The organism is Actinoplanes solisilvae (genome assembly GCF_003999975.1).
GTDB lineage: Bacteria > Actinomycetota > Actinomycetes > Mycobacteriales > Micromonosporaceae > Actinoplanes > Actinoplanes solisilvae.
The window spans coordinates 1-56,739 of record NZ_RJAC01000023.1 but is presented as its reverse complement, the minus strand read 5'-3'; the positions used below and the strand labels follow the sequence as shown (position 1 = coordinate 56,739).

Here is a 56,739-nt window from a genome sequence, read left to right as displayed (position 1 = left end):
TGCGGGCAGCCGCCAGAAGCCGTCGGCGGTAGGCTCCATGGAGGGCCACCGGGGCCACGGAATCTCGTCGCTCTCCCTCAGCGAGCGCACCGAGAGTCCCGCGCGGGCGAGCGCCGTCACCACCTCGCCCAGCCCGTGCGCCCACTCGTAACTCGTGGTCGCCGACGTCAGCGCCGGGCCGTCGGTGTACGTACGGGAAGCATCGATTGTGCGGGGGCCACGCCCGGCCGAATAGTCTTTGCGCAGCAGCAGGGAAGCGTCGTCGGGCGAGCGGGGGACCAGGCCGATGGCGTTCAGCACGGGGTGGAACTCCACGACGTACGCTACCCCGCCCGGCTTCAGTAGCGCGGCCACCTCTGAAGCCCACCGGGGCAGGTCGGGCAGGTAGCAGAGCGCGCCCTTTCCCGTGTAGACGACGTCGAACTGGCGCCCGCCCAGGGCAAGTACCGCCTCGTACACGTTCGCGTGGACAAAGGTGATGTCCGGGGCGAGCCGCCGGGCCGCGGCGCACGACTCCGCCGACAGGTCCAGACCCGTCACCGTACGCGCCCCGCGCCGGGCGAAAGCCTGGGTCTCGGTGCCGAGGTGGCATTGCAGGTGCAGCACGTCCTTGCCGGTCAGCGGCCCGAGGTCGTCCCACTCGTAGGGAGCGAACCACGACTCGGCGTCGCGGGCGTAGAACTGGCTCGCCAGGTGGATCGGGGTCCGCTCGTCCCAGTTGGCCTCGATGGCTGCCATGAGTTCGCCGATGTCGGGATTCATGGGTTCCATCCAGCCATATCGACCATGCTGGATCTACCCCGTGTCGCCGCCCTGGATACTACGCATCGACGACCGTGCGGACGACCGAGACCATCCTGTTATCGATAACAACGTTTCGACCAAATGTCGGCAACGTTGCTTGGAACGGTTGACACGTTCTCGTGTGACCGTTCACACTCGACCGCACTCCCGCTCCCAGGACCCGATGAAGGAGTTCCGCATGAGACTGTCCAGGATGGGTGCGGTGGTTTCCGCCGCCGTGCTCGCTACGTCCCTGGCCGCATGTGGCTCAAGTGAGAAAACCGTCGACAAAGAGGCCGGCGCCGTCGACAACAAGGGCGCCCTGATCGGTGTCACCATGCCGACCCGCTCCTCGGAGCGCTGGATCAGCGACGGTGAGAACCTGCAGAAGCAGCTCGAGGCGCTCGGCTACAAGGTCGACCTCCAGTACGCCGAGGACAAGATCCCGACCCAGACGCAGCAGCTCGACAACCAGATCACCAAGAAGGCCAAGCTGCTGATCATCGCGTCGATCGACGGCACGGCGATCACGACGCAGCTCGAGAACGCCAAGGCCAACAAGATCCCGGTCATCGCGTACGACCGGCTCATCCGCAACAGCCCGAACGTCGACTACTACGCGACGTTCGACAACTTCAAGGTCGGCGTGCAGCAGGCGACGTCGCTGCTCACCGGGCTGAAGGTGCTCAAGGCCGACGGTTCGGCCGGCGACGCCAAGGGCCCGTTCAACATCGAGCTGTTCGCGGGCTCGCCCGACGACAACAACGCCACGTTCTTCTTCAACGGCGCGATGAGCGTGCTCAAGCCGAAGATCGACGACGGCACCCTGGTCGTGAAGAGCAAGCAGACCGACTTCAAGACGGTCGCGATCCTGCGCTGGCAGGCCAAGACCGCCCAGGATCGGATGGAGAACCTGCTCACCTCCACCTACCGTGGCGGCGCGAAGGTCGACGGGGTCCTCTCCCCGTACGACGGTCTGTCGATCGGCATCCTCTCGGCGCTGAAGAGCAACGGGTACGGCACGGCGGCCCAGCCCTGGCCGGTGGTCACCGGTCAGGACGCCGAGCAGGCCTCGGTCAAGTCGATCAAGCGCAACGAGCAGTACTCGACGATCTACAAGGACACGCGTGAGCTGGCCAAGACGACCGTCGCGATGGCCGACGCCGTGCTCAAGGGTCAGCAGCCGAAGACGAACAACACCACCGACTACGACAACGGTGTGAAGGTCGTCCCGTCGATGCTGCTCGAGTCGGTCATCGTCGACAAGGAGAACTACAAGAAGGAGCTCGTCGACACCGGGTACTACACCGAGGCGCAGCTTTCCTGATGTCCGACTCCATCCTCCGCATGCGGGGCATCTCCAAGACGTTCCCGGGCGTTCGCGCGCTCGACGACGTCAACCTGGAGGTGCTCCGCGGCGAGATCCACGCGATCTGCGGGGAGAACGGCGCCGGTAAGAGCACCCTCATGAAGGTGCTCTCCGGCGTCTACCCGCACGGCGACTACGACGGCGAGATCACGTTCGAGGGGCAGGAGTGCCGCTTCGGCGGCATCCGCGACAGCGAGCACCACGGCATCGTGATCATCCACCAGGAGCTGGCGCTCGCGTCGAACCTGTCGATCGCCGAGAACATCTTCCTCGGCAACGAGCAGTCCCGGCGCGGCCTGATCGACTGGAACCGCACGAACGCGGCCGCCGCCGAGCTGATGCGCCGCGTCGGCCTCGACGAGAACCCGGTCACCCAGGTCATCGACCTCGGCGTCGGCAAGCAGCAGCTCGTGGAGATCGCCAAAGCGCTGTCCAAGCAGGTCAAGCTGCTGATCCTCGACGAGCCCACCGCGGCGCTCAACGACGACGACTCGGCGCACCTGCTGGACCTGCTGCGCGGCCTGCGCGACGAGGGCATCACCTGCGTGATCATCTCGCACAAGCTCAACGAGGTGCTTGACATCGCCGACCGGGTGACGATCCTGCGCGACGGCAAGACGATCACCACCCTGGACGCCGAGGGCCTCACCGAGGACCGGATCATCAGTGGCATGGTCGGCCGCGACCTCGACCACCGCTTCCCGCCCCGCGAGCCGAGGATCGGCGAAGAGGTGCTGCGGGTCGAGGACTGGAGCGTGCACAGCCCCACCCAGCACGGGCGGCTGCTGGTCGACCGGGCCGGCTTCACGCTGCGCCGCGGCGAGATCGTCGGGCTGGCCGGGCTGATGGGCGCCGGGCGCACCGAGCTGGCCATGAGCATCTTCGGCCGCGCCTACGGCACCGGGATCAGCGGTCGGATCTTCAAGGACGGCCGGGAGATCCGGTTGCGGTCGGTCCGCGAGGCCATCCGGCACGGCATCGCGTACGCCACGGAGGACCGCAAACGGTACGGCCTGAACCTGATCGAGGACATCAAGCGCAACGTCTCGGCCGCCGGGCTGCGCAAGCTCGCGAAGCGGGGCTGGGTCGACGAGAACGAGGAATACCAGGTCGCCGACTCGTACCGGAAGAGCATGAACATCAAGGCGCCCAGCGTCGCCAGCATCACCGGCAAGCTCTCCGGCGGCAACCAGCAGAAGGTCGTCCTCTCCAAGTGGATCTTCACCGATCCGGACGTGCTGATCCTCGACGAGCCGACGCGCGGCATCGACGTCGGTGCCAAGTACGAGATCTACACGATCATCAACCAGCTCGCCGAGGCCGGGAAGTCGATCCTGCTCATCTCGAGCGAGCTGCCCGAGTTGCTCGGGCTCTGCGACCGCATCTACACGCTCTCGGCCGGACGGATCACCGGTGAGGTGCCGCGCGCCGAGGCCACCCAGGAAGGCCTGATGACGCTCATGACCGCCGGACAGGAGGCACGCCCGTGAGCGTCGCCCCAACCGCAGAGCGGGCCGCCCCGCTCAGCCGCACCCCCGGCGGGCCCCGCCGCTTCCAGCTCAACCTGCGGCAGAGCGGCATCTACATCGCGTTCGCGGCGATCGTGCTGCTGTTCACGATCCTCACCGGCGGCGACATGCTCGCCCCGCAGAACATCAGCAACATCATCGTCCAGAACTCGTACATCCTGATCCTGGCCATCGGCATGATCCTGGTGATCATCGCCGGGCACATCGACCTGTCGGTCGGCTCGATCGTGGCCGCCAGCGGCGCGGTCGCCGCCGTGCTCATGGTCAACCACGATGTGCCGTGGCCACTGGCCGTGCTGCTCACCCTGGTGGTCGGCGGCCTGATCGGGGCCTGGCAGGGCTACTGGGTGGCGTACTTCGGCATCCCGGCGTTCATCGTCACGCTCGCCGGCATGCTGCTGTTCCGCGCGGTCACCTACACGATCCTCGGCAACCGCGGCATCGGCCCGTTCCCGGAAGAGGTGCGTACCCTCTCGAACGGTTTCACCTCGGGCTTCCTCGGCAACGTGGGCCTCGGCGCGCTCGGGGGCGCCGACCTGTTCAGCCTGCTGCTCGGGCTCGCGGCCGTCGCCGGCATCGTGGTCACCCAGTGGCGCTCGCGGGCCGGCCGGGCCCGGTACGGCCAGGTCGTCGAGCCGTTGCCGCTGTTCATCACCAAGATCGCGCTCGCCGCGGTCGTGGTCATGTTCGTGGTCGTGCAGCTCGCCCGCTTCCGCAACGTGCCCTGGGTGCTGGTGCTGCTGGCCGCGCTCGTGATCGGCTACTCGGTGCTGACCAACCGGGCGGTCTTCGGCCGCCAGATCTACGCGGTCGGCGGCAACCTGCAGGCGGCCACCCTGTCCGGCGTCAAGGTCAAGTCGGTCGTGTTCTGGATCTTCGTGAACATGGGCGTGCTGGCCGCGCTGGCCGGCATCATCTTCGCCGGGCGTCTCAACCAGGCCAACCCGACCGGCGGCGACCAGTTCGAGCTGGACGCGATCGCGGCGGCGTTCATCGGGGGCGCCGCGGTGCAGGGCGGCGTCGGCAAGGTCGTCGGCGCCATCACCGGCGGCCTGATCATGGGTGTCATCAACAACGGCATGAGCCTCATCGGCGCGCCGAGCGAACAGGTCATGCTGGTCAAGGGCGCGGTGCTGCTGGCCGCGGTCGCCTTCGACGTGTGGACCAAGCGCCGCGCGGGCGCCAGCCGCTGAACGGTCTCGTCGCGGCTCTCAGCGCAGGAATTCACTGAGAGCCGCGACGACGGCGGACGGGTTCTCCTCGGCCATGTGATGCCCCGACTCGATCGGCGCGCCGCGGACGTCGTCGGCCCACTCCCGCCAGATGGCGAGCGGATCCCCGTACAACGTCTCCATGTCGTCCTTCGTCGACCACAGGAACAGCGCCGGGCAGGTCACCCTGTTGTTCGCCCGACGGTCGGCGAGCTCGTGCTCCCGGTCGACGCCGAGCCCGGCCCGGTAGTCCTCGATCATCGCCCGTACCGTCTCGGGATCACGGGTGGCGGCTCGGAACTCGTCGTGGTTCCCGGCCCCCATCCGCTCGGGCGTGCCCTTGTACCAGGCGTCCGGGTCGGCGTTGATGACCCGCTCCGGTGTGCCGGGCTGGGCGAGGAAGAACCAGTGCCACCAGGCCGTGGCGAACCGGGCGTCGCACCGGGCGAGGGCCTCGCTGATCGGCACACCATCCATGACGACCAATTTCCGTACGACCCCGGGGTGGTCCAGCGTCAAGCGGAGCGCGACATAACACCCGCGGTCGTGCCCCGCCACGGCGAACCGTGAATGCCCGAGCGCGCTCATCAGCCGCACGAGATCGCCGGCGACCGCCCGTTTCGACTGCTGCGAGTGGTCGTCGCGAGGTGCCACCGTGCTCGACTGTCCGTAGCCGCGCATGTCCGGGCAGATCACGCTGAACCCGGCGTCGACCAGGCGCGGCGCGACCCGGTGCCACGTCGATCCCGTACGCGGATGGCCGTGGATCAGCAGCACCGGCGGGCCCTGACCACCGTGCCGAACCCGCAGGACTGCCTCGCCGACATCGACCTTCTCGTCCGTGAATCCGTCGAACACGTCCCACCCCGTACCCAGCGGCGGCTGGATGAGTCTGCTTAGCTTGGCGTTCATGGGGCGTGAATGGCTGGCCGACGCGGTGCTGTACGAGATCTATCCCCAGTCGTTCGCCGACGCCGACGGTGACGGCGTGGGGGACCTGCGCGGGGTGATCGATCGGCTCGATCACATCGCGTCGTTGGGCGTGAACACGATCTGGTTCAACCCGTGCTTCGCCTCGCCGTTCGTCGACGCGGGCTACGACGTGAGCGACTACCTGAGGATCGCGCCGCGTTACGGGACCAACGCCGACATGGCCGAGCTCGTGGACAAGGCACGCTCGCGCGGTATTCGCGTCCTGCTCGACCTGGTCGCGGGACACACGTCGATCGAGCACCCGTGGTTCCAGCAGGAGCTGGCCGCCGACGGGCCCTCCGCCGAGGGCGATCGCTACATCTGGGCCGCGGAACTGCCGGACAGCGCGTGGGCGCTCGACCAGCCGGGAACGCCCGCCTGGGTGCGCTCGCCGGGGCCGCGCCCGGGGTGGTATCTCAAGAACTTCTACGACCAGCAGCCCGCACTGAACTTCGGCTGGATCAACGGGTCGTCCAGTCAGCCGTGGCGCGACGCGATCGACGCCCCCGGACCGCTGCGCAACCGGCAGGCGCTCAAGGACATCATCGCCCACTGGCTCGACCTCGGCGTCGCCGGATTCCGGGTCGACATGGCGTTCTCGCTGGTCAAGGACGAGGAGCTGGAACAGGGGTACGTCGAGACGGTCGCGCTCTGGTGGGAGATCCGTTCGTGGCTCGAGACCGACTATCCCGACGCTGTGCTGATTCCCGAGGGATCCGAGCCGCGTACGGGTGGGGAGCTCGCCTTCGACGCCGACTTCTTCCTGGTCATCCACGACGCGCACGCCAGCCTGTTCAACAACCAGTTCGCGGGGCGGCTGCCGTTCCAGGAGCCGCGCGAACCGTTCTTCGACGCGGCCGGCAAGGGCAGCACCAAGCCGTTCCTCGACGCGTGGGCGGTCGCGCGCGACGGGCACCCCGACCGGCCGATCATCTTGGCGACGGCCGACCACGACTTCGACCGGCTGAGCTGCGGGCCGCGCACCGCCGAGCAGCTCGGGGCCGCGCTGACCCTGCTCTTCACGTGGGGCAGCATCCCGTGCCTCTACTACGGCGACGAGATCGGCATGCGTTACCTGCCCGGGTTGCCGAACGTGGAGGGCTCGGTCTGCGACCCCGGGTACAACCGGGCGGGCTGCCGCACCCCCATGCAATGGGACGACGGCCCCAACGCCGGCTTCTCGACCGCCGACCCCGCCCGGCTCTACCTGCCGATCGACCCCGACCCGGCCCGCCCGACCGTGGCCGCGCAGCAGGACGACCCGGCCTCGACGCTGAACCTCGTACGTGAGCTGATCGCCCTGCGGCAGGCCACGCCCGCCCTCGGCACCCGGGCGCCGACCCGCGTCGTCTCGGAGAGCTACCCCTTCGCGTACGTCCGTGGCGACTCCCATCTCGTCGTGGTCAACCCGCGCCGCGAGCCGGCCACCCTGGCGGTCGACGGAGCGGAACCGGTCTGGGCGTCAGGCATCGCGGCCCGGCCCGGCGAGCTGCGCGTCGACGGGTTCGGCTACGGCGTGTTCACCGTGCCGGCGTAGGCGCGCATCTTCTCGGCGCTGTTCGGCAGGCCGTGTGCGCCGACCACCCAGAAGAAGTTGCCCAGCCGCCAGACCGAGGGCGTGTCAGCGAGAGCGTGGACCACCCGTTTCTGACCCGCGGTGAGATCGTCGAACGGGGTTCCCGAGGGCACGGGGCCGTCGGGGAAGGCCCGGCGCACCAGCTCTTGCGCGATGGCGAGCGAGCCCGTGGCCAGCCGCCCCAGCAGCATGTCGATCGCCTGCTCGGAGTCGTCGGCGAGAACCCGGCGCAGGGACAGGGCGGCCAGACCGGCCAGGTCTGCGCCGAGGAAGGGCAGTTCGGAGGACGTGGCCCGCAGAAGCTCGGACACCACGGCGGGCGTCGAGACGTGCCGGCGGGCCAGGGCGACGGCGGCCGCGGCGCGGACGATCTCGGGGGAGTCGCCGGTGAGGAGGGCCAGCATCATCGCGCGGGCGTCGTCGAGCAGACCGAGGGCGATCAGAGCCGTGGCCGCGACCGTGGGGTCGGGGTCGGCGGTCGCGGCGCGCAGCGCGGGCAGGCTGAGCGGGGCCGACTCGGGGAACCAGCCGAGCGCGTAAGCGGCCTGGCGGCGCACCTCGGGAGCGGCGTCGCCCAGCAGCCGGACCAGGGTCGGCGTGCCCGCCGCGACCGCCTCGTAGACGTTGAGCTCGATGCGCGCCTGCAGCCGACTTTGATCTTGCTCGTCGAGGGACTCGAATCGTTCGAAGCCGCCACCGCCGTCGCGCAGCAGCTCGGCGCCGCCGGCCGCGCCCGCGCGCAGCTCGCCGATCGGGAAACCGTCGGGCAGGTAGGACTCGTCGTAGCCGATGGCCAGCGCGACCAGCAGCTCGATCAGCGCCGGCCGGTCGGGAGTCGACGGGTCGGCCACCAGCTCGAGCAGGAACGGCACCGCGTAGGAGCTCGCCTCGTAACGGGTGCCCTGGTGGAAGATGTTGCCGTAGAGCGTCCAGAGGGTTTTCTTCCGCACGTCGGCGTCGTCGGACAGGAGCGCCCGCAGCGCGGCGGGCACGTCATCGGCGGGGCCGTAGGCGTGGTCGATGTCGGACCAGGGCACGTCATGCAGCGTTTCGAACACGACGCGACCTTACGACCCGGGTATGACATTTTCCGGCGGGCGGGCGTATGGCACGGTTAGGCGCATGTCGCTCAGCGTGCGTGAGGTCGAGGTCTTCGAGCGGTCCCGGGGGCGCCTCGAGGCGATCGCCTACCGCCTGCTGGGCTCGGCCGGCGACGCCGAGGACGCCGTACAGGACACGTTCCTGCGCTGGCAGACCGCCGATCGGGAGTGGATCCGTACGCCCGAGGCCTGGCTGACCAAAGCGCTGACCAACATCTGCCTCAACCAGCTCACCTCGGCGCGGGCGCGGCGCGAGAGCTATGTGGGGCAGTGGCTGCCCGAGCCGATCCTCGACGGCGACCGCATGCTCGGCCCGGCCGAGACCGCCGAACAGCGCGACTCGGTGTCGTTCGCCGTGCTCACCCTCATGGAGCGGCTGCCCGCCAACGAGCGCGTGGTCTACGTGCTGCGCGAGGCGTTCGGCTACGCCCACGCCGAGATCGCCGACATGCTCGACCTCAGCGAGTCGAACAGCCAGCAACTGCTGCGCCGCGCCCGGCAACATCTGGCCACCGGCCCGGCCCGCACGGAGACCGACCCCGGCGCCGCTCGCAAGGTCGTCGAGGAGTTCCTGGCCGCGACCATGAGCGGCGACACCGGCCCGCTGGTGCGGCTGCTGACCGGCGACGCGGTGAGTGTCGCCGACGGCGGCGGTCAGGTTCCCGCCCGCGGCACACCGGTGGTCGGCGCGCTGGCCATCGCGCGTTTCCTGCGCGGCTCGTTCAGGCCCGCCGTCGTCCAGCGGTTCGTCGACGGCCCCGTCGCCATCCACGCCGCCGTCGTCAACAGCGACCCGGCGATGGTGTTCGTCGTCGGTGAGCGGGTCATCGGCGTGATCACGCTGCGGCTCACCGACGAGGGCATCGTCGCCCTGCACGTGCAGGCCAACCCCGACAAACTCGTACGCCTCTCCCGGCTGTGGTCCGAGGCCGAGCACGAGGGAGCGATCATGGAGTGGTGACCTAGGTCATAGCCGCGCACTGTCAGGGATCGCGTCGCTGCCCGGTTCAGGAACCGAGCACGCCGACCGAACAGGAGCGCACCCATGAAGCACCGCATCGTCGTCCTCGGAGCCGGATATGCCGGCGCGCACACCGCGGGCCGCCTCGCCCGGCGCCTGCACCCCGCCGACACCGAGATCACCCTCGTCAACGCCGAGCCCGACTTCGTCGAACGGGTCCGCCTGCACCAGCTCGCCGCCGGCCAGGACCTGCCGCCCCGCCCGCTGCGTGACGTCTTCGCGGGCACACACATCACTCTGCGCCACGATCGGGTCTCCGCCGTCGACCCCGACCGCAAGTCCGTCACCCTGTCCGAAAGCGAGATCGAGTACGACACCCTCGTCTACGCGCTGGGCAGCACCGTCACCGGCCACGGGCACCACGTCGCGTCCCGGCCGGCCGCCCTGGCACTGCGCGGCCGCCTCGACGATCTCGGCGCGGGCGCGACGGTACTGGTCGTGGGTGGAGGCCTGACCGGCATCGAGACGGCCACCGAACTCGCCGAGTCCCGGCCCGACCTGCAGATCGCGATCGCCGCCCGCGGCGACGCCGGCGACTGGCTCGGCGACAAGGCCCGCGTCCATCTGCGCTCTGCTCTCGACAGGCTCGGCATCACGGTCCACGAGCGCGCCGACATCGCCGGCGTCGACGACCGCGGCGGCCTCACCGACACCGGAAGGCTGATTCCGGCCGCGGTGACCGTGTGGACGGGCGGTTTCGCCACCTACCCCATCGCGGCCGCGTCGGGCCTGGCCGTCGCCGGCAACGGCCAGGTCGTCGTCGACGGCACGATGCGGTCGGTGTCCCACCCCGACGTTTACGCCGTGGGCGACACCGCGTACGCCGAGGGCGCGGGCGGCAAGCCGCTGCGGATGTCGTGCGCGTCCGGCATCCCGACGGCCTGGCAGGCGGCCGACTCCATCGTCGCGCGTCTGGCCGGGGGCGACCTGCCCACGACGCCGTTGCGCTACTTCAACCAGTGCATCAGCCTGGGCCGGCGCGACGGCATCATCCAATTCGTCACCGCCGACGACCGGGCCAAGGCGACCGCGATCACGGGCCGTCCCGCCGCGCGCATCAAGGAGTTCATCTGCGCGGGCGCGGCGTGGAGCGTCGGCCACCCGACCGTCATGATGCCGACCCGCCGCCGTCACACCTCGGCGGACCTCACGACGGCCGGTAGTTCAGCGCGATAACGTCCTGGCGGCGCTGCCCGAGATACCACCCGCTGGTCGCATCGAGGTCGACGACCTGTCGAAGGATGTCGGTGCGGCCGGCGGGCAGCTCGGCGAGGACCTCGCCACGCGGGGACACCACCATGCTCGGGCAGTGCTGATCGGGATGCGCGATGTTGGCCGAGACGAGAAAGCGCTGATTCTCGGCGGCCCGGCTGATCAGATGACTGCGCCAGACGCCCTGCGGCTCGCGGGTGTTGGCCGCGTTGGTGAGGTAGAAGAAGACCTGCGCCCCCTGCGCGGCGAGATGCTGCCACTGCTCGGGAAACCGAATCTCCCGGCAGAGCTGAATCGCCGCCGTGACCGTTTCCCCACCACAGGAGACATCGACCGTCGGCAGATCGTCGCCGGGTTGCAGGCGCCCGCGCTCGTTCATCGCCAGGTTGATTTTCCGGTACGCCGAATGGCCGCCCTCGGCGTCGAAGAACAGCCCGGCGTTGTGCCACCCGCCGCCTGAGGCCAGCAGCGAGCCGCAGAAGACACTCACCCGCTTCTGCCGGGCCATCGCGGCGACCTGGGCGACGGCGTGATCGACGGTCGCGGGGTCGAGCGCGTCGAGCGGAGCCAGATCTTCGTCATACCCCGACAACATGCCCTCCGGGAAGACGACGGCATCCCCGCCCTGCGCCTCGTCGAGAACATCAATCACCGTACGGAGATTGGCGTCCACATCCCACCGGACAGGAACCTGAGCCACCACAACAGACATCAGCACCGCTTCAGTCCTCGAGCAGGATCGACAGACGGGGGAGACGACGGCGGAATTCGTCATCGTCGTCGAAATCCCAGAAACGGCCCAACTCCGGGTAGCGGCCCTCGGTTCTGGGCAGCTCATACGTGCCGGTGAGAGCGTGGTACGCGTCGGCGACGACACCGAACATGTCCTCACACTCGAGGTCCAGCGTCGTCCCGGCCGCGTCCCGGACCGCCGGCAGGTCGGCGAGCGCGTCCGGATCGGCGACGACCCGCTCGAACACCGCCCGGCCCTGGGTTAGCAGCCAGCCGCGGAAGTATTCGAAGCCGTCGTCGGAACAGCCGCCGTTGAGCTGATAGGCCGCACCCCACAGATCGACCCGGTAGGAGTCCGCCATCAGGTCGTGCAGCGCCTGGTTCAGCTCCGCGACCTCGGCCGCCGGCAGCGCGGTCAACGCTTGCCGAGTGCGATCGGCGACAGCCTCGGCGTCGGACGGGTCGTGCACCCCGGCCCGGCCCTGCTCGACGAGTGCCCAGAATCGATCCACAGTCATGCGCGGCAGCATCGCAGAGGGGTACGACAATCGGTCCCGATGGGTACGCTGCCGGGGATGGCGCGCAGTGAGGTTTTGTTTCTGGGCGGGCGGGCGGGCGGGCGGTCCGGGGCCGGTAAGAGCAGCGTGGGCAACGAGATGCACGCCCAGCTCTCGGCCACCGCGGTCGAGCACTGCCTGATCGAGGGCGACAACCTGGGGCTGGCGTTTCCGTCGCCGGGCGAGCATCGGCTGACAGAGCGGAATCTGGCGGCGATGTGGGCCAACTATCGCTCGGCCGGCTATCGGCGCCTGATCTACACGGCGTGAGGTCGGGACGGCCTACGATCTGCACGTCCGCCGCAGCGACGTCGCGGCGCGGGAGCTCGAACAGTTGAGCCCCGACTGGGTTCATCGAGTGGCGACCGACGATCGTGTGGTGGCCGACATCGCGGCGGAGATCATCAGCTTGGCGGCTTGGACTCGGCCGGGGCCAGGGGCCGTAGTTTGAAGATCAGGATGCCCAGGTACTTGTTCAGGTACGCCTGCTTGTGCGGGTAGCGGCGTGCCGCCTCGTCATCGAGCTGGGGTTCGACGACGGTCTCGATCCACAGCCGTGCCGCGCTGAACACATTGAGCAGATCGGACATGGTGTAGGCCCGTTTGGTCAGGGAGATGCTCTCGTTCCAGCGGCTCCGGTAGGTGTAGTCGGCCTCGGAGAAATACTCCTCGCCCAACGTGGTCCCGTTCCGTTCGGCTTGTTCGACGGCGTACCGGATCGGCTGGGTCCTCGTGAGCAGAATGAACCCGTTCTGGTTCAACATCGTTTGCGCGGCTCGCAAGGTGTGCACCGGGTCCTTCGCGTAGCCGAACGACTGCAGGAAAAGGATCCGGTCGAAAGTGCGGCCCTGCAACTCCGGCACCGACTCCGGATGGGACAGGTCACCACGGATCAGGTCGACGCCGCTCGGCGCGGAGGTGATGAACTTCCCCGCGATGTCGACACCGGCGGAGGCGGCCGCGCCGGCGCGGACCAGTTCGGCCAGTTTGCCGCCGTTGCCGCAGCCGAGGTCCAGAATCGAGCGACCGGTGACATCGCCGAGAAGTTCTCGCTGAGCGGGCCACTCGACGAGCCGGTCCAAGGAATCGTCCCGGGCGCGCGCCCGCTCATAGTCGGTGGTGAGTTCCTGCCACGCCTGACTTGAACTGCCCCGTTCTGCCGCCATGCGCGGAAGCGTAACCGGCCCTCAGAGTCGCAGAGCGCCGTGAGCACCGTCCGGAACAGCCGGACGAGACGGAGCCACCGCGGCCAGGCGCTGATAGGGCGACCCCACCGGCGGCCGGGCGTCCGGTTCACCCGCGTTGGGCCACAGCGACATCGCCCGCTCCGCCATCGCGGTGATGGTCAGAGACGGGTTGACGCCCAGGTTCGCGGCGACCACCGAGCCGTCCACGACGTGCAGCCCCGGGTGGCCGAAGAGCCGGTGGTACGGGTCGACGACGCCTTCGGCGGGGGACCGGCCGATCGCGCAGCCGCCCAGGAAGTGGCCGGTCACCGGGCGTCCGACGAGTTCGGTCATCGCGCCGAGGGCGACACCGTCGATCTCCGCGGCGGCGCGCCGGGCGACGTCGTGGGCGGCCGGGACCCAGTCGGGGTTGGGGGCGCCGACGCCCTGCCGGGTTCGCAGGCGGCCGCGGCGGCGGTGGACGGTGATGGAGTTGTCGAGCGACTGCATGGCCAGCAGCACGACCGTCTGCTCCGACCAGCCGCGCGGCCAGGCCAGCAGGTGTAGGTTCCGGCGGTCGCGGATCAGTTCGCGCAGGCCGGTGATCAGGCGGGAGCGGCCGCCCGCGTCGTCGATCAGGACGGTGGAGAGCAGGGCGAGCAGGTTGCTGCCCTTGCCGTAGCGGACGGGCTCCACGTGCGTGTCGGCGTCGACGTGTATCGACGAGGTGATGGCCACGCCGTGGCTGAAGTCGGTGTCGTGGTGGCGGGTGCGGGCACCGAGAATCGATTCCGAGTTGGTGCGGCTCAGTTCGCCCAACCGCGGCGAGACGTGGGGGAGGCTGCCCCGGTCGCGCAGCCGGTGCAGCAGCCGCTGCGTGCCGAGCGCGCCCGCCGCGAAAACGACCTGCCGGGCCGTGAAGGTGCGACGCCGCATCCCGCCGGTGTGGCGAGTTCGCACGATGAAACCGTCAGACCCAGGGCGTACGTCGGTGACGGTGGTCAACGGGTGAACCATGGCGCCCGCCTTTTCGGCGAGGTAGAGGTAGTTCTTGACGACCGTGTTCTTCGCCCCGACCCGGCAGCCCGTCATGCACGACCCGCAGAAGGTGCACGATTCCCTTTCCGGTCCGGCGCCGCCGAAGTACGGATCCCGGCCCGCCTCGCCGAAATGCACCCCCACGGGCGTATGCCGGAAGGTGTTCTCGACTCCCAAGGAGGTGGCGACCCGGTGCAGAATGCGGTCGGACGGGGTCTCGCGCGGATTCTCGGTGACGCCGAGCATGCGCTTGGCCTGGTCGTAGGCGGGGGCCAGTTCGGCTTTCCAGTCGGTCACCATTGACCAGCGCGGATCGTTGAAGAAACGGTCGCCGGGCTCGTAGAGCGTGTTCGCGTAGCCGAGCGAGCCGCCGCCGACCCCGGCGCCCGACATGATCAATACGTTGTCCAAAAGGGTCAGCCGCAGGATGCCGAAGCAGCGCAGCGCGGGCGCGAAGACGTAGCCGCGCAGCCGCCACGAGGTGCGGGGGAGTTCGTCGTCGGTGAAGCGCCGGCCGGCCTCGAGGACCCCGACCCGGTAGCCCTTCTCGGTCAGCCGCAGCGCGCTGACGCTGCCGCCGAACCCGGAACCGACGACGAGGACGTCGTAGTCGTACGTCATGGCGTACGGTGACACCGTTGTTGACGGCCTGTCAATAAGTGGGGTGGGATCGGTTGCACTACCACCGTGAGGGCAGCGGACGCCCGCTCGTGCTGATTCACGGTCTGGGCAGCCGATGGCAGGTGTGGAAACCCGTCCTGCCCGAACTCGCCGTCCATTTCGATGTGCTCGCAGTCGATCTGCCGGGCTTCGGCGAATCGCCTGCCGACGGTGGCCCGGCCGATGTTCCGCATTTCGCCGATCGGGTCACCGGCCTGCTCGACTCTCTGAGGATCGCGCGCCCGGCCGTGGCCGGCAGCTCGCTCGGCGGGGCGGTGGCCCTCGAATTGGGCCGTCGCGGCACGGCCCGGTCGGTGACGGCCTTCGCGCCGATCGGTTTCTACGGCGCGGGCGGGGCGCGCTGGTGTCAGGCGGTGGTGACCGCCGCGCGTCGTGGAGGCGCAGCGCTCGGGCCGCTTCTGCCCTCTTTGCTGCGGACCCGGGCCGGGCGTGTCGCCCTCTGTGGACTGTTCTACGCCCACCCGGCGTGGCTGCCCGCGCAGGACTGCCTCGACGACGCCCGCGCCCTGGTCACCGCGCCGGGCTTCAACGACGCCCGCCGAGAGCTGGGCAAATGGCGGCATCCAGGCGGCGACGGCCCGCCGGTGACTATTGCGTGGGGGACGCGCGACATCGTGCTGCCCTACCGCCAGTCGAAGCGCGCCCGGCGGTTGCTCCCGGCCGCGCGGCACGTTCGCCTCAACGGCTGCGGCCACCTGCCGTTCGGCGACGACCCGGCCGCGTGCGTTCGCCTGCTCCTCGATGGGGCCTGATCCTGCCATGCGCGTTCGCCCGCTCGTCCGGTTCGGTTTGATCCAGCCGTGTTGCGTTCGCCCACTGGTCCGGATCGGCGTGATTCCGCCGCGTGAGTTCGCCCGCTCGTCCGACTCGGCGTGATCCCCACCGCGTGCGCCCGCCTGCCGCTCGGCTCGGCCCGGTCCGGCCGCGTCGCTCCACGGGTGGGCTCACGCTCGGTGAGGTGGGGACGGGCGAGGAACGAGAGCGGGGGAGAAGAGAACCGCGGAGGAGGGCGGCGCCAGGTAGTGAGAAGCGGGCAGCGAGGAGAAGGCCGAGCTGACGAACCCGCCCGGGGATACGGGAAGAGGTGAGGAGTTGGAGAGCTTCGCCGTAGAGGTCGATCCTTAGCTGCCCCCGGACCTTGCATCCGCTTCGTGCGGCCGGTTGTGGTGGCGGGGTGGTTGCTGAGGGTTGCCAGGCGGGCTGGCGTTGTGGTGCTGCGTGGTGCGGCCGTTTGCGGTGGCGGGGTGGTTGCTGATGCTTGCCAGGCGGGCTGGCGTCGTGGTGCCGGGAGGTGCGGCCCGCTTGCGCTGGCGGGTGTTCAAGGCGGACAGCAGTTCCCGAGTTCAGGCAAACAGGGCCCACCCATCGCTTGATCAAATCAAGGTTCTGGATTCAGGCCCCTGGATCGCGATCGAGACCCCTACTTCACGGATCAGCGCAGCGATCAAACGGGGAGAGGCCTGGTTCCTGGCATTAGCTACGACGGCGAGCCAACCGGTCACTGTGACCAGCGGCGCCCAGGGCGGCGTCTGACGACGCCGCCTACGACAACGTCTATGACAACGTCCACGACGGCGTCTGCGGGTGGCGTCTGCGGGTGGCGTCTACGGGCGGCGTCTACGGGTGGCGCCTACGACGGCCAGCGTGGACAGGCTGCGTAACCAATCGGTCATTGCGGCCGGCCGCACCGTTGCGACGCCGCGGCGGTGGACGGCCCGCACGGCGAACAGGCCGCCGGGACCGGCCCTGCGAACCGGATGCCCGCACATTTGCTGCGCTATTGGCACATCGCCAACAGGCTGCTACTTTCGGTTCACAAACTCGATGGCTGAGGCGGTCCGTCATGAGCCACGATCCTCTGTCCACGTCGGCCGGTAGGTCCCGCGTCGTGATCATCGGAGCCGGATTCGGTGGGATCGCGGCCGCTGCGGCCCTGCTCAAGGCCGGCTACGACGACGTGGTGATCCTCGAACGCGCGGAGTCGATCGGCGGCGTCTGGCGCGACAACACGTATCCCGGCTGCGCCTGTGACGTTCCGGCGCCGCTCTATTCGTACTCGTTCGCCCCGAACCCGGCCTGGTCGAGCCGCTTTCCGGCCCATGACGAGATTCTGGCCTACCTGCGTGATGTCGCTTCCTCGCTGGGTGTCACCGCCCACGTCCGCCTCAACACGAGCGTGACGGCGGCGACCTGGACGGACAGTCACTGGCGAGTCGAAACAGCCAACGGCGACACGTACGAGGCCGATGTGCTCATCCCCGCCGTCGGGCAACTCGGCACCCCCGTCCTGCCCGCCATCCCGGGCGCGTTCGACGGGCCCGCCGTGCACACCGCGCGCTGGAACAACGACCTACCGGTTGACGGCGCCCGCATCGCCGTCATCGGCACGGGAGCCAGCGCTGTCCAGCTCGTCCCCGCGATCGCCGGCCGCGCCGCCCACGTCACCGTCTTCCAGCGCACACCCCCGTGGACGCTGCCCCGCCCCAACCGCCGCTACGGCGCTGGCCGTCATCTCGTGTACGGCCGCTGGCCTTTCCTGATGGCGTTGCCGAGAGCCGGTGTGTGGGCGTTGACCGTCGTCAACGGACACGCCATCACCGGCGGTCGCCTCGCCGGGGCTTTCGTTCGCACCGTGTCACGGGTCCAACGTCGCCTACAGGTGCGGGACGCCGCACTACGCGACCGGGTCACCCCCGACGAGCCGATGGGCTGCAAGCGCGTGCTGTTCACCGCCGATTGGCTTCCGGCCCTGTCCCGCCCGGACGTCAGCCTGGTCACCGACAAGATCCTCGAGCTGACGACCGACGGCGTCCGCACGACCGACGGCACCGTCCACCCCTGTGACCTGCTCGTCTACGCCACCGGTTTCGCCGCCACCGACTTTCTGGCCGGCATCCGCATCAGCGGCCGCGACGGCGTCACCCTCGCTGAGGAGTGGCGCGACGGCGCCTACGCCCACCTCGGCATGACCGTCCCCGGCTTCCCCAACCTTTTCCTGGTCTACGGCCCGAACACGAACACCGGGAACACGTCGGTTCTCTATTTCCTCGAGCACCAGGCCGCCTACATCGTTCAAGCCGTGCGCCACCTCGAAGACCGCAAGACCCCTTTGACCGTATGCCGGAAGGTCGCCGACGCCTACGACGACGAGATGCAGCAGCGGCTGTCCCGTAGCGTCTGGACGAGCTGCCAGAGCTGGTATCGCAACACCGCCGGCCGGGTCGTCACCAACTGGCCCGGCCTGGCCTCGGAATACCGGCGGCGCGTGGCTCGAATGGAACCGTCCGACTACGAGCCGACGTAGGCCTGCGCCTGCAGCCGATACAGACGCGCGTAGGTGCCGTCCAACGCCATGAGGCTGTGGTGCGTCCCCTCCTCGAGGACCCGGCCGCGGTCGAGCACGTAGATCCGGTCGGCGTCGCGCACGGACGAGAAACGGTGCGAGATCAGCACGACGGTGCGGCCCGCGAACAGTTCCCGGATGCGGCCGAACAGGTCGGCCTCGGCCTCGGGATCGAGGGAGGCCGTCGGCTCGTCGAGGATGACGAACGGCGCCGAACGGTAGAAGGCCCGGGCCAGCGCCAGCCGCTGCCACTGCCCGCCGGACAGGTCGGCCCCGCCGGTGAACTCCTTGCTCAGCACGGTGGCGTAGTCGTGCGGCAGGCCGGTGACGAAGTCGTGGGCGCCCGCCTGCCGGGCCGCCGCCTCGACCGAGGACGGGTCCGCCAGGTCGTCGGCGCGGCCGAACGTGATGTTCTCGCCGGCCGTGAGCCGGAAACGGACGTAGTCCTGGAAGACCACGGCGGACATCGCCCGCAGCGACTCCAGATCGTCGGCGGGCACGCCGTCGACCGTCAGCACGCCCTCGTCCGGCCGGTAGAGCCCGCTCAGCAGCTTGGCCAGCGTGGACTTGCCGGAGCCGTTGGGCCCGACCAGCGCGACGACCTCGCCCCGGCCGACCTCGATATCGACGTCACTGAGCGCGTTCTGTGTCGAACCGGGGTAGCGGAACGACACCGACTCCGCGCGGATCGACTCGAAACCCGCGCGCGGGGATCGTACGGTCGAAGCCGGGGTCTCCTCGGCCAGGAACGCGCGCAGATCGGAGAGGTAGGCCACGGCGCTGCCCATGTTGGCGGTCAGCGCTCCGATCATCTGCAGCCGGGCCGAGAGCAGCCAGAAACCGGTCAGCGCGGCCGCCGCCGTCGGCAGGTCGACGAAGCCGTGCGCCATGAGCCAGCCGACGGTCGTCACGACGGCCAGCACGAACAGGCCGCTGACCAGGTGGGCCAGCAGCTTGTGGCGCAGGTGCCGGCGGTAGGTCTCGATCGTGCCGTCGACCTCGCGGCGATATTCGAGGTCCCAACGTTGCCGCAGCGCCGGGCCCAGCCCGAGGGCGCGCACCTCTTTCGCCTCGTCGCGGCCGGTCAGCAGACGTTCGAGGTACTGCCGCACCCGTTTGTTCTCGGCCAGCCCGTGGTGCAGGCCGTAGCCCGCGTCGCGTTCCCGGGCGCCGGCCCGCAGCACGGGGGCGGCGGCCAGGATCGCCAGCGGCAGCAGCCACCAGGTCATGACGACGAACACGGCCGAGACGGTCAGCGCGGTCAGTACCGCCTGGATCAGCACGACCAGGGTGGTGACCACCATCGCCGGCTGGCCCCGGGCGGCGAAGACGGCCCGCTGTACCCGGTCGTGGAACTCGGGCTTCTCGAACTCGATCAGCTCGGACGTCGCGGCGGCCCGCAGCACCAGGGCGACGACGTGATGATCCAGCTTGGTCATCAAGACCCGCTGACGGGCACTTCCGTACGCCCTCAGCATGCTGCCCGCCGTCCCGGCGGCGATCACGACACCGGTGCCGAGCAGGAACGTGCCCGCGGCCGAGGAGTCGAGGCGGCCGCCGCCCCGGATGACCTGACCGAGCACGTGCTGGGCGAGCAGCAGCAGAACGGCGATGCCGGCGGCGCTCAGGACCTGGGCGAGGAGCACCTCGATCGTCGTGCGCCGGTCCGCCTGCCAGGCCAGTCGCACGGCCACGGCCGTACTGCGAAGAAGCTCCGCGGTCGTCATCGGCGCCCGTCCCAATTCCGTTGCCACCGCTCGTGTTCGGCGGCCAGGGCCTGAAGGTTCTCGCGGTAGCGGAAGGTGTGCCCTTCCTCGGGCAGCAGCAGGAGCCGGGCATGCCCACCGGTCGCGACGATCGCGCGATACAGCTCGGTCGCCTGGTCGGGGGTCGTGGCCGGGTTGGCGTCGCGGACCCCGTGCACGATCAGCACCGGCCGGGTCAGCCGGTCGGCGAACCGCAGGGCGCTGAACGCCGCATAGATCTCAGGCACGGCCCAGTACGACCGTCGCTCGTACTGGAATCCGGTCGGCGTCGACGTCCGGTTGTAGCAGCCGCTGTGCGCGATCGCCGCCGAGAAGTCGTCCGGGAGCTCGGCGAGCGCGCACAGGGCGAGGGTCGCCCCGAAGCTGTGCCCGCCGACAACGACCGCGCCGTCGTGTTCCTTGCGAATCATTTCGTACGCCGAGTGGACCGTCTCGACGATCTGACGGCGCAGCATCGGCACGTCGGCGTCGGCCGGCCAGTGCAGCGGCAGGCGCAGCGTCGCCCAGGCCTCGCCGGTCAGGGGAGCGGTTGTCTCGGTCTCCGGCTCGCCGGCCTTCGCCGCGTGGATCCACAGCAGCAGGGCGGGCGGCTGGTCCGAGCGCGACGGCCCCAGGGTCAACGTCGCCTCGGCGTGCCCGGTGTCGATGGTGAGGCGTTCGAGCGGTTTCGGCGCGGGACCGGCCGGCGGCAGCTGATCCCAGGTGACGTCGACTCGGGAATGCTCCAGGTCGACCGTGGCCCGGCCGGACGTGCCGGCCCGGTCACGGCAGCGCAGGACGAGCCGGGACCCGCCGGCCCAGACCGGCGGAGTGGGGGCGAATCGCAGGGAGGGCGGCACCGCCGCACTCGTCCGCTGCTCGCCGGTTGTGAACACCAGCTCCGCGTCGGCGTTGTGCTGCAGCAGCGCCGGTGTGCCGTTGTGCCACAGCGGCCACCAGGCTGCCGTCGGCACGGGCAACGTCTGCTCTGTGCCGCCACCGGCCGGACGGAAGTGGGCGCGGGCCTCGACTCCCCAGCTCAGGACGTCGGTGGACCCGGGCACCCAGCGCACCCCGTCGGGCATCGGCTCCTGCTCCGCGGTCTCGACGGTGAGGAGCGTCGTCGGCCCGGCCGGCCACTGGTCGAGGAGCACGAAGCGACCGTCCGGAGACGGGCGCAGGCCTCGGATCAGAGCTGGCGGGGTGAGCGTCCGTGTCGCGCCGGTCGTGACGTCGAGCGCGGCCACGCTGGTCGCCGTGAGCTGCTCGATGTCTGGCTCGAAACTGAGGAAACCGGGGCCGACGGCCTCCCATGCGGTCGGTTGCGCGACCGTAGGTCCGGGCCGGTCGGCCGGGACGAGTACGAGGATGTGGTCGTCGTCGAGCCAGGTCACCGGGGCGAGTCCGCGGCCGCCCTCGCCGAGAAACCCCACCGCCGCAGGCTGATCGTCGAAAGTCGTCACCTGCCGGGCGGCGTAGTCGGCCACCCACGGATAGGCGCTACGGCCACGCGTCGCGAGGCCGGCGACCAGCGGGCGGCGCGGATGCCAGGCGAGCTGGGGGACGAGCACCCGCGCGACCGGCAGGGTCCAGAGCGAGCCCTCGTGGCCGATCCTGACGCTGCTCGGGCGCCCCCGCTCGGGCACGGGCCCGCCGAGGTCGGGATCCATCAGAACGCCGCGCCAATCCACGGCCGATGGGTTGGCGTCCCGCAGCGACGGCTGTCCGGGTACGTCGGCGATCGCCCACGCCCGGCCGTGCGCCGCGTGATCCCGGACCGGCCGCTCCGCTGCCTCACCCGGCATGGGCCGACGACTCCGCCCGGATGACCACGCGGTCGATGAGCGCCTTCACCTTGCCGATGCCGTCGACGGCCGGGCAGACCGGCTGCCCGTCGGCCCCCAGGCCCACCGCGCACGGGACTCCCAGCCCGGCCGCCGCCGAAGGGAGATCGTCGCCGGGCTGGAGAACGGTCATCTCCACGGCGTCCCGCCGCGCCGCGTCCATGGTGCTCACGAGCTGCTTGAGCGACCGGCAGGACGGGCAGTGGTCGGACACGTAGAGGGCGACCGCGAACACCGGCTCCGTGCACGGCGCCTCGGCGGCGGGGCGGCGGCGCTCGAGGAGCAGGAGGACCGTGAGGCTGATCGCGAGTCCGAGCACGACGGCCCCTCCACGGGCCGGGAGTCCGGCCGCCGACCCGGGCAGCAGCAGGGCGACCACGGCGACGGTCGCCGCCGCCGCGTTGGCCGCGATGTGCAGCGCGCCGATCGCCTTCGTCTGCCGGGCGCCGAAGCACGCGCAGCGCCGGCCACGCAGGGCGACGGCCACGCCCGTCAGACCGGCGTACATCAGTGCGATCGGGGCCGCGGCCCACACTCCCGGCAGGAGGATCGCGCCGACGACGGCCAGAAGCTCGGCGATCGCGGTGATCCGGGGACCGTACGGCGTGGCGAGCGGCCCGCGCTCGATCGGCCAGGGAAGCTCCGCCGTCGGCGTGGTCAGTTTGCGGTAACCGGCGACGGCGAGAGGACCGGCCAGTCCCACCGCTGCGAGCTGGGCGATCAGTCCGGACATTCAGGACCTCCCGGTTGACGTGGGTGAGGGTGCGGGCGGCAGCAGCCAGCCCGCGCGCAGGAGCGGTTCGATGAAAGCTCGCAGGTCGCTGACGCCCCGGCCCTCGTGCAGCACGGCGTGCAGGAGATCGGCCTCCCGCTCACCGAATTCGGTCAGCGCCAGGGACGGGCCGTGTACGAGCACGGCACCCCCGGACGGCAGCCTGGTGAGGACGACCCCGGGCGCCCATCGTGGTCCTGTCGCGTTCATCGGCGTCCCCACAGCCAGCGGTCGACCCACACGAGCCGAAGAATCGGAAGAGCGTGCTGGGCGAGTTGATGGCCGTCCTCGATCGCCCGTACGACCGCGGCGGGCTCGATCAGCCCGAGGTCGGCCAGGGCGCTCTGCCTCGACAGCCCGGCCACGACCTTCTCGCGCTCCTGCAGCAGGTGTTTCGTGGCCGCCAGGCGCAGCCAGTAGGCGGGGGTGGCGGTGCCCGCGGGTCGCACCCCGCGGGCTGCGAGAACCCGGCGCAGCGGCAGATGGTTCTCGAACACGCCGTGACGGATCCGCCCGAGTTGCCGGGGCGTCAGCCGGTCCACCGCCGCCAGCACTCCCGGATCCAGCGCGGGCAGGCGCAGACCGCCGTCGCCGCGCTCCTGCAGGCCGGCCACCGCGCGTTGCACGCTGGAACCGAGTTCGCTGAGATGCTCCTTCCACATCGCGGTGCTGCCACGATGGGCCGACTCGAACAGTTCGCGGCCGCGTCCGGTCAACCCCGGCAGGTCGCCGGCGCCGGTGGCCGAAGGGGGCGGCGGCGTCGCGATCGGCTGCGCCTCGGGCTCGTGCGGCCCGCCGCGGCCCGGGGGCGAATAGACGACGCCCTTGGCGAGCAGGGCGCGGGCGTCCCCGAGGGCCGGCAGGGTGCCGGCGATGTGGAACGGCTCGCACCCGAGCAGGCGCCAGCCGCGTACGCCGGCATCGATCATCGGCAGTTTGGTCGAGGCCAGGTCGGCGAGTAGCGACCCACCGACGATCTCGCCGGTGTGGCGCGTAGCGAGCCGGGCCGTGAGCCGCCGGGTCGCCTCGACGTCCGGCAGCGGCGGCTGGATCTCCTCGCCGGTGATCCATTGGTGGTCGAGCAGGTCTCCGACCTCGACCGGTACCCGTTCGACCGGGAGACCGGCGATCGCGGCCGGGACGCTGCCCTGGTCGAGGCCGAGGTCGGCGTGCAGCAGCGTGGGACGGAGCCCGGCCTGAGCGGCGACGGCGGCCACGAACGCGGAGCCGAGCCCGCCGCTGTAGGCGATCGCGAAGTCGCGGTCGAGGTCGTGCAGCGCCGCGGCCACGGCTTCGGCCGGCGAGCGGCGGGTGCGGGGGAGTTCCGGGGACACCCGGCCGACGGAGATCCCGTCCGGGCTCACCCGCACCGTCGTGCCGACGACGAGCCGGTGGACCTCGGGGACGATGGTGGCGTCGGGCGCCGGCGAGATGCCCTGGATCAGGCCCAGCATCGTGCCGGGGTCCGGAGTGGCTGGACCGTCCGACGGCATCAGCGCCGCGAGGTCGGTGCCCCACACGAGGCGGTCGCGATGAATTCGATAGAAGACATCGCGCGGGCCGGGGCCGGCGCCGCGCAGTTCGAACGAGCCGGCCGCACGGTGGACGGTGACCCCGGAACCGTTCAGATCGGGCCGTCGATCCTCGTAGACGATTCCCCGGGCGGTCACTTTTACGGTTTCCACCATGTCATCGCTCCCCGGGCGCGCGGTATACCTCGAGGTATTCCTCCTCGACGGGCAAGGACGTGCTGACGACGTTCCCGTCGACGCTGACCCAGGCGAAGAAACCGGCGGGCGCCACGGCCGGAGCTCTTTCGCGGCCGAGGTGGAAAGAGGCGTCGACGCCGAGGCCGCGCAGTCCGGCGGTCAGAAACAATGCATCCTCGACCGGGTCGAGAAAACCCATGGTCAGTCGCTGCAACGTCCGTAGCCGCACCACCGTGGTCGTCGCGGCTGACCGCCGGCGTCGGATGGCCGGGCCCGGCCAGTCCTTGAGATCGTAGAGGCCGTCGGTGGTCCGGGCCTCTTCCACGAAACGCCGCGCCTGCCGCGCGGCGGTCACCATTCCGGGCAAAGCGATCGCCGCCGTCTCGTTGAGGAATACGGAAGAAACGAGATGCCCGCCGGGAACGATCCCGACGGGCACCGGAATCCAGCGATCAGCCTTTACGGCTTGAGGATCCACTCGCAGGAGTACCACTCACAGTTCGTGACGTAGTCCGGGTGGTTGCAGCAGTCCGAGTCCCAGACGCAGCGCTGACCGTTTCCGCTGCAGGCCTCCGCGACGACGGTCGGCTCAGCGAACATGTGCTGCTGCAGCCCGTTGCTGGACAGCTTGGCAGCGATGGAAGTCACTGTCATTCCCCGTTTCCCTTCGACCGGGGCGGGCCTCAGGATCCCGCCCACCTATCGACCAACTTAAAAGTGAGAAACGGGGGTAACAAGATTCTTGCGCTGTCCTGGAATGTCCCGGACGGAGGCGGACGGCCGCGGACCGGGTCAGGCCCGCCGCCGCGCCGTGCGCAGGATCGCGATCACCGCCAGCACCGCCGACGCGGCGAGCAGGATGCCGGCCTGGATGGCCTGGAAGAGCCAGAACCGGCTCGGCGGCTGGTGGTCCACGGCCGGTTGGAAGCCGAGCTTGGCCATGCAGGCCGCCTGTCCGCGGTCCGGGAACTCCGGCCCCGCCGACTGTCCCGCGGGCAGCGGGCAGAGGGTGTCGACCGGCGTCGCCGACTCCCGTCCGGCCGAGTCCACCCACGCGTCCCCGGCGATGATCGATCCACTCGCGATCAGGGCCTGCGTGTCGGCGTTCACGGTGCGTACCGGGGTGGCGTAGGCGTCCTGGGCCAGCACCAGGACCGGGAACGTCACCGCGACGATGGCGATCGTGACCGCCATCGCGGGCAGGGTGCGGCGCAGGACCGCGCCCGCGGCCACGCCGAGCAGCATCGCGAACAGCCACCAGACCGCCGGAGCGATCCCGACCAGGTTGAACAGCGCGGCGTGCCCGAACGCGGTGTCGGTCATCCCGAGGGTGTCGAGCCAGCGGGTCAGCATGACCGACAACGCCATGCCGGCCAGCAGGACCAGCACGCTCAGCACGGCCAGTTTCACCGTCAGCCAGCGAGCCACCGGCACCGACTGGGTCCACGCCAGCCGGTGCGTGCGCCGCTCGAACTCGCGGGAGATCAGCGGCGCGCCCCAGAACGCGCCGATGACCGCCGGGGCACCGATCGGCAGGAGGTCGAGCACGATGCTCATCCGCTGGAACCGTTGCGCCAGCTCCCCCCGTACGGCGTCACACGCCTCGCCCGCGCCGGGGCAGCCGGGGGGAGCGTGCTGGTCGAGGTAGCCGGCGGCGTCGAGGCCGGAGAGCAGCAGCAACGTCCCGAGCCCCAGGAGCAGGGCGCCGGTGATGAGAAGCTGACCTCGGTACTGTCGCCAGGTGAGCCAGAGCAACGCAAGATCCTTTCAGCGGGCGAGGGGGACGGGGCGGTCGAGCAGCGCCACCGTGTCGGGGTTGCGCAGATAGGTCAGGACGATGTCCTCGAGGTTGACCGCGGCGGTGGTCCAGCGCGGATCGGCCGGCGGCTCCTCGGAGCGGATCATCAACGTCGCCTGCCGTCCCTTGGTGCTGCGGGAGATCACCGTGTGCCCGGCGGCGAGGTCGTCCATCTCATCGGCCGCGCCGGTGCACATGCGGTGCTGGGCCAGCAACTCCTCGATGTCCCCACTGACCTGCACCCGGCCGCCGTTGAGCACGACGAGCCAGTCGCAGGTGCCCTCCAGTTCGGACACGACGTGCGACGACAGCAGGACGGTCATCCCGGTCTCGGCGACGGAGGCCATGAGCGTACGGGTGACGTCGTCGCGGGCCAGGGGATCGAGGTCGGCCAGGGGCTCGTCCAGGATGAGCAGGTCGGGCTGCTTCGCGACGGCCAGCGCGAGCGCGACCTGGGTCTGCTGCCCGCCCGACAGCTTGCCGACCTTGCGGTCGAAGGGCAGGCCCAGCTCCTCGATGCGCCGGCGGGCGAGGTCGTTGTTCCACCGGGGGTTCATCGCGCGGCCGAAGCGGAGCATCTCGGTGACGGTGAAGTCATGGTAGAGAGGCTTGTCCTGAGCGAGGAAGGCGATCCTCGACAGCGCCTCGGCCGTCTGGCGCATCGGCACACCGAAGACGGAGACGGAGCCGGCCGTTGGGGTCAGCAGGCCCACCGCGATCTGCAGGAGCGTGCTCTTGCCGGCGCCGTTGGGGCCGACCAGCGCGGCCACCCGTCCCGCCGGAACGGTGAACGAGCAGTCCCGCAACGCGTAGGTCCGCGAGTATCGCTTGCTCAGGCCGTCGGCCACCAGCGCCGGGGCGACCTCCGGCGGCTCCGTCGCCGCCTCGGCGGTCCTGCCGCCGGACACTCCAATACCGCCCGCCCTCACGCGGACTCCCTTCGAAACGATTCCTTCAGGACGGCGGCGAACAACGCCTCCAGGTCCTCTTGTCCCATTCCCGCTCCGCGGCCGTCGGAAATCACCTTGGCCAGCCTCTCCCTGATTTCAGCCTGTTCCTCCGACGGGACCGCCCCGAGCGTCCGCTGGATGAAGGTCCCCATCCCCGGACGGGCCAGGACCAGGTCTTCGCGCTCGAGTTCCCGATAGGCCTTGAGGACCGTGTTCGGGTTGATTCCGAGCGCGGCCACCACTTCGCGGGCGGTCGGCAACTGGTCGCCGGGTTGCAGCACTCCGAGTCGCAATGCTTGCTTTACCTGGTGAACCAACTGCAAGTAGCTCGCGACTCCCGACCGGCGATCCAGATGAAATTCGATCACCTCCAACACCCTTTCACTACTCACTTAGTGGAACATGGCATATCTTACTCTGGGTTGTCAAGTCGCCCTTCCAATGTTGCTCAGAGTGCTGGCCGTGCGGCAAATGTGGCTTATCAGGGGTTTCGCCCTTACGGCCCGTCGAGGCTGGTCGCATCGATGCTCAGCGATTGACAGCCCTCGGGGGGCGGCATAGCATCCGTCTCATGTCACGGGGATGTAAACGAAGGGTGAACCGCGCCTTGATCGCGGCGGTAACGGTTCATTGAACGCGAAAAACGAAACTCACAACGGTCCGCCCTGCCCGGAGAACGCCAATACCGCTGCCGATTTCGTCGTATTGTTACGGCAGCTCAAAGAGTGGTCCGGGCTGACTCTGCGCACTATCGAAAGCCGCACCCGGGGCCTCGACCGGCCCCTTTCGCGCAGCACGATCGCCGCCACTCTGGCCCGGGACAAGATTCCTCGCCACCATTTCCTGGCGGCCTACGTGCAGGCGTGCGGAGCGGACCCGTCGCCCTGGCAGCACGCACGGGCCCGCCTGGCCGTGGCTGCCGCCGGTGACGGTCGGGCGCACGGTGTCGTCCCGGTGCAGCGACTGCCCGCCCATCGCCCGCACCTGGTCGGACGCCAGACGGAGGCCGACGAACTGCGGCAGGCGATCCTCGACCCGGGCGCGGGCACGCCCATAACCGTCCTGAGCGGTGGGCCGGGGGTCGGCAAATCGGCTCTCGCCCTGCACGTCGCCCACGCCGTCGCCCCGCACTTCCCGGACGGTCAGCTCTATCTGAACCTGCACGGCGCCAGCCCCGGCCGCGCGCCGCTCACCACCGCGCAGGCCGCGGCGGCGCTGCTGGACGCGCTCGGCGTCGTCCCCGACCGGGAGATCCGGGAGGCCGACGTCCTGCACGCGCAGCTGCGAACCCGCCTGCGGGGACTCCGCATGCTGATCGTCCTCGACAACGCGGCGTCGGTCGCCCAGGTGCTGCCGCTGTTGTGGACACCCGAGTCCGGCCGCGTGGTGGTGACCTCTCGAAGCAGCCTGACGACTGTCGATGGAGCATGTCACCGCTCACTCGGCCCGCTGTCGGCGCGGCACGCGGTCGCCATGCTGGAAGGGCTGCTCGGTCCGAGCCGCACCGCCGTCACCCGGAGCGTGCACGACCTCGCCGAGCTGTGCGACCGGCTGCCGCTGGCCCTGCGGATCGCCGCCGCTCGGCTGATGTGCCGCCCGGCGTGGCCGGTCACCGCGCTCACCGAACGCCTCGCGAACGAGGATCGCCGGCTGGACCAGCTCAGCACCGCGGGCCTCTGCCTGCGGGCGAGCCTCGCGTGCAGCACCGACCTGTTGAGCGCCTCGGGAGCGTCCGAGGACCGGCTGGCGCTGCGCACGTTCGACGGACTGGGGGCCCTGCGGACCGGTCCGTTCGACGTCGTGGCGGCGGCCCGCGCCGTCGGGCTTCCGGCCGACCTGACCGAGCGGGCGATGGAGCGCCTGGTCGAGGTCAACCTGGTCGACGGTTCGTTGCCGGGCCACTACGTGCTGCCCGAGCTGATCCGGCTCTTCGCCGCCGAGCGGGCTGCCGTTCCTCGTCGCGCGATCGTGGCCGTCGAGCGCGAGGAGCCGGTCACGGCGTAATGGCTCCGAGCGTGATCCGGGCCGCATTCCGGTAACAAGAGGCCAGTGGACTCTTACGGTTGACTCGTAAGGTTCCACTGGCCTCTTATTGCGGAGGTGTGCCGGATGCTCTCCGTGCGCCCGACCGGTCTCGGCCTGATGCCCGCTGGGCCGCGGCATGCTGGCCGGCCGGTTCGGCGGCGACGCGACCTTCGCCCGCGACGACTTCCGCTCGACCCTGCCCAAGTTCCAGGGCGACAACCTCACGGCCAACGCCGCGCTGGTCGGCGAGCTCACCACGTTCGCCCGCGAGCGTGGCCACACCCCGGGTCAGGTGGCGCTGGCCCGGCTGCTGGCTCAGCCGTACGACATCGTCCCGATCCCCGGCGCCCGGCGGCTCGACCGCGTACGGGAGAACCTGGCCGCCACCTCGGCGCGGCTCGGCCACGACGACGTCGCCCACCTCAACGAGCTCTTCGCCCCGGCCCGTGTTCGCGACGGCCGATACGGCGACCTGCACACCACCGGAAAGTGAGCCGACCATGACATCGCAGTTCGACGGAAAGATCGCCTACGTCACCGGCGCGGGCACCGGCATGGGGGCCGACATCGCCCGGCTGTGAGTGACGCCCGGGCCGTAGGGCAGACGGTGGCCGAGACCGTACGCCGGTTCGGCGCGAGGTCGCCCGGATCGCCGAGCGCATCCCGGCCCGCCGCGTCGGAACCGGCCGCGAGATCTCCACGGCCGTCTGCTTCCTGCTTTCCGACGAAGCCTCCTACATCACCGGCGCGCACCTCGCGGTCGACGGCGGCTTCCTCTCCTGACCACCAGAAATCCGTACGGAAGAAGGCATCTCATGTCCAAGGTTTGGCTCATCACCGGCAGCTCCCGCGGGCTGGGCCGGCAACTCGCCGAGTCCGTCCTGGCCGCCGGTCACCGGGTCGTGGCCACCGCCCGGCGTCCCGAGCAACTCGACGACCTCGCCGAGAAGTACGGCGATCAGATCCGCACGGTCGCGCTCGACGTGACCGACCCGGCCGCCGCCCGCGCGGCCGTCGCCACCGCGGTGGACGCCTTCGGGCGCCTGGACGTGCTGGTCAACAATGCGGGCTACGCCGATGTCGCGTCCATCGAGGACATGCCCGACGACGAGTTCCGCGCCCAGATCGACGCCAACTTCTTCGGCGTCGTCAACGTGACCCGGGCCGCGCTGCCGGTCCTGCGCGCGCAGGGGGCCGGTCACATCATCCAGATCTCGTCGGTCGGTGGCCGCGTCGGCGGTCCCGGCCTGGGCGCCTACCAGTCGGCCAAGTGGGCCGTCGGCGGATTCTCCGAGGTGCTCGCCAAGGAGGTCGCCCCGCTGGGCATCAGGGTAACCGTGGCCGAGCCCGGCGGCATGCGGACGAACTGGGCCGGATCGTCGATGACCGAACACCCGATCAGCGACGCCTACCGCGGGGTCATCGAGCCCGCGGTGGCCCGGCTGCGCGCCGCCGACGGCACCCAGCCCGGCGACCCGGAACGCATCGCCCGGGTGCTGATCGACCTGACCGACAACCCCGAACCGCCGGTGCACCTGCTGCTCGGCGCCGACGCGGTCGCCGCCGCCCGGGCCCAGGCCGACAACCTCGCGGCCACCGACGCCCGGTGGCGCACGGTGAGCGAGTCCGTCAGCTACGCCGGGTAGCCTTTCGGGCGATGAACTCTGAGCTGGACTTTCAGCGCGCCCGCAGCCCCGAGCAGCGGGAGGCCCGCCGCCACGCCATCCTCGGCGTGGCGGCGGACCTGCTCACCGAGGTGCCGCTGAGCGAGATCAGCCTGCGCGAGCTGGCCCGGCGCGTCGGGCTGTCGAAGACCAACGTCGTGCGCTATTTCGAGACGCGCGAGGCGGTCTTCTTCGCCCTGCTCAACCTGCGCGTCGACGACTGGGTCACCGAGCTGCGGGGCGAACTGCCGGGCCCGGCCTTGGCGGGGGCCGACCCGGGCGCGGTGGTCGACGCCCTGGCCGCGTCGCTGGCCCGGCGCCCGCTCATCTGCGAGCTGTGGAGCGCGCTCGGCACCGAGCTCGAACGCAACATCTCGGCCGTCGCGGTCCGCGACTTCAAGCTGGCCAACTCCGCGTCGCAGGCCCGGCTGGCCGCCCTGCTCGCCGGCCGCGTGCCGGCGCTGACCGAGGCCGGCGCCCGCGAGTTCGTGTCCCTGATGATCCTGCTGATCGCCGGGCTGTGGCCGTTCGCCAACCCGTCGAGCTCGGTGGCCGAGGCGGTCAGCGACCCGTTGCTGGCCGGCTCCCGGGTCGACTTCGAGGCCCGGCTCGCCCGTGCCCTGCGGGTCTGTCTCACCGGCCTGCTCACACTCGGCGACAGCACCGCCCGCAGCGCACCGCAGACCGACGAGCGTTGATACGCTCCCGGTCCGCGGCGAGTGTCGCCACGGGACGGTGTGGGAAGTCCGCGGCGAGTGTCGCCGGGGGACGGTGCGGGAAGAGGGACGGCATGAGCGACGGTGTGGCGGGGGTCAACTCGGTGTCCCGCGAGGTGGTCGAGAAGATCGCGGCGACTGCGGCCAGGGAGACTCCGGGCGTGGCCGACCTGGGCGGCGACGTGGCCCGCTTCTTCGACAAGGTCTTCGACAAGATCGGGCTGGACGAGGTCGGGGACGCCACCCGGGGTGTGCACGCCGAGGTCAAGGGCGCGAGCGTCGAGATCACCGTGGTGCTCGTGCTCGCCGCCGGCAGCGTGGTCGGCGAGGTCGTCAAGGTCGTGCAGACCAAGATCGCCGAGGCGCTGACCGGCTACGGTCTCGTCGTCGCCAGCGTCAACGTCAAGGTCGACGACATCGAGCTGGCGCCGGAGCAGGCCCCGCCGACGCTGTAGGCGATCTCAACGGGAGTGACGATCCAGGCCGGCCGTGTCGAATTCGTCGAGGTGCCCGTCGCGTCGCACGCCCAGCCACCGCAGCAGGGCGTTGATGGCCAGGTCGTCGGGTTCGGTCACGACATAGTCGTCCTCCTCGGCCGACGTGGCGGTGAACGACGGGCCCCACGCCACTTCGCCATGCCAGGAGTTCGGCCTGTTCTTCGCCAACATCCCGTCGGTCAGTTCCTCGATGCGGGCCTGGACGCGGGCCGACTCGGCGCCGGCATCGAGATTGTCCACGGTGCTCATACGGTCGAACAGCGGTCCACTCGCGATCACCGCGACCGCGAAGACGCCCAGCCATCCGGCGAGGATCCAGAACTTGAAGCGGACGGTGAATGTGCCCGTCCGTTCGGACAACCGCATGCCTGAACCCTCGGTCGGAGGATCGGCACCAGATTCAGGCGGGACTGAAGAGGCTCTCGATCATGACGTCCAGGTGTTCGGCGAGCACGTATCATGTCGCGGGTACTTTCCTGAGCGGTCGCCGAATTGCCGGGACCTCGCGGCGCCGTTTTCAAACCTCCGAAAGGGGTCCCTGTCGTGACCCCTTTCGGCAAAGGCTCCCTGCCCGCTGTCAAAGCGAGTTCCATAAGGGCGGAATCACGCCCGTATCAGCCCGATCTGGAACGTCCGGGCCCCCATGATCATGACGAGGTTCGCCGAGAGCTTCGACTTCGCCGGCAAGACCGTCCACCCCCTGACCACGCACGCGATGAGCGGTCTGGGAAACACCGAGCGTGACTACGCCGCTTCGTGCCCCGGCGCCACGCTGCGCGAAGGCCTGGCCGTCCGCGGCGAGGAGGTCACCGGCGCGCAACCCGCCGTCGAGGCCTGGCTGCGCCGCATCGGCCTGCTCACCCGCTGACGATCAGCTGCGTCGCGGCCCACGCGGCCAGCAGCTCGAGGCCGTCGCCGGTGGCCGTTCCCCGCTCGGCGGAGTAGGTCACGATGGTCAGGCCGTCGTCGCCGGGCAGTTCGAGAGCCTCGTACGCCAGATCGAGCTCGCCGATGGCCGGGTGACGCAGTCGTTTGGTGCCGTGCCGGTGGACGTACACATCCTGGGCGGCCCACATCGCGCGGAAGGGTTCGCTGCGCATGGACAGCTCGCCGATGAGGTTCATCAGCTGCTGGTCGTGCGCGTTCTTCGCGGCGGCGATGCGCAGCGAGGCGACCGCGGCGCGGGAGATCTGCGCCCAGTCGGGATAGAACGCCTGGGCGTGCGGGTCGAGGAAGTTGAACCTCATCGAGTTGACCGGCAGCGTGGCGCCGGACGAGAACATGGGGCTGTAGAGGGCCAGGCCCAGCGGGTTCGCGGCCAGGATGTCGAAGCGACGGTCGTGCCGGCGGTGAACCAGATCGAGGTGCACCCCTACTTCCAGCAGCGTGAGGTGCAGGCGTTCGGCGCGCGCCATGGCATCCTCACCCAGGCGTGGTCACCGATCGGTGGCATCACGTTCTACCGCGACAGCGAGCACACCAGCACCCTGCGGGATCCGGTGATCGGCGAGATCGCCCGGGCGCACGGCAAGAGCCCGGCGCAGGTGATGCTGCGCTGGCACGTCCAGCAGGGTCGTTCGGCGATCCCGAAGTCGACGAAGCCGGCGCGGATCGCGGAGAACTTCGACGTCTTCGACTTCGAGCTCACCGACGAGCAGCTCGCCGCGATCGACGGGCTCGACACCGGCCGGCGCGGCGGTCCCGATCCCGCCGACGTCACCCTGGCGACGTTCGGGCGCGACATTCCCGAAGCCTGACCCAACCGGCCCCGCTGTCCGCTCGGACAGCGGGGCTCTCCCGGCCGTACGTCGATCAGGAGATCGGGGCGGTGGTGCGCCGCGGGATCAGGGTGGGGGAGAGCTTGATCTGAGCGGTCGGCCGGTTCCGCTCGGCGATGCGGTCGAGCAGCAGCCGGGCCGCGTTGGCGCCCATCTGGTGCCCGGCCTGGTCGACGGTGGTCAGCGAGATCGGGCCGAACGCGGCGAACATGGTGTCGTCGTATCCGGCGACCGAGATGTCCTCGGGGACGGACACCCCGGCCTCGGTGAGCGCGTCGAGCACCCCCATCGCCACGATGTCGGCCCCGGCGAAGATGGCCGTCGGGCGCTGCGCGCGGGCCAGCAGCTGCTGAGCGCCCAGGTAGCCACCCTGCTGCGTGTAGGTCGTGGACGCGATGTCGATGAACTCGCCGAGTCCGTGGGCCTGCATGGCGTGGCGGTAGCCGTCGGCGCGCTGGGCGTTCGGCATCTCCTTGAGGCGTACGGGATTTCTCTCGGCGTGCTCGATGTGGGCGATGCGCCGGTGGCCGAGGGCGACGAGGTGGTCGACGACCAGGCCTGCGCCCGCGAAGTCGTCGTCGGTGACGGTGTCGTAGTCGGGGGAGGTGCCGTGCCGGCCGACCACCACGGTCGGGACGGTGCGGGCGACCTTCTGCAGGTGGCGGCGTGACGAGATCGGGGCGATGAGGATGACGCCGTCCATGCTGCGGTCGATCATCGCCTCGGTGATGCGGATCTCGCCGGGCTCGTCGTTGCAGCAGGCGGCCATCAGCACCTGGTAGTCGGTGCCGCCGAGGTGTTCGGTGACGCCGTCGAGGATGTCGGCGAAGAACGGGTTGCGCATCTCGGGCAGCATCACGCCGATCGTGTACGTCTGGCCCCGCAGCCCGCGCGCCGCCGCCGAGGGCCGGTAACCCAGCTCCTCGATGGCCGCGCGCACCTTGATCTGCATCTCGGGGCTGGCCCCGTACGCGTTGCGCATGACCTTGGAGACGGCGGTGGTGGACACCCCGGCGTGCCGGGCGACGTCGACGATCGTGACGCGTCGGGATGGCTGCATGCGGGCTCCTAAGGAACGAGAAACGTTACCCACCTTAGATCAGTCCGTGGCCTCGCGAGAACCAGCATGAACCTTGAGAAACGTTGCCCGTGATGAGTCTTGACGAGGTTGGCATCTGCTCGTAGTGTCGGCGAAACATCGTGGAAAACGTTACTCACATCACATGGTTCTCTTCTTACGCGGCCCCCGTCGTCGAGGGCGATGAAACGATTCAGTCAAGTGGGTTCTCGTGACAGCTGATCTCAAGGTCCGCCCTCCCGGCCGGGCCGTCCCCGCATCGTCGCCCCGGCGGCGCAGCCGGGGCGCCCCGCCGTGGTGGTTCGTCCTGCCGGCGCTCCTGCTCTTCGCCTTCGTGGTGCTGGTGCCCAGCATCCGGGGCATCTACTACGCCTTCACCGACTGGGACGGCCTCGACCCGGACTTCGCGGTCATCGGCCTGCGCAACTTCACCGACATGCTCGACGACGGCGACGCGCTGCAGGCCGTGTGGCACACGCTGCTGATCGCGGTGGCCATCACGGTCATCCAGAACAGCATCGGCCTGCTGCTCGCCCTCGGCGTCAACAGCATGATCAAGACGCGGAACCTCCTGCGGGTGCTGCTGTTCGCCCCCGCGGTGATCACCCCGATCGTGACCGCCTATCTGTGGCGCAACCTGCTCGGCCCGGACGGCGCGGTCAACGCGGTGCTCGGACCCTGGGGGAAGGACTGGCTCGGCGACCCCGACCTGGCCCTGTGGATGGTCGTGCTCGTCGTGGTGTGGCAGTTCGCCGGCTACTCGATGGTCATCTTCCTGGCCGGCCTGCAGTCGATCCCGCGCGAGATCTACGAGGCCGCGGCGATCGACGGCACTGGCTCGATCCGTCGTTTCTGGTCGATCGTCCGCCCGTTGCTGGCGCCCGCGATCACGATCAACCTGATGCTCTCGATCATCGGCGGCATCAAACTCTTCGACCAGGTGTACGCCCTGACGGGCGGCGGCCCGGGGCACGCGACCGACACCATCTCGACGCTGATCTACAAGGACGCCTTCACCCTCGGCGAGTTCGGTTACAGCATCGCCCTGGCCGTCGTGCTCACCGTCATCGTCTCGATCGTCTCCGCCGGACAGTTCGCCGTGCTCAACCGCAATGAGAAGGCGGCGTCGTGAACCGCTACACGAAACGGACGTTCGCCCTCGAGATGGTCATGATCGCGGTCGGCATCGTCTTCGCCTTCCCGGTCTACGTGCTGGTCAACCTGGCCATCCGGCAGCCCTCGGACACCGCGTCACCGATCCGCCCGACGCTGGACCCCACCTTCGGCAACTTCACCGGCGCTTGGCGCGAGGCCGGCCTCGGGGGCGCACTGATCAACAGCGTGCTCGTGACCGCCGTCAGCGTCGTCATCGTCCTGGCCGTCTCGGCCCTCGCCGCGTACCCGTTGGCCAGAAGCACGGCCCGCTGGTCTCGCGGAACGTTCTTGCTGATCATGCTGGGCCTGGTCCTGCCGTTCCAGCTGGCCTCGCTGCCGCTCTACCAGACGGTCCGCGACCTCGGCCTGCTCGGCTCGATCTGGTCGCTCGTCCTGTTCTACGCCGGCCTGCAGGTGCCGTTCACGACCTTCCTGTACGTGGGCTTCCTGCGCGCCCTGCCCCGCGACTTCGAGGATGCCGCGTCGATCGACGGCGCCAGCCCGTTCAAGACCTTCCGCTATGTCGTGCTGCCGATGCTCAAGCCGATCACGGTCACCGCGCTGGTGCTCAACGCCGTCGCGGTCTGGAACGACTTCTTCACGCCGTTGCTCTACCTGTCCGGCAGCGACCAGCAGACCGTGCCCGTAGCGGTCGCCGGTTTCGTCGGCCAGTTCGTCTCGGACTGGAACCTCATCTTCGCCGCCCTGCTGATCAGCATCGTGCCGGTCCTGGCGGTCTACCTGGCGCTGCAGCGCAGCATCATCAACGGCTTCGCCGGGGGGCTCAAGGGATGACACCACACCTTCACCGCCACCTCTTATTGATCTCCAACGTGGGAGAGCTCATGAAGAAAAGCCTGTCCATCGCGCTCGGCGCCGTCCTGCTCACCGCCGCGTGCAGCAGCGGCACCAACGCCAACTCCGGATCCGGCAGCGGGGGCGGTGACAACAAGACCCTCACGCTCGCCTCGGTCGACCAGGGCTCGGTCGAGGACGTCGTCAAGGCGTTCGAGGCGGCCAACCCGGGCGTCAAGGTCACCTTCACGACCAGCGGCGCGGATCAATACCAGGCTCAGATCCGTACGCAGCTCGCCTCGGGCACGGCCCCCGACGTGATGACCGTCTGGCCCGGCAACGGCAACCCGGGCGCCACCTACGTGCTGGCCAAGCCGGGCTACCTGCTCGACCTGTCCGACCAGCCGTGGGCGGCCAAGCTGCCCGACTCGTTCAAGTCCGTCGCCCAGTTCGAGGGCAAGACCTACAACGCACTGTTCGGGCTCAACGGCATCGGCGCGGTCTACAACGACGAGGCCCTCGCCAAGTCGGGCCTGAAGGCGCCCACGACGTGGACGGAGATGCTGGCGTTCTGCCGCGACGCCGCCGCCAAGGGCACTCCCGCGTACGCGTTGGGCATTCAGGACAACTGGGTCACCCAGCTCGTGCTCTATGCTCTCGCTGCCACCGTCGTCTTCGGTCAGGACAAGGACTTCAACACCAAGCTCGCCGCGGGGCAGACCACCTTCGCCGGTTCCGCCTGGACCCAGGCCATGGCCAAGTACCAGGACATGAACAAGGCCGGCTGCTTCCAGAAGAACCCGCTGGGCACCAGTTATGAGGCCAGTCAGACCCTCGCCGCGACCGGCAGGACCCTCGGCATCGTGCAGGGCAACTGGATCATCAGCCTGCTCAAGGGCAAGAATCCGAACGGCAGGTTCACGATGACCGCGCTGCCGGCCACCGACGACCCGGCCACGTTCCTCATGCCGGCCGCGGCGGGCGCGGGCTACGGCGTGAACGCCAAGGCCAAGAACAAGGAGCTGGCGCTCAAGTTCGTCACGTTCGTGATGTCGCCCGAGGGCATGAAGGTGTTCAACGAGAAGCAGGGCAGCCTGCCGACCCTGCCCGACGCCGGCACGACGGTCGACCCGGGACTCAAGGAACTGACCACGTTCGTGCAGGAGAACAGGACCGTGCCGTTCATGGACCAGCTCTGGCCCAACGCGAAGGTGCAGCAGACCATGCTCAGCGGCCTGCAGGAGGTGTTCAGCAACCAGGCCACCGCCGACGCGGTCCTCAAGGACATGGACACCGAATACAAGAAGGGCGAATAGGTCACCGCGGCGCGCGGCCCTGGAGAGAGGACACCGGCGTGACCGACTTCCCCGTCGACTTCCTCTGGGGCAGCGCCACCGCCGCCCACCAGGTCGAGGGCGGTAACACCAACAACGACTGGTGGGATTTCGAACACGACCCGGCCACCGCGGCCGTCGAGTCCTCCGGCGACGGCATCGACCACTTCCACCGCTACCGGGAGGACTTCGAGCTGCTGTCCTCGCTGGGCCACAACGCGCATCGCCTCTCGCTGGAGTGGTCGCGCATCGAACCGGCGCCCGGCGAGTTCAGCCGGGCGGCGCTGGCTCACTACCGGCGGGTCCTCACCGCGCTGCGCGACGAGGGGCTGACCGCCTTCGTCACGCTGCACCACTTCACGCTGCCGCGCTGGCTCGCGGCCCGCGGCGGGTGGCTCGCCCCGGACGCGGGCGCCGTCTTCGCCCGCTACAGCGCGCGCGTCGCCGGCGAGCTGGGCGACCTCATGCCGTACGTGTGCACCATCAACGAACCCCAGATGGTCGCGCTGCACGGCTATCTCGAGGGCTACCACCCGCCCGGCATCACCAATCCCGTGCTGTGGCGCCGGGCGGGGGAGGCGTTGCTGGGCGCCCACTTCGACGGTGTTCGGGCCGTACGCGAGGAGGCTTCCTCGCTGACCGGGCTGGCCGTGCAGTTGCCGCTGCTGGCCCCGGCCCACGACCGCGACGAGGAGCTCTGCGAGGTGATGCGGCACGAGATCGTCGACCGCTACCTCGACGGGCTGACCGGCCCCGGCCGCGGCGACTGGCTCGGCGTGCAGTACTACCGCAAGCAGTGGGTCGACTCCACGTCGCCCACCTGGTTCGGCACGCCACCGCCGGGCACGCCGACAACCCAGATGGGCTGGGCCGTTCACCCCGACGGCCTGCGCCAGATGCTGCACCGCGCCGCCCGCACCGGCCTGCCCCTGTATGTCACCGAGAACGGCATCGCCACCACCGACGACACCGAACGCGTCGCCTACCTGCACAGCCACCTCGCGGCCGTCGCCCAGGCCCTCGCGGAAGGGGTCGACGTGCGCGGCTACCTGCACTGGTCCGCCTTCGACAACTTCGAGTGGAGCGAAGGCTACCGGCCCCGGTTCGGCCTGATCGCCGTTGACCGCACCGACTTCACCCGCCACCCGAAGCCCAGCGCCCACGCCTTCGCCCGCGTCGCCGCCGGCGGCCGGCTCGACAGAGAAGGAATCTGATGTCCCCGATCAGAAGACCCGCGATCCTCCTGACGACAGCGTTACTGCTCACCCTCGGAGCCGCCGTGCCGGCCAACGCCCACTCCGGATCCGGCGGCGGCGTGCGCGTCGCCCGCCTCAGCGTCGACGGTCGCTACGACGCCCCGCTCGGCCTCGACAACACCCGGCCCACCCTCGCGTGGCAGATGAGCCAGACCGGCGACTGCCGCCAGCGCGTCTGTGCCGCCGATCGGCAGACCGCGTACGAGGTGCAGGCCGCCGCGACCGTCGGTGACCTGAACGCCGGGCGGCTGCTCTGGCGCACCGGCCGGGTGAACGGCGACCGCCAGCAGGTGCGCTTCGGTCATGACCTGCGCTCCCGGGACACGGTTGCTTGGCGCGTGCGGGTCTGGGACGCCCACCGCAAGCAGTCGGCCTGGTCCACACCGTCCACGTGGACCACCGGCCTGCTCGACCAGGCCGAATGGGGTACGGCCCGCTGGATCGACTACCCCGACCGGGCCGAGAACCAGCCGATGCCGATCTTCGCCCGCCAGTTCGCGGTGCCGAAGCACAAGAAGGTCGCCGACGCGCGGCTCTACCTCTCCGGCGTCGGTCTGCACCACGCCACCGTCAACGGCCGGGAGATCACCGACGAGGTCCTCGCCCCGGGCAACTCCAACTATCAGCTCTCCAGCGAATACCGCACGTACGACCTGACCTCCCAGCTGCGTGCGGGGGCCAACGCGGTCGGCGTCGAGCTCGGCAACGGCCCGGCCTACGTGCGCCGCAGCGTCACCAACCCGGCCGTCGGGCGCACGTCGCCGTATTCGTGGTGGCAGAGCCAGCTCAAAGGCAACGGGACATTGACCGCAGACGCGCCCGTCGGCGCCACAACCGTCGAGGTCAGCGCGGTCACCGGTTATCACGTCGGCGGCACCATCAACGTCGACACCGGTGGTGGCGGCGACCGCCTGGAATCCCGCGTCATCACCGCGATCGGCGCCAGCAGCATCACCTTCGAGCCCGCGCTCGGTGTCTCTCACCCTGCCGGCGCGAAGGTGACCGGCTCGGGCAACAACATCGCCGCCAGCGACGCCTCCGCCGGAGCGGCCGTCACCCCGCGCTTCATCGGCCGCCTGGAGATCCGTTACCGCGACGGCAGCCGCGAGACGATCGTGACCGACCGGTCCTGGCGTACGGCCCTGGGCCCGCTGGTCACCGACGCCTGGTATTCCGGCTCCGACTACGACGCCCGCCTTTTGCAGCCCGGCTGGAACCTTCCCGGCGCGGATCTGGGCCCCACCGCTCAACGCCGGGACGGCACTCCCACCGGCTGGATCAACGCCGGGTTCGCGCCGCCGCCCAACCTCGCCACCAAGCTCGTCGCCCGCACCGCCGAGCCGATCACCGTCCAGGAGGAGTTCACACCGGTCACGGTCACCAACCCCGTACCCGGAACCTGGGTCTTCGACCTCGGGCAGAACATCGTCGGCTGGTCCCGCCTCGACGCGCGGCGCCTTCCCGCCGGCACGACCGTGAAGATGGCCCCGGCCGAGTCGCTCAACCCCGACGGCACGGTCAACCAGGCCTCGCTGATGGGCGGCGGCGGGTCCCGCGGCGTCGACCTGTTCAACACGTATACGACCTTTGGTGGGCGCACCGAGACGTGGCACCCTCGGTTCAACTACTTCGGCATGCAGTGGGTGCAGGTCACCGGCCTTCCCGAGGGCTTCACCCCGACCAAAGAGCTGATCACCGGCGTACGGCTGCAGGCGAACACGCCCGTGGCGGGCACTTTCTCGTCGTCGAACGCGCGCGTCAACCGCGTCCACACGATGTCTCGGTATTCGTTCGCGGCGAACATCATGAGCGTGTTCACCGACTGCCCCGGGCGCGAGAAGTTGTCGTACCCGGCCGACTACACGATGCCGATGGGCGCCATTCACCGCGATTTCCAGCTCAACGCCTTCATGCGTACGACGATGCGCCACCTCGTCGAGGGCCAGTCGCTCGCCGACACGCCGATGGCCGGCAACGTCGCCCTGAAGACGCCGGTGTACGACTGGGGTTACAGCGGCCGGTTCGGCGACGAGATCAACTGGGGTAACGCGATCGTCCTGGTGCCGGCGATCCTGCACCAGCTCTACGGCGACACCGCCACAATGAGCGCCTCGTACGACCGGCTCGTGCGCTTCGTCGACTACATCCAGCGGCAGAAGGTCGTCGACGGGTACTACGTGGACGCCGCGCTGGCCGACTGGGTGAGCGCCGAACCGGTGTCCGGGCGGATCACCGGGACGTGGGGCTATTACCTGACGATCCAGTCGATGGCACAGATCGCGACGCTCACCGGCCACGACGCCGATGCGGCTCGCTATGCGACGCTGGCCGAGGAGATCAAGGCGGCGTTCAACCGGGCCTTCCTCAACTCGGAAACGGGCCGTTACGCCGGCCCCGAAGGCCCGACTCAGGCGGCTCAGGCTCTCGCCCTCGACGCGGGCCTGGTGCCGGCCGACAGCCGCGGCAAGGTCCTCGACGCGCTGGTCGAACTGATCTACAGCTTCCACCCCAACGGCACCGGCCCGCACTTCAGCGCCGGCACCATCGGCATGGGCCCGACCGTGCGGGCGCTGATGAACGGTGACCGCGACGACGTGCTCTGGGAGGTGCTGCAGCAGAACGACCAGCCCAGCTACGGCTACTTCATGGAACCGACCCCGGCCAACCCGAACGGCATGACCACCATCGGCGAACGCTGGAGCCGCGGCGACTCCAAGAACCACATGATCCTGGCCCAGATCGAGGAGTGGTTCCACGCGGGCATCGCCGGAATCCAGGCCGCCCCAGGATCGCAGGCCTACGACCGGCTCGTCTTCAAGCCCAAGCCCGTGGGCGACCTGACCAAGGCCGACGGCTCGTACGAGACCCCGGCCGGCTGGGCACGAACGTCCTGGACGAAGAAGGACGGGCGCTTCGCGCTCTCGGTGACCGTCCCCGCCAACACGACAGCCGAGGTGTGGCTCCCGGCGACCGACAAGCGCGCCGTCTCCGCTTCGAACCGGGCGGTGTTCCAGCGCATCGACGGCGCCTACGCCGTGTACGCCGTCGCGTCCGGGGCACACTCCTTCACCGTGCGCGCCGGGTCCTGACACCAGCGGTGACCCTCCTGAGGCTCAGAGATACTTCGCGAGGACGTTGGCGACCTCGGCCCGCATCGGGTCGGGGTTCGCCCAGCTCCAGTTGGGGTGGGCCCGGTTGGTCATCAGGGACACGACGAGTTTGCGGCGGGGGTCGACCAGCAGGGACGTGCCCGTGAAGCCGGTGTGGCCGAACGTGGTGGGGGAGGACAGCGCGCCCATGAACCAGGGCTGGCGCAGGGTGACGCCCATGCCGTGGTCGGAGGGGCGGCCGGGCCGTTCGGGGTCGACGGCGGGCTTGCCGGCGTTGTGGTTCTTGAGCATCGACGCGACGATCGAGACCGAGAGCAGGCGTTTGCCGCCGTAGACGCCGCCGGCGAGCAGCATCTGGCCGAGCAGGGCGACGTCGCGGGCGGTGCCGAACAGGCCGGCGCTGCCGATGACCCCGCCCATCTGCGCGGCGATGTCGTCGTGGACCACGCCGCGCAGCAGGCCGCGGGTGGTGCGGGCGTCGGTGGCGGCCAGCCGGGCGGCCTGGTCGGTCTTGCTCAGCCAGGTCAGCGGGTTGAAGCCGGTGGTGGTCGAGCCCATCGGGGTGGTGATGCCGGTCTTGAGGGCGGCCTCGAGGGTCTGGCCGGTGACCTTTTCGACGAGTTGAGCGGCGACCATCAACCCGACGCTGGAGTAGCGGAACGTCTTGCCGGGCACCGCGCCGCTGACCAGGGGAGTCGCGAGCACCTTCGCGCGCTGGGCGGCGACGGTCAGGCCTTTCACGCCGGTGACCCCGACGGGCAGGCCGCTGGTGTGGGTCAGCAGCATCCGTACGGTGACGGTGTTCTTGCCGAAACCGGGCAGGTAGTTGCTGACCGGCGCGTCCAGGGTGATCTTGCCTTGGTCGACCTGTTGGAGCAGCAGGACGGCGACGTACACCTTGGTCAGTGAGGCCAGGTCGAAGATCGAGTCGGTACGCATCGCGACCTTCTTCGCCGCGGCCAGTTCGACCGGTCCGGCGCCGTAGCGCAGCGCGTGCCCGACCGCCAGGTTCGTCGTCGTCGCGTTGTTGACCATCACGACCAGCGCAGCCCCGGCGTATGTGGGGTGCTTCGGATTCGCGGTGGTCGGCTTCAGGTATTTGGTCAGCACCGCCTTGAGCGGCGCGACGTATGCGGGCACGGCCGCCGCGGTGACAGCCCCACCGCCCGCGCCTTCGGCCGGCCGTTCGCCCAGCCACGCGCCCTTCTCCTCGCCGCAACCGGCGATCGTGGTGGTCAGGGCGGCGGCACCGGCACCCAGGACGTGACGGCGGGTCATCGACATGCGCGCGATCATGCCAAGACCCGTCCCGTACGGCAAGAGGCCGTGAAGGTCATCCGGCAGTGCCGACGCGCAGCACCTCGCCCAGGCGACGGCGGCGCCGCAGGGCCGACTCGGCCAGCACGACAACGACCAGCACGACGGCCAGCGCCGCCACGGTCACGAGCTCGGCCGTCCACCAGGACACGACCGGCTCGGGGTTCTCGGTCTGGGCGGTCAGCAGCCGCAGGTTCAGCGGCCCCAGCGTCACGCGGGCCAGCAGACTGCCGAGCAGCGGGCCGCACAGGGCCGCGAACACCACCATCGGCAGCAGTTCGGCCGCGGCGACGCGCTGGGTGTCGCGCGGCCGTAGCCCGAGGGTCCGCAGCCGGGCCAGCGTCTCCCACCGCTGCGGGGCGCTCGCCGCCGCCGCGAGCGCGAACCCGAGCAGGCCCAGGGCCAGCAGGACGGCCGCGGCGACCCAGTAGAGACGCAACAACCCGGCGGTCAGCGGCGCGGTGCGGCGCTCGGTCAGGGCGTTGTCGAGCGTGGTCAGCCGGCCGCCGGTGGCCAGGTCGGTGGCGGCCTTCGCGGCGCCGGGGCCGGTGATCCAGATCGTGTTCGGGTCGAACTCGAGGCCGGCCGCCGCGTCGACGATGACGACGTTGCCCGCGCCGGGCGCGGACCCGGCGGCGGTCAACGGGGCGGCCCGGTCGCCGGAGCGCAGCAGGCTGAAGTTCACACCCGGCGTGAGGCTGCCGTCACTGGTGTGGACCAGGGCCGGGATCGGGCTGCCCTTCGTGGCCACCGCGGGCAGCGCTGGCAGCGGGGTGTCGGCCAGCAGCGCCCGGTAGGCGGCGGTGTCCACGACGATCAGTTCCGCGTCGACCGCGACGGAGTTCACAGTGAACCGCGCGACCTCGTTCACCTGAGCCGCGACCGCGTGGCGTACGCCCGGGGCCGCGGCCAGCCGGGTGGCGAGCTCGGGTGCGTCGGCGGTCGTCTCCGAACGCAGGTCGAGGCGGGCGTCGGCGCCGACCGTCAGCCAGGCACCCTCGGTGAGGCCACGCTCGGTGGTGGCGTGCAGGGTGACCGCGAACGACGCCAGGGCGATCGCGGCGGTCAGGGAGAGGGCGGGCAGCACCCGGGACGCGGTCGAGGCGGCCCGCGCGGTCCCGAAAAGCAGCAACGTCCGCCGGGACCGCAGGGCCAGCCGCAGCGCGAGCCGCGTGGCTCGGGGCAGCAGGCGTACGAGCAGCAGCGACGCGGCCACGGCGACCAGGGCGGGCGCGGCGGCGGGCAGGTCCAGCCCGGTGCCGCCGGCGACGACGCCGCGCTGGTGCAGGGCGACCAGGGCCGCGCCGGCCAGGGCGAGCACGGCGACGTCGACGGCCGTACGGCGAAGCAGCACCGTGCGCACGGCCCAGCGGCGGGCGCTGCGGTTGGCCGGGACCCGCCGATCGCGGGTGGCCCGGGCGGCGGCGAGAACTCCGTAGGCCGGGCCCGCGCACAGGGCGGCCAGCACGAACGGCACGACCCAGGTGAGCGCGGCGCCGCCGGTGGCCGCGACGGACAGACCGAGGCCGAGCGCGGCGGCCGGCACGGTGACGGCGGCCGACTCGAGGGCGAGCTCGGCGGCGATCGCGGGCAGCGACGCCCCACGCTGCCGAGCGGTGGCCAGGGCGATCGCCCGGCGCCGGGTCAGCAGTTCGGTGGTCAGGCCGATGACCAGCAGCGCCCCGGCCAGCACGGCGATCAGCAGGACGGCCGCCTGCGACGACGCGGCGGCGATCTGATCGCGCACGTCGCGCAGCAGGCTGTCGAGCGCGGTTGTCCACTTCAGCCCGTTGCCGTAGTCGGCCGACACGGAGGAACCGGCCTTGAGCTCGGTCACCGAGGCGGCCAGGGCCTCGGCCGACTCCCAGGTGAGCGAGTCGGGGTCGGTCTCGAAGTGCACACCCCGGCGCAACTGGTCGGTGCGGAACGCGAGGCGGGCGTCGGGCAGGGACTCGGCCGAGAGCAGACCGGCGAGCCGGGTGCTGCCCAGACCGTCGACGTTCGGCACCGGGTTCAGCGCCCACGGGGCGAGCTGCCACGCCGGATCATTCGGGTCGGCCGCCCGGAAGATGCCGCTGACCCGCACGTTATAGGGGTTGCGGTTGTCGTCCTGGACGGGCACCTTGTCGCCCGGGCGCACCTTCAGCGCGGCCGCCTCGGCCTCCGAGAGTCCCACCTGGATGGGCCACATGGGGGCGGTGAGGGGCACCTCGATGTCCGGGATCTTCGTCGAGGCACGCGGCGGTCCGCCGGCGACCCAGGTGACCACCGGACCACCGGCGGCGGTGTGCAGATATTCGAGCCGCAGCCGGCGCTGCACGCTGCCGTCGGTGATGGCCAGCGAAACGGTGGAAACCGACGTGACCGGCGGCCGCAACGACTTCTGCAGGCTGGGCAGCAGTGACGTCTGGGCCAGGACGCCGAGGCTGTCGACGTCCTCGGCCAGGTGCGGCTGGCGCTGGCGGCCACCGGTGGGGCCGTACTCGTCGGCCCACTCGGCGTCGACCTGCACGGCGGCGGAGTCGGGCGCGCGCCGGATCGCGTCGCGGACCGCGTCGTCGGACGTGCCGCGCAGCAGCGGCGGGGTGCCCCCGGCGAGCAGGGCCACGACGGCGACGACGGCCGCGACCAGCAGGAGCGGACCGGCGTCGGCGCGTGCCCGCCCCCGGACGCTGGGCCAGTGAACGGCGGGGACGAAGCGGTCGAGTTTCATGACGCCACCCTCAGATGGGCGGCGTCCGCCCGACGGGCCTGGACAACGACGGCGGCGCCCGCGGCCAGCGCACACGCGCCGACCAGCAGGGCCAGCAGCCCGGTCTCGGCGAGCCAGGGCCAGTGCGCCTCGGCGGCCGGCACGGCGGCCGCGCCGGTGTCGGACCGGATCAGCAGCGGCGCGACCAGACGAGTGGCGAGCGCCCCGATCACCGCGCCCGCCGCGAGCAGGGGCAGGATCACCACGGCGTGCTCGCCCAGCAGCGCGGCCCGGATCCCCCGGCGCGACACCCCCATGCCGCGCAGACGGGCGACCTCGACGGCGCGCAACTGCACGTCGTACGTGATGTGCAGCAGCACCCCGCCGAGCAGCAGGACGACGGCCGCGACGACCAGCACCCGCAGCACGGCCGGGAACGACGCCCGCAGCGGGCTGCCGGTGAGCCGTTCCACCACGGCGTCGCGGGTGGTGACCGAGCCCAGGTGCAGGGCCGACGCCTGGCCGGGGTGGGCGGGCTCGCCGACCCACCAGGCGGTCACCGGCGAGTTGACGTTGCCCCTGACGGCCAGGGCCCGGGTCAGCGAGTCCACGTCGGCCAGCATGGCGGCCTCGCCGGGCGCGGAGGGGATGTTCGGCACGACGGCGGCGATGGTCACCGGGACCGGGGTCTGGTCGACGGCGATCTTCAGCTCGGACCCGCGCGCCGCGCCGACGTCGCGGGCGAACCGGCTCGAGACGACGACCGGCAGGGGGCCGGGATCGGCGAAGGCGGTGGCGACCAGCACACGGCTCGACGGCGTGGAGTCGGCGAAGCTCACCGCCGCCGTCATCCGGATCGTTGCCCCGCTGACCTCGACCTTCTCACCGCCGACCTGGTCGAGTTCCGGCGTGGCGGCGCGGATCGTCCACGGTGTCCGGTCGCCGGCCGCCGGCAGGGTCAGGGCGACGTCGATACCGCTGGTGTGCTGGATCTCGGTCTCGCCGAGGACGCCCAGCGCGACGCCGATCACCCGCAGGCCGGGCACCCGCGCGCAGCCGGGCAGGTCGTGCGGGCGGCCGTCGAGCACGACGGTGTCGCCGGTGCAGGCCGTCCGCAGCCCGGCGTCGTCCTGCAGGATCAGCTGCGGGGTCACGGCGATCGGCCGGTCGCCGGTGGCGGTGCCGGTGAGGCGCGGGGTGGAGTCCTGCGGCAGTGGCACGCCGGCCACCTGGGCCGACGGCACGAGCGGGCGCGTCACCCCGCCCCAGTCGCGGCCGTGGTCGAGGTGGCCGCGCAGCACCGCGCCGGAGTGCCGGGTGTCCACGGCGACCAGGCGCGGGGACGAGGTCGCGTCGCCGAGCCACTGGCCGACCACGACGTTCTGCGAGGCGACCGGGCTGAGGATCCCGCCCGTGGCCGCGGCGACCTGCGCGCTCTGGCCGGTGGCGGGGGCCGACGTGAGGGTCAGGGCGAGGTCGGTGCCCACGGAGAGGTCGGCCTGCTCGTGCTGCGAGGTCTGCCAGGTCGCGCCGAACGCCGTGCCGAACGTGGCGGCGGCGCAGCCCAGGCAGATCAGCAGCCCGGCGGCCAGGGCCTGCGGGCGGCGGGCGGCGCCCGAGGCGGCCAGCGACAGCGTGAACCCACGCCCGCGCAGGGCCAGCCGTTCGGCCGCGCGCAGCAGCGGGGGCACGACGCGCAGCAGCAGGGCCGAGCCGGCCACCAGAATCAGGGCCGGGGCCAGGATGCGTACGGTGTCGGCGCGGTAGCCGGCCGCCGAGGGCTGGGCCCGTAGCTGCCACCAGCCGACCGCGGCCAGCCCGACCAGCAGCAGGTCGAGGCCCGAGCGGGCGAGCAGTTCCCGGTTGCGGTGCCGGTCGGCGCCCCCGTCGCCGGTGGGGCGGGCGCCGAGTCCGATGTGCAGCAGTGCCAGGGTGGTGGCCCCGGCCACGACCAGCAGCACCTGGGTCGTGGTCACGGTCGCGCCGGCGGCCAGACCCGCGCCGGACAGCGGAGACAGGTGCGTCAACGCGGCGTACAGGAAGGACGACGCGGGGATCGCGAGGACGGCGGCGATCAGGGCGACCGCTCCGGCCTCGACGGCGGCGGTGGCGATGAACTGGCGGCGGCTGGTGCCCAGCGCGTCGAGCAGGCCGGTCTCGGTGGTGCGTACGCCGGTGGTCAGACGGCCGGTCAGGGCCAGCGCGATCGCCGTGAGCAGCAGGCCGATGACCGCCAGGGCCAGCACCGCACCCGACGTGAGCTGCCCCTGGTTGCGGGCGTCGAGCAGGGTGCGGGGGAGCGGGGAGTCGACCCGTTGGATCTCGACCCGGTCGCCGAGCGTGCCGGTCAGGCGGCGGTTGGCCTCGAGCAGCGACGCGGTGAGCTGGTCGAGGCCGCGCTTGGTCGGCGCGGACAGGTCGGGGCGGGCGGTGACCTCGAGCCGGCTCAGCGCCGAACCGCCGTCGAGCAGCGTGCCGAGATCGACGAGGAACGGGCCGTACGCCTTGATCGACCGGGCCCCGGTGCTCTCGAGCGGATCGGGATCGAAACCGGTGCCGTCCAGCGGGTCGCGGTCCCAGCCCGTGTCCTGCAGCGGACGCACGATGGCGACCACGGTCAGATCGACCGGCGGGTTCGAGCCGATGCCCAGTTCGGCGCCGAGGTGCACGCGGCTGCCGACCCGCAGGCCGAGCAGGCGCGCGGTGCTCTGCAGCACGGCCGTCTCGTGCCCGCGCGGCCAGCGGCCCTCGATCAGGGCCGCGCGGGACGGCAGGTCCTCGATCGCCGAAAGGTAGCCGCCGCGACCCACACCCGGCAGCACGCGGAGCACCGACGACGCGCGGGTGGTGGTGGTCGTGGTGAACGGCGCGATCGACGTCGTCAGCACCTCGCGGGCGTCGGTGGCGACCGATCGTGCGTTCTCGGCCGAGACGGCGCCGATGTACGCGGTGGCCGTGACCGTGTCCGGGTCGGCGCGGGCGGCCGAGACCTCGACTGCCCGCTCGGACGTGCGGGTGATCAGCAGCGTGCACGTGCCGAGCAGGGTGGCGCCGATGACCAGGATGGTGAGCATGGAGGCCAGCAGCGGCCACTGCGCGCGGGCCCGCCGTACGACCAGCCTCAGCACGTAACCTGGCCGTCCGCGATCCGGATGACCCGGTCGGCCAGCGCCATCATGACGGGGTCGTGGGTCGCGACCACCGCCGTGACGCCCTCCGACTCGACGACGCCGCGCAGCAGGCCCATCACGGCCAGGCCGGTCTCGGCGTCGAGCTGACCGGTCGGCTCGTCGGCGATCAGCAGGCGCGGCGACGCGGCCAGCGCCCGGGCGATCGCGACGCGCTGCTGCTGGCCGCCGGAGAGCTCACCGGGCAGTTGCTGCGCGTGGTCGGCCAGGCCCACCAGCTCGAGCAGCAGCCGTACGCGCTGTTCGCGCTCGCGCGGGTCGGCCTTGGCCAGCCGCAGGGGCACGCCGACGTTCTCGGCCGCGGAGAGCACCGGGATCAGTCCGAACGTCTGGAAGACGTACGACACCTTCTCTCGGCGCAGGCGGGACAGTCCGTCCTCGTCCAGCCCGGTGATCTCGTCGCCGTCGACGACGACCGTGCCCGCGTCGGGGCGGTCGAGGCCGCCGATGACGTTGAGCAGCGTCGTCTTGCCCGAACCGGAGCGGCCGACCAGGGCCACCATCGTGCCCGGTTCGACGTCGAACGTGACCTCGCGCAGGGCGTGCACGGCGGACGGGCCCGCACCGAACGTGCGGTCGATGCCCCGTACGGTCAGCAGCGCGCTCACGCGTCGGGCCGGATCGTGATGTGGTCGGGTTCCAGCGCCAGCCGCACCCGGCGGGTCAGCTCGAGCGCCTCCCGGTAGTCGCGGGGCACCTGAATGCGTCCGGCCCGGTCCATCACGGCGTACTCCTCGGCGATGACATGCGTGCCTCCGTCGTCGGCGGTCGCGGTGCGGCGCAGCACCTCGCTGCTGGTGCGGCCGTCGCGGATCGCCACGGTGCGCTCCACCTGGCCGCTGACCGCGGGATCGTGGGTGACGATGACGACGGTGACCCCGAGGTCGCGGTTGACGTCGCGCAGCGCGCCGAACACCTCGGCTGACGTGGCCGTGTCGAGCTCGCCGGTCGGCTCGTCGGCGAAGAGCACCTCGGGCTGATTGGCCAGCGCGACGGCGATGGCGACGCGCATCTGCTGGCCGCCCGATAGCTGCGACGGGTGACGGGCGGCGAAGTCGGCGACGCCGAGCGATCCGAGTAGGTCGGTGGTCCGCCGGCGGCGCTCGCGGGCGGGGACGCCGGCCGTGGTCATCGGCAGGTCGACCATCTCGCTCGCGGTCAGGTAGGGGATGAGGTTGCTCGCGGTCTGCTGCCGCACGAAACCGACCGTGTGCCGCCGGTAGCGCACGCGGTCGGCGCGCGACATCGACAGCAGGTCCCACCGGTCGACCCGGGCCCGCCCGGCCGTGGGCGCGTCGATGCCCGCGAGGATCGACAGCAGCGTCGACTTGCCCGACCCGGAGGCGCCGACGACGGCGACCATCTCGCCCCGCTCGACCACCAGGTCGAGACCCTGCAGCGCCTGAACCTCGACCGGTCCGGACTGATAGATCCGGACGAGACTTTCACACGCGATCAATGCGCCGTCCCCGAACTCCGACATCCCCACCCCCTCTGAGGTCACCGTTTATAGCTGAACCGGTCCAGTGCCCGATTGGCGGGGCTCTGCTTGGATCACCTCGTGGGTGTGCAGATCTTGATCGGCGAGGACAACCTTAAACAGGCCGAGGTGGCAGCGGCCTACCTGCGGCGCGAGGGCCATGAGGTTGCTTGCGCAAGGGACGGTCAAGCCGTTCTCGAACGGTGCCGCGAACGCCTTCCTGATTTGATCGTTCTCGATGTGATGATGCCGTTGATCGACGGGATCACCGCATGCCGAGTTCTGCGGGCCGAATCGCAAGTTCCGATCCTGATGCTGACCGCGCGCTCGGCCGAGGACGATCTGCTGCGCGGTCTGGACGCGGGCGCCGACGACTACCTGACCAAGCCCTACAGCCCGCGCGAGCTGGCCGCCCGGGTGCGGGCGCTGCTGCGACGCTCGGGGGCGCTGCGCGAGAAGGACCAGCCGGTGCTGCACAGCGGGGACCTCGAGGTCGACATCGGCCGGTTCGAGGCGCGCGTCGCCGGCCGGCCGGTCGCCCTGACGGCCAAGGAGTTCGGCATCCTCGAGGTGCTGGCCGGCACGCCGGGGCGGGCGTTCACCCGGGCCGAGATCATCGAGAGGGCGTTCGGGTTCGACAGGTTCGTGCTGGAACGCACGGTCGACGCGCACGTGCGCAACCTGCGGCGCAAGCTCGGCGACGATCCCGACCAGCCCCGCTACGTGCAGACGGTCTACGGACGCGGCTACCGGCTCTCGCTTCCATGAGCTTCCGCGTACGGGTCTTCGTGCTGGTAGCCGTGGTGGCGCTGGGCGCGACCGCAGCCACCGCCGCGCTCATCCTGCGCCAGGTCGGCAGCCAGGTGCGCGAGGCCGACGCCGCCTCGCAGGAGACGACGATGCTGATCCGCGACCGCCTGCGCGACAAGGCGGTCCACGACGGCACCTGGGAGGGGGTCAGCGACACGGTCGGCGAGCTGCGCTCCGAGACCGGCCAGCGGATCAGGCTGGCCGACCGGGACGGGGTCGTGCTCGTCGACACCGATCACCTCGACGGCCGCGCGGCCCGGCCACCCGAGGCGGTCACCACGGTCGTCGACCCTATCCCGAAGCTGCAGCTGAGCGTGGCCGACCGCGACCCGGGCAAGACGACCGTGGACGCTATCCGCGAATACCGGATCGACCGGCCGGTCACCGCCTGCCTATTCCGCCGGGGCTTCGCGTTCGAGTCCACCTCGACCGCCGAGGGCCTGCCCGGGTGGCCTCGGCCGGCGGACCCGCGGTCGTTGAGCCTGTGCCCCGACCGGCGGAAGATCGAGCTCGGGTACCAGACCTGGAGCCAGACCGACCGTCTCGAGGTGCAGCAGTGCGGGAAGCAGCTTCCCTGCCTGCAGGAGAGTTTCCAGAAGCAGGTCATGGCGACGGAATCGGGCCCACAACCGTTGCTCCTGACCATCGGCGCCAGCGACGAGCCGAGACCCGTGCTCGACACCCGCCCGATCATGCTGATCACGGCCGTGGTCGCGCTGCTCGTCACCGGCGGCGCTCTGCTGATCAGCGGCCGGGTGCTGCGCCCCATCGGCACGCTGACCGCGGCCGCTCGCCGGCTCGGCCGCGGCGAGCGCGACGGGCGCGTGCCCGACAACGGTCGCGACGAGATCGGCGAGCTGGCCCGCGCTTTCAACAGCATGGCCGACTCGCTGCGCGCCGCCGAGGCCGACCAGCGGCGCCTGATCGCCGACGTGGCCCACGAGCTGCGCACCCCACTGACCAACCTGCGCGGCTACCTCGAGGCCATCCAGGACGGCGTGCTCGAACCCACCCCCGAGCTGTTCGCCTCCCTGCACGACGAGGTCATCCACAACCAGCGCATCGTCGACGACCTGCAGGAACTCGCCCTGGCCGAGGCGGGCGCGCTCGTCTACGACAGGGCCCCGACCGACCTGGCCGAGCTGATGGAGACGGTCCGCACCGCCCACCGGGCCGACCTGGTGGTCGAGTCGGACGGCCCGCTGATCGCCGACGTCGACGCCGACCGGATCCGCCAAGCCGTCGGCAACCTGGTCGTCAACGCGCTGCGGGCCACGGCGTCGGGCGGCACGGTCACGCTGCGCTCGCGAATCGACGGCGACCGGGCGGTGCTCGAGGTCAGCGACACCGGCGTCGGCATCGCGGCCGAACACCTGCCGCTGGTCTTCGACCGGCTGTGGCGCGCTGACGCGGCCCGCGGCCGGGACTCGGGCGGCAGCGGCCTCGGCCTGGCGATCGTCCGGCAGATCGTGCGCGACCACGGCGGCGACGTCACGGCGACGAGCACGCCGGGGTCGGGCAGCACCTTCACGATCGTCCTACCAGGAGCCTCCGCAGCGGCTTCTCCGCGAAACGGTAAACCACCCACGCGACCGTCAGCAGCAGACCCGCCATCAGAGTGAGGAGCAGCCAGGCCGGCAGCGCGGTGTGGTCGCGGGCGGCGCGCAGCACCGTGTAGCCGATGCGCTGATGCAGCAGGTAGAACGGGTAGGTCAGCGCGCCCGCGGTCGCCAGCCAGCGCACGTCCCAGTGGTCGGTCACGCCCAGCGCGATCGCGGCGCAGACCGCCACGGCCAGGGTGAACAGCAGCAGTGCGGGAATGATCGGCACGTCGAAACCGGGCCGTAGCTCGTCGACCTTCCGGGTCAGGACGGGCAGGGCCACCAGCCAGCCACCGATCATCAGCGCCCAGAGCCAGGGGTGGGTCCGTACCGTCGCATCAAACACAGGGCGAGACCGATGACGAAATAGGGCGCGTACTGCGGCATCGTCACCACATCGCCCCAGTCGGGCAGGACCAGGCCCGAGATCAGCCAGACCGTGGCGAACCCGGCCACCCGGCGACAGCTCAGCCCCCACGCCACGAGCAGCGCGAACATCAGGTAGAAGCGCAGCTCGGCCCAGAGCGTCCAGTAGACGGTGTCGACCAGCGGAAACCCGAACGGCTCGGCCAGCATCGTCAGGTTGACCGCGACCTGCCCCACGGTCGGCACACCACTGACCGGCACCCCCGTGCTCACCGGCCGCACCGTCACCACCACCGCAGTCAAGATCACGCAGGCCCAGTACGCGGGATAGAGCCGGGCGGCGCGGGCCACCGCGAACTGCCTCGGCGTACGACCCCACGCGCTCATCCCGATCACGAAACCGCTGATCAGGAAGAACACTTCGACGCCGAGGAACCCGTAGATCAGCCCGTGGCTCGCCGTGGGCAGGTGGTATTCGGGTGGGTGCACGGCGTCCATCCGCCACGAGACGGAGTAGTGGTAGCCGGCCACCGACAGGGCGCACACCAGCCGCAGCCCGTCCAGGGCGTGCAGCCGGCTCGTCCGGCGGACGGCGGCCTTCGGCTCGATCGTGGTTGTCACGGCGGCGAGCATCGGAGCGACCTGTGCAGATCCGATGAAGAACCGGCCCGGAAGCGACGCCCGCCCCTCCGGTCGTGTCGTCAACCGGTCTGACCGACGGGGCTCGCGCAGACACCGGGCAACCGGTGCTCCGCCCTCTGCCGTCGGCAGGCCTTTGCCGGCCGAGATGACACCATGATCGGCATGACTGCTGACGAGCATGCTGCCCGTGTCGCCGAACTCACCGCCGAAGCCGAACGCCTCTACCAGATCTGCCTGGTCGACTACCAAACCAACATCAACGAGGACGACCACTCCGACGAACCGTACGTTCCCGGCGCCGACCTCGCGATGCTCACCGCCACCACGCAACTCGCCCAAGTCCACGCCACCCTTGCCCTGCGGCACTCCAGGACCGCCAGCCCGCGGTGAGGGGCGCCTCCGCGATACGCCCCCAGGCTCAGCCGACAGCCCGAACCTCGATCACCAGAGTCAGCACCCGGTTGAACACTCGCACGGCGGCAGATCAGTGCGTTTGGTGGCCGGCTCCATCTTCTTCGGCTTGGAGGGCTCCAAGGAGATCCCACCGATTACCGGCGATGTCGAGGAAGACCGCGACACGGCCGTACGGTTCAGTGCGGGGCTCACGAACAAACGTGACACCGGCCTCGGTCATCCTTCGATACGAGGCGTCGAAGTCGTCAACGCGAAGGAAGAACCCGACCCGACCGGCTGCCTGGTCACCAACCGCCCCGGCTTGGTGTTCTCCGTCTGCCCGAGCAAGCAGGATGCCTGTCTGGGCGGCGGGAGGGCGGACGACCACCCAGCGCTTGGGGCGCCCGTCATTGGTGAACGACGGCGAGTCCTCGACAAGATCGAACCCAAGAACACCGGTGAAGAACTCGATGGCCGGGTCGTACTCATCAACGATCAAAGCAACCAGGTCGATCCGCATCCGGGCAGCGTACGCAAGCTGGGCACTGCCTCATCGCCGCGCGCAATCTCGGCGGCCAGATGAGGATGTCGGCTCGCTCATCCGCTCTGCTGCTGACTACGGTTCGGTGATGATTGTGTGGGTGGCGTCGTTTCCTCGTTCCGGCAACACCTTCCTGCGGATCGTCCTCCGCCGGCTCTACGGCATCAGAACCTCGACTGTCTATGACGTTGACGGTGTTGCTGAGCGCCTCGGGAAGGATTTGGTCGGGTTCACCGATCGACCAGGAAGCCTTTCTGACATGCGGGCGAGCAACCAGGCCCATTTCGTCAAAACCCACCGGCAGCGTGATGCCGACGTCGACGAGGACGATCGGGCCATCTGCCTGGTGCGAGACGGCCGTGACGCCCTAGTCTCGTGGGCCCGCCAAGCGAGCGAGGAAGACCCCGATATCTACCAGGCCGAACTACGGTCGAAGATTCTACGAGGGAGCGCGGTCGGAACCGGAAGCTGGGGAACCAATGTTCTCAGCTGGCTGCGACCACCGGCGCCGCATCGCGTCGTCCTGCGGTACGAAGACCTGATCCGTGACCCGCAGGCGGCGGTGAATCCGATCATCGCCACGGTGGCGCCCGCGCTTGGTCTGCTGCCGCAGGCCGCCATTCCGTCTCTCGACGAGTTAAGGAGGCATGACGCCCTGTTCTTCCGCCGAGGTCGCACTGGCAGCCATCAGGATGAACTGCCCGTCGAGTTGCACCAGCTGTTCTGGTCGCAGGCCGACAACCAGGCGGCGATGAACCTACTCGGCTACCCCAAGCCGGACGATTGCGAAACCTGGCCGCTCTGACCTGCGCGCGAATTGCGGCCAGAAGAGGACACCGGTGAATTCGGCGGGCAAGCGGGACGATAGCCGCGGGATACAGCGTACTTGCTGGGCTGATGGCGAGCCGATCGTTAGCGGCTCGTGCCGTGTACAAAGGGTTGCCTGGACCAATAGGACGTGATGGCCGCCGGTTCGGCGTCGGCGGCGAGAACCCACTCGTCGCCGAGCAAGCCGATAATGAGGCCCCCGTTGTCGAACCGCAAATCTAAGCGCCTGATCAGAAGTTCTGTACGTAACTCACTCGGGAAGAGGGACGTAGCGACGTAAAAACCTCGTCGTGGGTTCGGATCGAGTTACCACACACGACCGAAACCCCCGACGAGGTCACCGCCAGTATGCGCCCTGCGCACGT

Annotated in this window: 54 protein-coding genes (1 of these 54 only partly in view); 26 read left to right on the top strand and 28 right to left on the bottom strand. The window is 70.4% G+C overall.

The annotated features are described in order from the left end of the window. On the bottom strand, positions 1-762 hold the 5' portion of the coding sequence (locus EER30_RS37635; RefSeq protein ID WP_127506028.1) for a class I SAM-dependent methyltransferase. It extends 51 nt beyond the left edge of the window; 762 of the gene's 813 nt are visible here — the first part of the coding sequence; the start codon lies at positions 760-762; its stop codon lies beyond the left edge, outside the window. A 220-nt stretch (positions 763-982) separates the two neighbouring features. On the opposite strand from EER30_RS37635, the gene chvE reads away from it, so the two are divergent. Genes chvE through mmsB form a run of 3 tightly spaced genes read left to right on the top strand, consistent with a single transcriptional unit; the run spans position 983 to position 4,874 of the window. Further along, complete coding sequence (gene chvE / locus EER30_RS37630) at positions 983-2,110, top strand: multiple monosaccharide ABC transporter substrate-binding protein (protein WP_127506026.1); 1,128 nt, start codon at positions 983-985, stop codon at positions 2,108-2,110. Continuing rightward, positions 2,110-3,642 (top strand): multiple monosaccharide ABC transporter ATP-binding protein, encoded by a 1,533-nt coding sequence (gene mmsA, locus EER30_RS37625; RefSeq protein WP_127506024.1) that lies wholly within the window; start codon positions 2,110-2,112, stop codon positions 3,640-3,642. The genes chvE and mmsA overlap by 1 nt, the downstream gene beginning before the upstream one ends. Continuing rightward, positions 3,639-4,874: a multiple monosaccharide ABC transporter permease gene (mmsB, locus tag EER30_RS37620; protein WP_127506022.1), complete on the top strand. Its 1,236-nt coding sequence runs from the start codon at positions 3,639-3,641 to the stop codon at positions 4,872-4,874. The genes mmsA and mmsB overlap by 4 nt, the downstream gene beginning before the upstream one ends. 18 nt (positions 4,875-4,892) lie before the next feature. On the opposite strand, the gene EER30_RS37615 is transcribed toward mmsB, so the two are convergent. Then, entirely contained in the window at positions 4,893-5,804 is a 912-nt protein-coding gene (locus EER30_RS37615; RefSeq protein ID WP_164842620.1) for an alpha/beta fold hydrolase, read from the bottom strand. Between EER30_RS37615 and EER30_RS37610 the strand changes: the two genes are divergently transcribed. After that, positions 5,803-7,401 carry an alpha-amylase family glycosyl hydrolase gene (locus EER30_RS37610; RefSeq protein ID WP_127506020.1) on the top strand — a complete coding sequence of 533 codons (1,599 nt, stop codon included), beginning with the start codon at positions 5,803-5,805 and terminating at the stop codon, positions 7,399-7,401. The two genes, EER30_RS37615 and EER30_RS37610, sit on opposite strands and share 2 nt — an antisense overlap. On the opposite strand, the gene EER30_RS37605 is transcribed toward EER30_RS37610, so the two are convergent. After that, positions 7,374-8,498 carry a HEAT repeat domain-containing protein gene (locus EER30_RS37605; RefSeq protein WP_127506018.1) on the bottom strand — a complete coding sequence of 375 codons (1,125 nt, stop codon included), beginning with the start codon at positions 8,496-8,498 and terminating at the stop codon, positions 7,374-7,376. The genes EER30_RS37610 and EER30_RS37605 overlap by 28 nt on opposite strands. Before the next feature lie 64 nt (positions 8,499-8,562). Between EER30_RS37605 and sigJ the strand changes: the two genes are divergently transcribed. Both sigJ and EER30_RS37595 read left to right on the top strand, forming a co-directional pair. Next, the gene (gene sigJ / locus EER30_RS37600) at positions 8,563-9,501 is read left to right on the top strand and encodes an RNA polymerase sigma factor SigJ (RefSeq protein WP_127506016.1); all 939 of its coding nucleotides are present in this window, start codon (positions 8,563-8,565) and stop codon (positions 9,499-9,501) included. Between the two features lie 84 nt (positions 9,502-9,585). Further along, entirely contained in the window at positions 9,586-10,737 is a 1,152-nt protein-coding gene (locus EER30_RS37595; protein WP_127506014.1) for an NAD(P)/FAD-dependent oxidoreductase, read from the top strand. Here EER30_RS37595 and EER30_RS37590 read toward each other — a convergent pair. Together EER30_RS37590 and EER30_RS37585 are read right to left on the bottom strand one after the other, a co-directional pair. After that, on the bottom strand, positions 10,709-11,485 hold the full coding sequence (locus tag EER30_RS37590) for a carbon-nitrogen hydrolase family protein (RefSeq protein WP_127506114.1): 777 nt from the start codon (positions 11,483-11,485) through the stop codon (positions 10,709-10,711). The genes EER30_RS37595 and EER30_RS37590 overlap by 29 nt on opposite strands. A gap of 10 nt (positions 11,486-11,495) precedes the next feature. Beyond that, the gene (locus tag EER30_RS37585; protein WP_127506013.1) at positions 11,496-12,023 is read right to left on the bottom strand and encodes a DUF4240 domain-containing protein; all 528 of its coding nucleotides are present in this window, start codon (positions 12,021-12,023) and stop codon (positions 11,496-11,498) included. A gap of 57 nt (positions 12,024-12,080) precedes the next feature. On the opposite strand from EER30_RS37585, the gene EER30_RS48150 reads away from it, so the two are divergent. Continuing rightward, positions 12,081-12,332, top strand: a complete 252-nt coding sequence (locus EER30_RS48150; protein WP_205650586.1) for a hypothetical protein — start codon at positions 12,081-12,083, stop codon at positions 12,330-12,332. A 134-nt stretch (positions 12,333-12,466) separates the two neighbouring features. Here EER30_RS48150 and EER30_RS37575 read toward each other — a convergent pair whose 3' ends face one another. Continuing rightward, entirely contained in the window at positions 12,467-13,228 is a 762-nt protein-coding gene (locus tag EER30_RS37575) for a class I SAM-dependent methyltransferase (protein WP_127506011.1), read from the bottom strand. 21 nt (positions 13,229-13,249) lie between these two features. Continuing rightward, positions 13,250-14,887: a GMC oxidoreductase gene (locus EER30_RS37570; protein ID WP_127506009.1), complete on the bottom strand. Its 1,638-nt coding sequence runs from the start codon at positions 14,885-14,887 to the stop codon at positions 13,250-13,252. Positions 14,888-14,940: 53 nt separating this feature from the next. Here EER30_RS37570 and EER30_RS37565 point away from each other — a divergent pair, with 53 nt between their 5' ends. Next, a complete protein-coding gene (locus EER30_RS37565) occupies positions 14,941-15,699 on the top strand; it encodes an alpha/beta fold hydrolase (RefSeq protein ID WP_127506007.1) in 759 nt (252 codons plus the stop codon). A 1,091-nt stretch (positions 15,700-16,790) separates the two neighbouring features. Continuing rightward, positions 16,791-18,251, top strand: a complete 1,461-nt coding sequence (locus EER30_RS37560) for a flavin-containing monooxygenase (RefSeq protein WP_127506006.1) — start codon at positions 16,791-16,793, stop codon at positions 18,249-18,251. Here the strand turns inward: EER30_RS37560 and EER30_RS37555 are convergent. The 10 genes from EER30_RS37555 to EER30_RS37510 form a co-directional block, all read right to left on the bottom strand. After that, on the bottom strand, positions 18,236-20,017 hold the full coding sequence (locus EER30_RS37555) for an ABC transporter ATP-binding protein (RefSeq protein WP_127506004.1): 1,782 nt from the start codon (positions 20,015-20,017) through the stop codon (positions 18,236-18,238). The two genes, EER30_RS37560 and EER30_RS37555, sit on opposite strands and share 16 nt — an antisense overlap. After that, entirely contained in the window at positions 20,014-21,840 is a 1,827-nt protein-coding gene (locus EER30_RS37550) for an alpha/beta hydrolase family protein (protein ID WP_127506002.1), read from the bottom strand. Before EER30_RS37550 ends, EER30_RS37555 begins: the two co-directional genes overlap by 4 nt. Continuing rightward, positions 21,830-22,612: a hypothetical protein gene (locus tag EER30_RS37545; RefSeq protein ID WP_127506000.1), complete on the bottom strand. Its 783-nt coding sequence runs from the start codon at positions 22,610-22,612 to the stop codon at positions 21,830-21,832. Before EER30_RS37545 ends, EER30_RS37550 begins: the two co-directional genes overlap by 11 nt. Next, entirely contained in the window at positions 22,613-22,861 is a 249-nt protein-coding gene (gene adfB / locus EER30_RS37540) for an actinodefensin-associated protein B (protein ID WP_127505998.1), read from the bottom strand. Beyond that, a complete protein-coding gene (locus EER30_RS37535; protein ID WP_127505996.1) occupies positions 22,858-24,339 on the bottom strand; it encodes a hypothetical protein in 1,482 nt (493 codons plus the stop codon). Before EER30_RS37535 ends, adfB begins: the two co-directional genes overlap by 4 nt. A gap of 1 nt (position 24,340) precedes the next feature. Then, a complete protein-coding gene (locus EER30_RS37530) occupies positions 24,341-24,838 on the bottom strand; it encodes a lasso peptide biosynthesis protein (protein ID WP_205650585.1) in 498 nt (165 codons plus the stop codon). After that, complete coding sequence (locus tag EER30_RS37525) at positions 24,820-25,014, bottom strand: hypothetical protein (protein WP_127505994.1); 195 nt, start codon at positions 25,012-25,014, stop codon at positions 24,820-24,822. Before EER30_RS37525 ends, EER30_RS37530 begins: the two co-directional genes overlap by 19 nt. A gap of 138 nt (positions 25,015-25,152) precedes the next feature. Further along, positions 25,153-26,115 carry an ABC-2 membrane transporter-related protein gene (locus EER30_RS37520; protein ID WP_127505992.1) on the bottom strand — a complete coding sequence of 321 codons (963 nt, stop codon included), beginning with the start codon at positions 26,113-26,115 and terminating at the stop codon, positions 25,153-25,155. Positions 26,116-26,127: 12 nt separating this feature from the next. Next, positions 26,128-27,066 (bottom strand): ABC transporter ATP-binding protein, encoded by a 939-nt coding sequence (locus EER30_RS37515; protein WP_127505991.1) that lies wholly within the window; start codon positions 27,064-27,066, stop codon positions 26,128-26,130. A gap of 17 nt (positions 27,067-27,083) precedes the next feature. Continuing rightward, a complete protein-coding gene (locus tag EER30_RS37510) occupies positions 27,084-27,476 on the bottom strand; it encodes a GntR family transcriptional regulator (protein ID WP_127505989.1) in 393 nt (130 codons plus the stop codon). A 337-nt stretch (positions 27,477-27,813) separates the two neighbouring features. On the opposite strand from EER30_RS37510, the gene EER30_RS37505 reads away from it, so the two are divergent. The 6 genes from EER30_RS37505 to EER30_RS37480 all read left to right on the top strand — a co-directional run bounded on the left by EER30_RS37505 (position 27,814) and on the right by EER30_RS37480 (position 31,968). Beyond that, positions 27,814-29,112: an AAA family ATPase gene (locus EER30_RS37505; RefSeq protein ID WP_127505987.1), complete on the top strand. Its 1,299-nt coding sequence runs from the start codon at positions 27,814-27,816 to the stop codon at positions 29,110-29,112. 145 nt (positions 29,113-29,257) lie between these two features. After that, on the top strand, positions 29,258-29,626 hold the full coding sequence (locus tag EER30_RS37500) for an aldo/keto reductase (RefSeq protein WP_255437081.1): 369 nt from the start codon (positions 29,258-29,260) through the stop codon (positions 29,624-29,626). A gap of 155 nt (positions 29,627-29,781) precedes the next feature. Beyond that, the gene (locus EER30_RS49800) at positions 29,782-29,916 is read left to right on the top strand and encodes an SDR family oxidoreductase (RefSeq protein WP_127506110.1); all 135 of its coding nucleotides are present in this window, start codon (positions 29,782-29,784) and stop codon (positions 29,914-29,916) included. 32 nt (positions 29,917-29,948) lie between these two features. Continuing rightward, positions 29,949-30,779 (top strand): oxidoreductase, encoded by an 831-nt coding sequence (locus EER30_RS37490; RefSeq protein WP_127505983.1) that lies wholly within the window; start codon positions 29,949-29,951, stop codon positions 30,777-30,779. A gap of 11 nt (positions 30,780-30,790) precedes the next feature. After that, positions 30,791-31,495 carry a TetR/AcrR family transcriptional regulator gene (locus EER30_RS37485; protein ID WP_127505982.1) on the top strand — a complete coding sequence of 235 codons (705 nt, stop codon included), beginning with the start codon at positions 30,791-30,793 and terminating at the stop codon, positions 31,493-31,495. 92 nt (positions 31,496-31,587) lie between these two features. Next, positions 31,588-31,968: an Asp23/Gls24 family envelope stress response protein gene (locus EER30_RS37480; RefSeq protein WP_127505980.1), complete on the top strand. Its 381-nt coding sequence runs from the start codon at positions 31,588-31,590 to the stop codon at positions 31,966-31,968. Positions 31,969-31,974: 6 nt separating this feature from the next. Here EER30_RS37480 and EER30_RS37475 read toward each other — a convergent pair whose 3' ends face one another. Continuing rightward, positions 31,975-32,376 carry a hypothetical protein gene (locus EER30_RS37475; protein WP_127505978.1) on the bottom strand — a complete coding sequence of 134 codons (402 nt, stop codon included), beginning with the start codon at positions 32,374-32,376 and terminating at the stop codon, positions 31,975-31,977. 247 nt (positions 32,377-32,623) lie between these two features. Here EER30_RS37475 and EER30_RS37470 point away from each other — a divergent pair, with 247 nt between their 5' ends. Continuing rightward, positions 32,624-32,878: a flavodoxin gene (locus EER30_RS37470; RefSeq protein WP_349290909.1), complete on the top strand. Its 255-nt coding sequence runs from the start codon at positions 32,624-32,626 to the stop codon at positions 32,876-32,878. Here EER30_RS37470 and EER30_RS37465 read toward each other — a convergent pair. Beyond that, positions 32,868-33,380 (bottom strand): MmyB family transcriptional regulator, encoded by a 513-nt coding sequence (locus EER30_RS37465; protein ID WP_240670552.1) that lies wholly within the window; start codon positions 33,378-33,380, stop codon positions 32,868-32,870. The two genes, EER30_RS37470 and EER30_RS37465, sit on opposite strands and share 11 nt — an antisense overlap. Between EER30_RS37465 and EER30_RS37460 the strand changes: the two genes are divergently transcribed. Next, positions 33,360-33,767 carry an aldo/keto reductase gene (locus EER30_RS37460; RefSeq protein WP_240670551.1) on the top strand — a complete coding sequence of 136 codons (408 nt, stop codon included), beginning with the start codon at positions 33,360-33,362 and terminating at the stop codon, positions 33,765-33,767. The genes EER30_RS37465 and EER30_RS37460 overlap by 21 nt on opposite strands. Positions 33,768-33,822: 55 nt before the next feature. On the opposite strand, the gene EER30_RS37455 is transcribed toward EER30_RS37460, so the two are convergent. Next, positions 33,823-34,848, bottom strand: a complete 1,026-nt coding sequence (locus EER30_RS37455; protein ID WP_127505974.1) for a LacI family DNA-binding transcriptional regulator — start codon at positions 34,846-34,848, stop codon at positions 33,823-33,825. Positions 34,849-35,077: 229 nt separating this feature from the next. Between EER30_RS37455 and EER30_RS37450 the strand changes: the two genes are divergently transcribed. The 5 genes from EER30_RS37450 to EER30_RS37430 are packed head-to-tail and all read left to right on the top strand — an operon-like array spanning position 35,078 to position 42,495. Next, a complete protein-coding gene (locus EER30_RS37450) occupies positions 35,078-35,998 on the top strand; it encodes a carbohydrate ABC transporter permease (protein WP_127505972.1) in 921 nt (306 codons plus the stop codon). After that, positions 35,995-36,816, top strand: coding sequence for a carbohydrate ABC transporter permease (locus EER30_RS37445; RefSeq protein ID WP_127505970.1), 822 nt, complete (start codon positions 35,995-35,997; stop codon positions 36,814-36,816). The genes EER30_RS37450 and EER30_RS37445 overlap by 4 nt, the downstream gene beginning before the upstream one ends. Positions 36,817-36,866: 50 nt before the next feature. Then, complete coding sequence (locus EER30_RS37440) at positions 36,867-38,132, top strand: ABC transporter substrate-binding protein (protein WP_127505968.1); 1,266 nt, start codon at positions 36,867-36,869, stop codon at positions 38,130-38,132. 38 nt (positions 38,133-38,170) lie between these two features. Continuing rightward, positions 38,171-39,364: a glycoside hydrolase family 1 protein gene (locus tag EER30_RS37435; protein WP_164842618.1), complete on the top strand. Its 1,194-nt coding sequence runs from the start codon at positions 38,171-38,173 to the stop codon at positions 39,362-39,364. Further along, positions 39,364-42,495 carry an alpha-L-rhamnosidase gene (locus tag EER30_RS37430; RefSeq protein WP_127505964.1) on the top strand — a complete coding sequence of 1,044 codons (3,132 nt, stop codon included), beginning with the start codon at positions 39,364-39,366 and terminating at the stop codon, positions 42,493-42,495. Before EER30_RS37435 ends, EER30_RS37430 begins: the two co-directional genes overlap by 1 nt. Before the next feature lie 24 nt (positions 42,496-42,519). Here EER30_RS37430 and EER30_RS37425 read toward each other — a convergent pair whose 3' ends face one another. From EER30_RS37425 to EER30_RS37405, 5 genes are read right to left on the bottom strand one after another with little or no spacing between them, the layout of a single operon-like run. After that, positions 42,520-43,800, bottom strand: coding sequence for a serine hydrolase domain-containing protein (locus tag EER30_RS37425; RefSeq protein ID WP_240670550.1), 1,281 nt, complete (start codon positions 43,798-43,800; stop codon positions 42,520-42,522). A gap of 49 nt (positions 43,801-43,849) precedes the next feature. Beyond that, positions 43,850-46,546, bottom strand: coding sequence for an FtsX-like permease family protein (locus EER30_RS37420; protein WP_127505960.1), 2,697 nt, complete (start codon positions 46,544-46,546; stop codon positions 43,850-43,852). After that, complete coding sequence (locus tag EER30_RS37415) at positions 46,543-49,653, bottom strand: FtsX-like permease family protein (RefSeq protein WP_127505958.1); 3,111 nt, start codon at positions 49,651-49,653, stop codon at positions 46,543-46,545. The genes EER30_RS37420 and EER30_RS37415 overlap by 4 nt, the downstream gene beginning before the upstream one ends. Beyond that, entirely contained in the window at positions 49,647-50,321 is a 675-nt protein-coding gene (locus EER30_RS37410) for an ABC transporter ATP-binding protein (protein ID WP_127505956.1), read from the bottom strand. Before EER30_RS37410 ends, EER30_RS37415 begins: the two co-directional genes overlap by 7 nt. Next, positions 50,318-51,196 (bottom strand): ABC transporter ATP-binding protein, encoded by an 879-nt coding sequence (locus EER30_RS37405; protein ID WP_127505954.1) that lies wholly within the window; start codon positions 51,194-51,196, stop codon positions 50,318-50,320. Before EER30_RS37405 ends, EER30_RS37410 begins: the two co-directional genes overlap by 4 nt. A gap of 78 nt (positions 51,197-51,274) precedes the next feature. Here EER30_RS37405 and EER30_RS37400 point away from each other — a divergent pair, with 78 nt between their 5' ends. Then, a complete protein-coding gene (locus EER30_RS37400) occupies positions 51,275-51,961 on the top strand; it encodes a response regulator transcription factor (RefSeq protein ID WP_127505952.1) in 687 nt (228 codons plus the stop codon). Beyond that, positions 51,958-53,625: a sensor histidine kinase gene (locus EER30_RS37395; protein ID WP_127505950.1), complete on the top strand. Its 1,668-nt coding sequence runs from the start codon at positions 51,958-51,960 to the stop codon at positions 53,623-53,625. The genes EER30_RS37400 and EER30_RS37395 overlap by 4 nt, the downstream gene beginning before the upstream one ends. Here EER30_RS37395 and EER30_RS37390 read toward each other — a convergent pair. Both EER30_RS37390 and EER30_RS37385 read right to left on the bottom strand, forming a co-directional pair. Beyond that, positions 53,531-53,950: a hypothetical protein gene (locus tag EER30_RS37390; protein WP_127505948.1), complete on the bottom strand. Its 420-nt coding sequence runs from the start codon at positions 53,948-53,950 to the stop codon at positions 53,531-53,533. The two genes, EER30_RS37395 and EER30_RS37390, sit on opposite strands and share 95 nt — an antisense overlap. Then, positions 53,905-54,591, bottom strand: a complete 687-nt coding sequence (locus EER30_RS37385) for an acyltransferase family protein (RefSeq protein ID WP_164842617.1) — start codon at positions 54,589-54,591, stop codon at positions 53,905-53,907. The genes EER30_RS37390 and EER30_RS37385 overlap by 46 nt, the downstream gene beginning before the upstream one ends. 183 nt (positions 54,592-54,774) lie before the next feature. On the opposite strand from EER30_RS37385, the gene EER30_RS37380 reads away from it, so the two are divergent. Continuing rightward, positions 54,775-55,002, top strand: coding sequence for a hypothetical protein (locus EER30_RS37380; protein ID WP_240670549.1), 228 nt, complete (start codon positions 54,775-54,777; stop codon positions 55,000-55,002). Positions 55,003-55,096: 94 nt separating this feature from the next. Here EER30_RS37380 and EER30_RS37375 read toward each other — a convergent pair whose 3' ends face one another. Continuing rightward, positions 55,097-55,525, bottom strand: a complete 429-nt coding sequence (locus EER30_RS37375) for a VOC family protein (RefSeq protein WP_127505942.1) — start codon at positions 55,523-55,525, stop codon at positions 55,097-55,099. Positions 55,526-55,634: 109 nt separating this feature from the next. On the opposite strand from EER30_RS37375, the gene EER30_RS37370 reads away from it, so the two are divergent. Further along, on the top strand, positions 55,635-56,351 hold the full coding sequence (locus tag EER30_RS37370) for a sulfotransferase domain-containing protein (protein ID WP_127505940.1): 717 nt from the start codon (positions 55,635-55,637) through the stop codon (positions 56,349-56,351). The last annotated feature ends 388 nt before the right edge of the window (positions 56,352-56,739 follow it).

Excerpts from the sequence above, each read along its gene's own strand:
- chvE (WP_127506026.1), top strand. The coding sequence starts at position 983 with ATGAGACTGTCCAGGATGGGTGCGGTGGTTTCCGCCGCCGTGCTCGCT.
- mmsA (WP_127506024.1), top strand. The coding sequence starts at position 2,110 with ATGTCCGACTCCATCCTCCGCATGCGGGGCATCTCCAAGACGTTCCCG.
- EER30_RS37610 (WP_127506020.1), top strand. The coding sequence starts at position 5,803 with ATGGGGCGTGAATGGCTGGCCGACGCGGTGCTGTACGAGATCTATCCC.
- EER30_RS37615 (WP_164842620.1), bottom strand. The coding sequence starts at position 5,804 with ATGAACGCCAAGCTAAGCAGACTCATCCAGCCGCCGCTGGGTACGGGG.
- sigJ (WP_127506016.1), top strand. The coding sequence starts at position 8,563 with ATGTCGCTCAGCGTGCGTGAGGTCGAGGTCTTCGAGCGGTCCCGGGGG.
- EER30_RS37595 (WP_127506014.1), top strand. The coding sequence starts at position 9,586 with ATGAAGCACCGCATCGTCGTCCTCGGAGCCGGATATGCCGGCGCGCAC.
- EER30_RS37590 (WP_127506114.1), bottom strand. The coding sequence starts at position 11,485 with ATGTCTGTTGTGGTGGCTCAGGTTCCTGTCCGGTGGGATGTGGACGCC.
- EER30_RS37585 (WP_127506013.1), bottom strand. The coding sequence starts at position 12,023 with ATGACTGTGGATCGATTCTGGGCACTCGTCGAGCAGGGCCGGGCCGGG.
- EER30_RS48150 (WP_205650586.1), top strand. The coding sequence starts at position 12,081 with ATGGCGCGCAGTGAGGTTTTGTTTCTGGGCGGGCGGGCGGGCGGGCGG.
- EER30_RS37575 (WP_127506011.1), bottom strand. The coding sequence starts at position 13,228 with ATGGCGGCAGAACGGGGCAGTTCAAGTCAGGCGTGGCAGGAACTCACC.
- EER30_RS37570 (WP_127506009.1), bottom strand. The coding sequence starts at position 14,887 with ATGACGTACGACTACGACGTCCTCGTCGTCGGTTCCGGGTTCGGCGGC.
- EER30_RS37560 (WP_127506006.1), top strand. The coding sequence starts at position 16,791 with ATGAGCCACGATCCTCTGTCCACGTCGGCCGGTAGGTCCCGCGTCGTG.
- EER30_RS37555 (WP_127506004.1), bottom strand. The coding sequence starts at position 20,017 with ATGACGACCGCGGAGCTTCTTCGCAGTACGGCCGTGGCCGTGCGACTG.
- EER30_RS37550 (WP_127506002.1), bottom strand. The coding sequence starts at position 21,840 with ATGCCGGGTGAGGCAGCGGAGCGGCCGGTCCGGGATCACGCGGCGCAC.
- EER30_RS37545 (WP_127506000.1), bottom strand. The coding sequence starts at position 22,612 with ATGTCCGGACTGATCGCCCAGCTCGCAGCGGTGGGACTGGCCGGTCCT.
- adfB (WP_127505998.1), bottom strand. The coding sequence starts at position 22,861 with ATGAACGCGACAGGACCACGATGGGCGCCCGGGGTCGTCCTCACCAGG.
- EER30_RS37535 (WP_127505996.1), bottom strand. The coding sequence starts at position 24,339 with ATGGTGGAAACCGTAAAAGTGACCGCCCGGGGAATCGTCTACGAGGAT.
- EER30_RS37525 (WP_127505994.1), bottom strand. The coding sequence starts at position 25,014 with ATGACAGTGACTTCCATCGCTGCCAAGCTGTCCAGCAACGGGCTGCAG.
- EER30_RS37490 (WP_127505983.1), top strand. The coding sequence starts at position 29,949 with ATGTCCAAGGTTTGGCTCATCACCGGCAGCTCCCGCGGGCTGGGCCGG.
- EER30_RS37485 (WP_127505982.1), top strand. The coding sequence starts at position 30,791 with ATGAACTCTGAGCTGGACTTTCAGCGCGCCCGCAGCCCCGAGCAGCGG.
- EER30_RS37480 (WP_127505980.1), top strand. The coding sequence starts at position 31,588 with ATGAGCGACGGTGTGGCGGGGGTCAACTCGGTGTCCCGCGAGGTGGTC.
- EER30_RS37475 (WP_127505978.1), bottom strand. The coding sequence starts at position 32,376 with ATGCGGTTGTCCGAACGGACGGGCACATTCACCGTCCGCTTCAAGTTC.
- EER30_RS37455 (WP_127505974.1), bottom strand. The coding sequence starts at position 34,848 with ATGCAGCCATCCCGACGCGTCACGATCGTCGACGTCGCCCGGCACGCC.
- EER30_RS37440 (WP_127505968.1), top strand. The coding sequence starts at position 36,867 with ATGAAGAAAAGCCTGTCCATCGCGCTCGGCGCCGTCCTGCTCACCGCC.
- EER30_RS37430 (WP_127505964.1), top strand. The coding sequence starts at position 39,364 with ATGTCCCCGATCAGAAGACCCGCGATCCTCCTGACGACAGCGTTACTG.
- EER30_RS37425 (WP_240670550.1), bottom strand. The coding sequence starts at position 43,800 with ATGTCGATGACCCGCCGTCACGTCCTGGGTGCCGGTGCCGCCGCCCTG.
- EER30_RS37420 (WP_127505960.1), bottom strand. The coding sequence starts at position 46,546 with ATGAAACTCGACCGCTTCGTCCCCGCCGTTCACTGGCCCAGCGTCCGG.
- EER30_RS37405 (WP_127505954.1), bottom strand. The coding sequence starts at position 51,196 with ATGTCGGAGTTCGGGGACGGCGCATTGATCGCGTGTGAAAGTCTCGTC.
- EER30_RS37395 (WP_127505950.1), top strand. The coding sequence starts at position 51,958 with ATGAGCTTCCGCGTACGGGTCTTCGTGCTGGTAGCCGTGGTGGCGCTG.
- EER30_RS37380 (WP_240670549.1), top strand. The coding sequence starts at position 54,775 with ATGACTGCTGACGAGCATGCTGCCCGTGTCGCCGAACTCACCGCCGAA.
- EER30_RS37375 (WP_127505942.1), bottom strand. The coding sequence starts at position 55,525 with ATGCGGATCGACCTGGTTGCTTTGATCGTTGATGAGTACGACCCGGCC.
- EER30_RS37370 (WP_127505940.1), top strand. The coding sequence starts at position 55,635 with ATGATTGTGTGGGTGGCGTCGTTTCCTCGTTCCGGCAACACCTTCCTG.